We start from the raw sequence: 54,805 nt of genomic DNA on the forward strand, positions 1-54,805 counted from the left end.
CTGGCTGGGGGAAAAAAAAAACACCAACCGGAACCCATCACCACCTCCCCCCCCCTTTGTTGGGGGTGGGGGGGAGGGGGTTCCCGACACACACACACCCAACGGCCCAACCCGACAGCGAGGAGCAGTACGGATGAGCAGCAGGAACGACAGCGCGGACGTGATCGTCGTGGGGGCCGGACTCGCCGGGCTGGTCGCCACCGCGGAGCTCGTCGCGGCCGGCCGGTCGGTGATCCTGCTCGACCAGGAACCCGAGCAGAGCCTCGGCGGGCAGGCGTTCTGGTCGTTCGGCGGGCTGTTCCTGGTGGACTCGCCCGAGCAGCGGCGGATGGGGATCCGCGACTCGCACGCCCTCGCCTGGCAGGACTGGCTGGGCACCGCGGGCTTCGATCGGGCCGAGGACGCCTGGCCGCGGCGCTGGGCGGAGGCCTATGTCGACTTCGCCGCCGGGGAGAAGCGCGCGTGGCTGCGTACGCTCGGCATCAAGATCTTTCCGATTGTCGGCTGGGCCGAGCGGGGCGGTTACGACGCGACGGGGCCCGGGAACTCGGTGCCGCGCTTCCACCTCACCTGGGGCACCGGGCCCGGCGTGCTGGAGCCGTTCATCGCGACCGTCCGGCAGGCGGCCGAGCGCGGCCTGGTGCGGCTCGCCTTCCGCCATCGGGTGGACACCCTGACCACCAGCGGCGGTGTCGTGACGGGCGCGGCCGGCCGCATCCTGGCGCCCAGCGACGTGGCCCGCGGCGAGGCCAGTTCGCGCGACGAGATCGGCGACTTCACCTACTCCGCGCAGGCCGTCGTGGTCACCTCCGGCGGCATCGGCGGCGACCACGACCTGGTGCGCCGCAACTGGCCGGAACGGCTCGGCACGCCACCGGAACACATGATCGCCGGGGTGCCGGCGCACGTGGACGGCCGGATGATCGCCATCACCGAGGAGGCCGGCGGCGCGGTGATCAACCCGGACCGGATGTGGCACTACGTCGAGGGTGTCCAGAACTGGGATCCGATCTGGCACAACCACGGCATCCGGATCCTGCCCGGACCGTCCTCGCTGTGGCTGGACGCGGTCGGGCGCCGGCTGCCGGTGCCGCTCTATCCGGGGTTCGACACCCTCGGCACGCTCGCCCACCTGCGCACCACCGGGCACGACCACAGTTGGTTCGTGCTCACCCAGAAGATCATCGAGAAGGAGTTCGCGCTCTCCGGGTCCGAGCAGAACCCCGATCTGACCGGCCGCGACGTGCGCAAGGTGCTGGGCCGGATCCGCGGTGGCGCGCCGGCGCCGGTGGACGCGTTCATGCGCCGGGGCGCCGACTTCGTGGTCGCCGACGACCTCGACGAGCTGGTCAAGGGAATGAACGCGCTCACCCCCGCGCCGCTGCTCGACCCGGCCGACCTGCGGCGCACGATCGAGGCGCGCGACCGCGAGCTGGCCAACAACTTCACCAAGGACATGCAGATCGCCGCGATCCGCAACTTCCGCCACTACCGCGGCGATCGGTTGATGCGCACGGCCACACCGCACCGGTTGCTCGACCCCAAGGCCGGACCTTTGATCGCCGTACGCCTGCACGTGCTCACCCGTAAGACGCTCGGCGGCCTGCACACCGACCTCGACGGCCGGGTGCTGGACGCCGCCGGGCAGCCGGTGCCGGGGCTCTATGCGGCCGGCGAGGTCAGCGGGTTCGGTGGCGGCGGCATGCACGGGTACCGCGCGCTGGAAGGCACCTTCCTCGGCGGTTGCCTCTTCTCCGGCCGGCAGGCCGGCCGCTCCCTGAAAGGAACGTTGTGACCAGCGAATCGGTACGCATCCTGGTGCCCTCCGGCATGCTCGGCTCGGGCTTCCCGGCCGAGATCGTCGAGCGTGGCCTGGCCCTCGGCGCCGACGTGATCGCGGTGGACGGCGGCTCGACCGACTCCGGCCCGCACTACCTGGGCACCGGCACCGCCAAGACGACCGCCGCCGCGGTGACCCGCGACCTGCGCTTCCTGCTGCGCGCCGCGGCCCGGGCGGGCATCCCGCTGATCGTCGGCTCGTGCGGCACCAGCGGCACCGACTCCGGCGTCGACTGGGTGGCGGGGCTCGCCGACAAGGTGATGGCCGCGGAGGGGATCAGTCTGCGGGTGGCCCGGATCTACAGCGAGCAGCAGGCGGCCGATCTCAAGGAGCATCTCGACCAGGGCCGGATCCACCCGCTGCCGCCGGCCGGCGACCTCGACTCGGCGACGCTGGAGAGCTGCCGGCACATCGTCGGCATGATGGGCCACGAGCCGATCGAGGCGGCCCTGGCCGCCGGGGCCCAGGTGGTGCTGGCCGGGCGCGCCACCGACACCGCGGTCGCCGCGGCCTTCCCGCTGATGCGGGGCATGCCGGCCGGCCCGACCTGGCACGCCGCGAAGATCGTCGAGTGCGGCGCGCAGTGCACCACGAACCCGCGGTCCGGCGGCGTCTTCGCCACCATCGACGCGACCGGCTTCACCATCGAACCGCTCGACCCGGCGGCCGCCTGCACGCCCACGTCGGTGGCGGCGCACATGCTCTACGAGACGGTGAACCCGTTCGAGATGCGCGAGCCGGCCGGCACGCTGATGGTCGGCGACGCCACCTACCGGGCGCTGGACGACCGGCGGGTGCGGGTGGAGGGCTCCCGGTTCGAGCTCGCCGGGCAGCACACCATCAAGCTGGAGGGCGCCCGGGTCACGGGCTACGAGACGATGTCGTTCACCGCCATCCGCGATCCGCACATCCTCGCTCAGATCGACACCTGGGCCGCGTTGCTGCGCCGGGTGCTGACCGAGCGGGTCGCCCAGACACTCGAGCTGAGCGCGGACGACTACGCGTTCGACATCCGGCTCTACGGATTCGACGCCGTCCTGGAGGCCGCCGAGCCGGACACCCGCCCACCCCGCGAGGTCGGCGTGATGCTGCTGGTCAACGCGCCGGACCAGCAGACCGCCACGGCGATCGCGAAGATCGCCAACCCGCTGATGCTGCACCTGCCCACCCCGGACATGGCGCATCTGCCCAGCCTGGCCTTCCCGTTCTCGCCGGCCGAGACCGAGCGCGGCGCGGCGTACGAGTTCGTGCTCAACCACGTGGTCGACGTGGACTCCCCCACCAGCCTGTTCCGCACCCGGATGGAGACCGCGGATGTCCGATAGCCCCCGTGTGGTGGCCGACCTCGCGCTCGAGGTCCGATCCAAGAACGCCGGCCCGTTCTGGGTGACGATGGAGCTGTTCATGCGGGACGCGGACGGTTACGCCCTGGTGGCCGACCCCGGCTTCCTGGACGCCGGCGTGATCGCCGGCCTCTATGACGTGCCGCCCGACACCATCCAGATCTTCCGGCTGCCCGAGCTGAACGTCGTCAAGATCTCGTTCCCGCGCCCGGTGGTGCAGGGCAGCCTGCGCGACCGGGACATCCACGCCGGGCAGCACCACGTTCCGCTGGCGATGCTGCCCGTCGACGGCCGCGCCGGGTGATCCTGCACTCTTCTTGCCCACTCGGCGCGACGATGCATCGGTGCGCCGGGTTAGGTGAGCAGAGTGACGGAGAACAATGTCGGGCTGCGGTCCGAGCGCGGGCCGATCCTGGCCGGCGTGATGCTCGCGACCTTCCTGGTGGCGATCGACTCGACCATCATCGCCACCGCGGTGCCGTCGATCGTCAAGGAGATCGGCGGGTTCACCGAGTTCCCCTGGCTGTTCTCGGTCTATCTGCTGGCGCAGGCCGTGTCGGTGCCGATCTACGGCAAGCTCAACGACCTGTTCGGCCGCAAGCCGGTGATGCTCTGGGGCATCGGGGTGTTCCTGCTCGGCTCGATCCTGTGCGGCTTCGCCTGGAGCATCTGGCCGCTGGTGGTCTTCCGGGTGGTGCAGGGCCTCGGCGCCGGCGCGATCATGCCGACCGCGATCACCATCGTCGGCGACGTCTACTCGGTCCGCGAGCGCGCCAAGGTGCAGGGCTACCTGGCCAGCGTGTGGGGCATCGCGTCGGTGGTCGGCCCGGCCCTGGGCGGGGTGTTCGCCGAGTGGGTGTCCTGGCGCTGGATCTTCTTCGTCAACATCCCGCTCTGCCTGCTGGCCGGCGCGATGATCTTCCGCGGCTTCCACGAGAAGATCGAGCGTAAGCGGCCGGCCATCGACTTCCGCGGGGCCGCGCTGCTCACCGCCGGTCTGATCCTGCTGATCCTCGGCATCCTCGAGGGCGGCCAGGCCTGGGCGTGGGACTCGCCGACCAGCTTCGCGGTGCTCGGCGCCGGCCTGGCGCTGCTGCTGGTCTTCGGCTTCGCCGAGCGCACCGCGGAGTCGCCGGTACTGCCGCTCTGGATGTTCCGGCGGCGGCTGCTCGTCACCAGCGGGCAGATCGGGGTCGGCGTCGGGGCGATCCTGATCGGGCTGACGGCATACATCCCGACGTACGTGCAGGAGGTGCTCGGCAGCGGGCCGCTGGTGGCCGGCTTCGCGGTCGCCGCGCTCACCCTGGGCTGGCCGATCTCGGCGAGCCTGGCGGGCCGGGTCTATCTGCGCGTCGGCTTCCGGGGGTGCGCGCTGATCGGCATGTCGCTGGTGATCACCGGCGTCGCCCTTCTCCTGCTGCTCGACCAGACCTCGTCGGTCTACGAGGTGGGCGTCTACTGCTTTGTGATCGGTCTCGGCATGGGCCTCACCGCGGCGCCCACACTGATCGCCGCGCAGTCCAGCGTGGGCTGGACGGATCGGGGCGTGGTGACCGCGAACAACATCTTCCTGCGGTCGCTGGGCAGTGCGGTGGGCGCCGCGGTGTTCGGCGCGATCGCCAATGCGGTGGTCGGCGCCGGCGCGGTCGAGCCGGCCCGGCTGACCGATGCGGTGCACCGCATCTTCATCGGCATGCTGCTGGTGGCGATCGTGATGATGGTGCTGGCCGCGCTGATCCCCCGCTCGGCGGACGCGATGACCGCCGAGCCGGGGACCGGCGCCGAGCGTCCGGCTAGCGATGCGCCGCCTGCTGTGTGGCGCTGATCCGCGCCCACGACTTCGGCGCGGTCGGCGCGCTCAGCGCTGAGACGCCGCGGTCGGGGCGGCCGGGCGTGTAGAGCCAGGCCCGCAGGAAGTCGTCCAGGTCGCGGCCGGAGATCTCCTCGGCGAGCGCGCCGTCCGCCGTGCGGTTCCACGAGGTGAAGCCGGACGCGACGACCTCGGACGGCACGTCGTCGTATCGCCAGGATCGTGGTCCACCCGAGGAAACGCATCAATACATTTAGAACGATCACTAGACGGATATTGCGATGTACTTCTCTTCCAGGAACTCCAGGATGCCCTCGGAACCGCCCTCGCGGCCCAGGCCGCTCTGCTTGACGCCGCCGAACGGAAGGCCCCGTCCGCCGGCGCCCGGCTCCCCCGCCGCAGCGTCGCGCCCTCGGCCACGGCCCGCTCCACGAGCCCCGCCACCTTGTCGCGCTCGCCCACCGAGACCAGGGCGCCCAGATCGTTCGAGCGGTCCAGCCCGGGGCCGACCGACAGGGCGCCGAGCGCGGCGTCCATCCGGTCGACGAACTCGTCGTGCAGCGAGCCGTGCACATAGAAGCGGTTGGCCGCGGTGCAGGCCGCGCCGCCGTTGCGCATCTTGGCGAGCAACGCGCCGGCCACCGTGGCGTCCAGGTCGGCGCCGGGCAGCACGATCAGCGGCGCGTTGCCGCCGAGCTCCATCGAGGTGCTCACCACCGAGTCGGCGCAGGCGTGCAGCAGTTGCCGGCCGACCTCGGTGGAGCCGGTGAAGGAGAGCTTGCGGACCTCCGGGCGGTCGATCATCCGCTGCACCGCGGGGCCGGTCGGCATCGGCGTCACCAGGTTCACGACGCCGCGCGGGATCCCGGCGCGGGACAGGACCTCCACCACGTACGCGGCGGTGAGCGGGGTCTCGCGGGCCGGCTTGAGGATCGTCGTGCAGCCCGCGGCCAGCGCGGGAGCGAGCTTGCGGGTGGCCATCGCCGCCGGGAAGTTCCACGGCGTGATGAGCAGCGCGACCCCGATCGGCTGCCGGTCGACGATGATGCGCTTGTCGCCGCCGGGTGCGAGCCGGTAGTCCCCCGGCACGCGCACCGCCTCCTCGGCGAACCAGCGGAAGAACTCGGTCGCGTAGTTCGCCTCGGCGATGGCGTCCGCCCAGGACTTCCCGTTCTCGCGCACCATCAGCTGGGCGAAGTGCTCGACCTCGGCGGTGAGGATCTCGAAGGCCGCGCGCAGCAGCTCACCACGCTCGCGCGGCGCGGTGGCCGCCCAGCCGGATTGCGCGGCGGCCGCGGCGTCGACGGCGTCCAGGCAGTCCCGCTCGGAGGCCACCGCGAAGCGGGCGACGATCGACAGGTCGGCGGGGTCGATCACGTCGAAGCGCCGGCCGTCCGATCCGGGCCGCCACCGCCCGTCGATGAACAGGTCGTCAGGCAAGGAATCCGCCGTCCACCGGCAGCACGACCCCGCTGATGTGCCCGGCCCGGTCGCTCAGCAGGAACGACGCCGCGGCCCCGACCTCCGCCCCGGTGCCCGCCTTGCGCAGCGGGGTGGCCGCGATGCGCGCCTCCACCCCGCCGGGGATCGCCAGCCGGGTCCGGTCGAGCATCGGCGACTCGGTCGGTCCGGGCGCGATCGCGTTGACCCGGATGCCGAGCGGCCCGAAGTCGTGCGCGGCGGTGCGGGTGAGCCCGATGACCGCGTGCTTGGTGGCCTGGTAGGCGCCCATGCCGGAGCTGCCGCGCAGCCCGCCGATGCTGCTCATGTTGACGATCGAGCCGCCCGCCGCCATGACCCGCACCTGCTCGCGCAGGCACAGCCAGGTGCCCTTCACGTTCACCGCCATGATCTGCTCGAAATCCGCCTCGGAGACCTCGTCCAGCCGGCCGCCCTGGGTGGTCGCCGCGTTGTTGAAGGCGCCGTCGATCCGGCCGAAGCGCTGCACCGTGGCGTCGACGAATCCCGCGACATCCTCCGCTTTCGAGACATCACCCCTCCGGTACGCGACCTCGCACCCGCCCGCCGCCAGCGCGTCGGCGACCGCGGCGAGCGGCCCCTCGTTGCGGGCGACGAGCATCAGGGCGGCGCCGTCCGCGGCGAAGGTGCGCGCGGCGTCCGCGCCGATCCCGGCGCTCGCGCCCACGACCAGCACGACCTTCCCGGTCAGTGGCTTCATCTGCTTGAGCCTAGTGTCATACCGTCATACAATTCAACCGATGACTGACGCCGAACCGCATCCCCTCGTCACGGCCCAGCCGGACGACTTCGACCGGCTGCTGCGCGGCGCGATCGACGTCCACGTGCACGGGCATCCCGACCTGTCCGCGGGCGTCTCGATCCGCGGCGCCGACCTCGAGGTGGCCCGGCTGGCCCATGCGTACGGCATGGCCGGCTGGGTGCTCAAGTCGCATCTGTGGGCGACCATGGACCGCGCGCGGGCGGTGCGGGAGGCGATGGCCTGCACCGGGTTCACGGTGCACGGCAGCATCACGCTCAATCCCCCGGCCGGCGGCCTCGAGCCCAGCGTCGTCGAGCTGGCCGCAGCGCACGGCGCGCGTGTGGTGTTCCTGCCGACCTGGGGCGCGGCCGCCGACGTGGCCCGCGGCGGATACATCTCCACGCTGCTGGGGCGGGCGTCCCCGGCCTTCGGCGAATACAGCGAGCGCACCGCCGTCGCCCTCTGCGAACCCGGCGGGCGGCTCGGCGGCCGGGCCCGGGCGGTGATCGACGCCTGCCGGGCGCTCGGCCTGGCGCTGGCCACCGGGCACGCGTCGGCCGCCGAGAGCCGGGCGGTCGCGGCCTACTGCGCCGAGGTCGGGCAACGGCTGCTGATCACGCATCCGCTGCACTACACGACGGATCCGGCGGAGTTGCGTGAGTTCGCCGCGACGGGCGCGTATCTGGAGTTCTGCAACGCGCCGCTGGTGCACCCGGAGGGGCATCTGACCGTCCGGGACGTGCACGACGCGCTGTCCGCGGTCGGCCCGGAGCACGCCGTCCTCAGCACCGATGTGTTCTCCCGGTGGGTGCCGCCCGAACCCGAGTGCCTGCGCATGTTCCTCGAACAGCTCGCCTTTCTCGGCTGGACCTCCGAGCAGATCGCGACCATGGTCGCCACCAACCCACGAGCCCTCCTAGGGGAGACGGCATGAGAATCGACGACGTCGAGCCCGCGGTCATGACCGCCGACCAGCGCGCCCTCTACGAGGTCTTCACCACCGGGCGGCGGGTCGCGCCGGACACCCCGTTCAAGCTGGTCCAGGCGGACGGCCGGCTGCAGGGGCCACCCGCGGTCTGGATCATCAGCCCGGTCTTCGGCCGCGCGCTGCAACAGATCGGCGGCGCGGTCCGGTACGACTCGCGACTCCCCTACCGGGCCCGCGAGATCGCCATCCTGCTGGTCGGCCACCACCACCGCAGCCCCTTCGAAATCTATGCGCACGAGCGCGCCGGGACGGCGGCCGGATTGTCCGGGACCGACCTGGCGGCGCTGGCCGAGGATCGGCGGCCGTCCGGACTGTCCGATGTCGAGGCAGCGGTTTTCGCTGCCACCAAACGGATTCTCGACCGCGGCACCCTCGACGACGAGGAGTTCCGGGCCGCGGCCGAGGTGCTCACCGCGCCGGGCCTGCTCGAGCTGGTCACCATCGTGGGCTACTACACCATGGTGGCTTGGCAGCTCGCCGTCTTCGACATCCAGCCACCGGCCGCCTGATGGGCTGGTCCATCTGGATCCTCGAATACGGCTATGTGGACCGGTTCCCGGCCAGCAACCTCTTCGCCGGGCAGCCGAACGAGGGCCACCGGCGGATGCCGTACTGCTTCGGGCTGCTGCGCTCGGCGGACCGCTGCGTGCTGGTCGACACCGGCTTCGCCGACCCGGTCGTCTACCAGCGGCTCACCGCCAAATACGGCGACACGCGCTGGCTGGCGCCGGTCGAGGTGCTCGGCCGGGTCGGCGTGCGGCCCGAGCGGGTGGACACGATCCTGTTGACGCACAACCACTTCGACCACGCGGGGTGTGTCGACGCGTTCCCCGCCGCGCACGTCTGGATCCAGCGGCGCGAGATCGAGAGCTACCTCGCCGCGGCCGCCCGGCCGGCCCGCTTCGAGTTCCTCACCCGGTCGTGCCAGGCCGACCTGCCGGAGCGGCTGGCGAACCGCCCGGCCACCCTGGTCGACGGCGTGGCCGAGGTGGCGCCGGGCATCGAGCTGCGGCCGGCGCACGATACGCATACCGCCGGATCCCAGGTCGTCGCGGTCACCAACGAGGCGGACGGCACGTGGGTGTTCGCCGGTGACAACGTCTACAGCTACGAGAACCTCGACGGCCTGCGCGGCGACGGCGTGCTCGCGCCGATCGCGATGACCACCGGCAGCGCCGCCACCTGGCTGGACTTCGCCGACGGGATGCTCGCCGGGGTGGGCGGCGACACCCGGCGGATCCTGCCGTTCCACGAGGCGGCGGTATGGGACCGGTTTCCCACCAAGGCGTTCGGCGACGGGCTGCACGTCGCGGAGGTGTCCCTGGCCGGCGGTCACCCTAACCTGGTGTCCTGAGCCCGAACCGGGCGAGGAACCGGGTGGCGAGGGCATAGGCCAGGTGCCCGCCCGGCCACTGCGTCACGTTGTGCCCGGCCGGGTCGTGGTAATAGTTGTGGCAGCCGGCGTTCATCGCCGAGGCGTTGGTCGACAGCCGCCGGTCCACCCACGCGAGGAAACGCCGGGCGGCGGCCGGAGAGGTGTCGATGGTGCGCCGGCGGGTGCGATCGAGCCGCCGCACGGACCGCACGACGACCTCGGCCTGCCGCTCGAGCTGCGCGATCACGGACACGCCGCCGTTGGTGTTCGGGCCGTACAGGATGAAGAAGTTGGGGAAGCCGGGCACCGTGATGCCGAGGAAGGCGCTGGCGCGCTCGCGCCAGACGTCGTGCAGGCCGCGCCCGTCGCGGCCCTTGACGTCGAGGCCGGCCAGGAACTTCGTGGGCTGGAAGCCGGTGCTGAGGATGAGCACGTCGACGTCGCGGGTGGCGCCGGTCTCGTCCACCACGCCGGTCGGAGTCACCCGGCGCACCGCGTGCGGCACGAGCTCGACGTTGTCGCGGTTCAGCGAGGGATAGAAGGTCGACGACAGGATCGGGCGCTTGCAGCCCCACGGATAGTCCGGCGTCACCGCGGCCCGGGTGCCCGGATCGGCGATGGCGCCGGCGATGAACCGCTCGCACGCCTCGCGCATCCGGCGCTGGCGGCGCGACCCGACGTCGTAGCCCTTGAAGCGGCGGTTGCCGTTGTGGAAGATCCGGGCCCGGTTCAGCCGCTGGGCGAGTGGCACGTGGCGATAGATCCAGCGCTCGCGCGGGGTGAACTCGCGCTCGTATTTCGGCTCGACCCAGCCGGGCTCGCGCTGGAAGACGTGCACCGCGGCGGCGTCCGGGGCGATCGCCGGGACGATCTGCACGGCCGTCGAGCCGGTGCCGACCACGGCGACCGACTTGCCGGTGAGGTCGTGGTCCTCCCATCGCGAGGTGTGGAAGCACGGGCCGGCGAAGCTGTCCAGGCCCGGCCAGTCCGGGTAGCGGGGCACGCTGAGCAGGCCCAGCGCGGAGATCACCACGTCGAACTCGGCGGTGTCGCCGTGCTCGGTGGACAGCACGTAGCAGTCCGCCGACTCCTCCCACACCAGGTCGGTGACCCGGGTGTTCAGGCGCAGGAAGGGGGTGAGCCCGAAGCGCTGCACCACGTGCTCGGCATAGGCCAGCAGTTCCGGCTGGGTGGCGTGGGTGCGCGGCCAGTCGTACTCGAGGAACGAGAACGAGTACGCGTGCGAGTGCACGTCCACCTCGCATCCCGGATAACGGTTGTCGAACCAGGTGCCGCCCACCCCGGCGGACTGCTCGAAGATCACGATCGACGCCGACGTGCTCTTCCGGAGCTTGACCGCGGCCGCGATGCCGCCCATCCCGGCGCCGATGATCGCGACTCGGAGCGGCCGGGGACTCATCGGCCGGCCGGCGCCGGGTAGTCGTCCGCGTTGAACACCCAGCCCTCCATGGCCGAGAAGTCGAAGCGCGGCGGGCAGAACACGTCGATCAGGTGGTTCTCGCCGGGTCCGATCGCCTCGCTGGTGTGCAGCGACGGCGGCGGGATCACGGTCACCGACGGCGCGAGCACGCGCTGGTGCTCGTCCTCGCGCCAGTGCGCCTTGTTCGTGGTCCACGGCCAGCGGATGTGGTGCACGTATTCGCCCGCCAGCACGATCGAGCACTGCTCGAAGTCGTCGTGCTTGTGCGGGGAGAGCTTCGCCGGGTCGCGCGGCCCCTGCTTGGGGTCGATGAAGTTGACCATGAAAGTGGTGCAGCGGTAGAGCCGGAACGGCGGGTTCGCCAGTGGCGGCACGGTCAGGTCGTAGCTGCGCACGCGATAGCCGCCGACCGGCTCGGGCCAGGGCTGGAACGGTGGGACGTTCTCGTGCGGCTCGGCGTAGGACTCCGCGTTGGCGGCCAGCGCGGCGATGTCTTCGGAGCGGGTGGTCAGCAGGCGCAGCACGCGGCCCTGGCCGGTGACGGTCACCGTGCTGTCGCCGGGCGGCACGACGAGCATCGTGCGGCCGGTCGCGGTGACCTCCTCGTCCGCGGTGCGGACCCGGGCCTCGAGGGCGTCGTCGGCGAGCAGCACCACGTACTCGTCCGGCTGGGCGGTGCGCTCGAAGGTGGCGGCGCCGGTCAGCTCGGTGTATCCGACGACGAAGTTCTGGCCGCGGGCGTACCAGGTGGAAAGGTCCTCGGTCTTGTCCACCGGCGCCACGTCACGGAACTGGACGTGCTCGGAGCCGGAGAAGCGCTCCGGCGCGGCGGCCGTCGCGGTGCTGGACGGGAGGGTGGATCGCAGATCGGTGGAGTCGAACGCCATGGAGGGCTCCTTTGGAAAGCGACTAGGAGAATCGGCTGCCGAGGCCGGCGACGGTGTCCGTCGCGGCGGTCCTCAGCAGGCTGGTGTCGTTGCTGACCATCACGTAGCGATAGCCGCGGTCGGCGGCCTCCTGCGCCTGCGCCGCGGTCTGCACGGCGGTGCCGACCGGCACGTCACGCGCCCGGGCGGCGGACAGCAGGCGGTCGACCAGTTTCTGGATCTCCGGGTCGGACTGCGGCAGGCCGGACGACAACTGCAGGTCGCCCATGCCGAGGAAGACGCCGTTGAGGCCGGCCACGTCGAGGATGTCGTCGGCCGCCTCGATCGCGGCGCGCTCCTCGAGCTGCACGGCGCGCATCACCTCCTCGTCGCCGAACCGGAGGTATTCCGCGCGCGGCGTGCCACCCCATCGCCCGGCCCGCGAGGTGATGCCGATGCCGCGGTCGCCGCCGGGCGAGAAGAGCATCCGGCGCACCGCCGCGGTGGCCTCCGCGACCGAGGTCACCCGCGGCACCAGGATGCCGTCCACGCCGATGTCGAGCAGGCGCTGCAGATGACTGCCGCTGCGGTCCGGCACGCGCACCAGCACCGACATGCCGGCGCCCTGGGCTACCACGGTCGCCTGATAGGCGAACTCGAGCGTCAGCGGCGCGTGTTCCATATCGACCACGACGAAGTCGAACCCCGCGTCGGCCAGGATCTCGACCGGCTCCAGGGCCGGGATCTTGACCCAGGTGCCGGCCAGGCACCGTGACTCCGAGGCCAGTTTGCGAGCGAAGCCCAACCGCGCCATGACGCTCCTCACGAGGGATTTTGGGTTTCGAAAATGTAGCATCGTCATACGATCTGAGACAACCGTGGGCCGGGTCGCGGCACGCTGGGTACGATGTCGCCAGATGAGCGAGCGAGGGAGGGCTGCGGTGACGCGAGCCAATGCGTTGCGCGTGGAGCGGACCCCGGCCCTGATCCGTTCGCAGGTGCTGGAAAACCTGCGCCAGGCCATCCTGGACCGCCGGCTCGCTCCGGGACAACGACTGATCGAGCGCGAGCTGGTGGAGCTCACCGGCGTCTCCCGCACCAGCGTCCGAGAGGCGCTGCGCGAGCTGGCCGCCGAGGGTTTGGTCACCGCGATCCCCAACCGCGGCACGGTGGTGACCAGCGTCAGCGCCGAGGAGGCAAGGCAGCTTTATCAGGTGCGTTCGGCACTCGAAGCGCTGGCCGGCCGACTCTTCGTGGAAAACGCGAACGCCGCCCAGCGCAAGGCCCTGGCCCGGGCGCTCGATCGGGTCGAGAAGCAATATGCGAAGGGCTCGGCCATTCTGCCCGCGAAGGACGCGTTTTACGACGTGCTGTTCGAGGGCGGCGGCAACGAGGCGCTGCGGTCGGTGGCGGTGAGCCTGCACGCCCGGGTGAGCGTGCTGCGATCGCTGTCCCTCTCGGTGCCGGGCCGGCTCGCGATCAGCGTCGAGGAGCTGCGGGCGATCGTGGCCGCGGTCGAGGCGAACGACGCCGACGCCGCCGCGGCGGCCTGCGCCCGGCACGTCGAGGAGGCCGGTCGCGCCGGCCTGCAGGCGCTCGCCGAGCAGCCGGAAGCCTGACACCTTCCGCAGATTGTATGATCGTCGTACGCTACGCCCATGAGTGTTGACGAGAGCCGGCTCGAGCGCGGCAACCGGGTCCGGCGCGAAGTGCTCGGCGACGCCCACGTGGACCGGTCGATGAAGAAGGCCACCGACTTCACCCGTGTCGTGCAGGAATACGTGACCGCGAGCTGCTGGGGCGACGTCTGGTCGCGGCCCGGCCTGGACCGGCGCACCCGCAGCATGCTCAACCTGGCGATGCTGACCGCGCTGAACCGCCCGCACGAGTTCTCGGTGCATGTCCGCGGCGCGCTCAACAACGGCCTGACCGAGGCGGAGATCCAAGAGGTGCTGCTGCAGACCGCCGCCTATTGCGGGGCGCCGGCCGCCCTGGAGGCGTTCCGGCTCGCCCAGACGGTCCTCGACGAGATGCGCGAGCAGGAGAACTAGGCCTTCTTGTAGAGCGCGCTGTCGTAGGCCTCGAAGTCCCACGCGCCCGCGCCGCCGGACGGCCGGACCGTGCTGACGATGCTCGCGCCGCCGTCCACCGACACCACCTCGCCGGTCATGTAGGCGGCGTCGTCGCTGAGCAGGAAGGCCACCACACCCGCCACGTCGTCCCCGGTGCCGGCCCGGCGCAGCGGGGTGCTGCTCGCCCGGCGGGACATGTCGTCCTTGCCGCCGGCCACGTCGGGCGTCGCGGCGAACAGCTCGGTGGGCACGATGCCGGGCGCGACCGCGTTCACCCGCACGCCGAGCGGGCCGCCGTACATCGCGGCGCCGCGCAGGATGCCGAGCACCGCGTGCTTGGAGGTCTGATAGGCCAGCAGGTCGGCGCTCCCCCGCAGGCTGCCGATCGAGCCGGTGATCACCACGTTCCCGCCGCCGCCCTGCTCGGCATATTGCCGGAAGGCGGCCCGGACGCCGAGGAAGACGCCGCGCACGTTCACCGCCATCACCCGGTCGAACTCGGCCACGGTGAGCTCGGGCAGCGTGGCGAACGAGCCCGGGATGCCCGCGTTGAGGTGATGCAGGTCGACCCGGCCGAACCGCTCGACGGCGGCGCGCAGATAGGCGTCCACCCCGTCCTCGGTGGACACGTCGGCGCGCACCCAGAACCCGTCGGCGGCCTCGGCGGGCGGTTCCAGATCGACCGCGACGACGTGGGCGCCCTCCTCGGCCAGCCGCCGGGCGGTGGCCGCGCCGATGCCGCCGGCCGCACCGGTCACGACGGCGACCTTTCCCGCGAGACCGCGCATGCCCACCTCCGGGTCAATAAGATCGACAGCTAGCCAGCGATTGTAGGTCAATCATACAATACTGTCACCTTCGAGATTTAACTTGGGGGACGTACGGCGGAAATCTCGCGGAGGTCTTGACATGACGCCGGATGGATCACCTACATTCCTCGGTACCGAATAGCTGGACGGCTACCCCGGAATGCGGGACGGGTGGCTGAGGGGGCGAAGGAGGGACCCATGACCACCAACAACGGGCTGGAGATCGCCAGCGGCGACCTGCAGGTGGTGGCGCGGGTGGTCCAGCTGCTCCGGCTGCTCACCGCCCAGGACACCATCGACCTGGTGTCCGCCGCCGAGGAACTGGGCGTGGGTAAGTCCACCGCCCATCGGTACCTGGCCTCGATGGAGAACCACGGCCTGCTGCTGCGCCGCGACCGCAACCGGTACGAGTTCGGCGTGCTGCTCGCCGAGCTCGGCACGATGGCCCTGTCCCGCCTGGGGGTGATCGACCTGGCCGGCCCGGTGATGGACGACATCAGCGTGCGGGTCCGGCACACGGTCGTGCTCAGCGTGTGGAACGGCGTCTGTCCGGTGGTGGCTCAGGTGCGCGAGGACAAGAGCCGCACGGCGCACGTCTCGATCGCGGTCGGCAGCAAGCTCGGGCCGAACGCCGCGCAGACGGTGGTCTTCGGCGCCTTCCGCGACGAGTCCTTCTACCGGTTCCGCGAGGACGCGGCGGTCCAGGCCACCGAGCCGGAACTGGCCGAGGTCCGGCGCACCGGCATCGCGTTCCGCAGCAGCCCCCGCGACGGCGTCAGCGCCGTGGCGACACCGATCCGAGACCCCTCCGGCCGGGTCGTCGCGACCCTGGCCGTGGTCGACATCGCGCAGTTCGTGCCCGAGGAAACCGACAGCCCGGTGGCGCTCGCGCTGCTCGCGGGCGCCGAGACGATCAGCCGCCGGATGGTCAGCCCACTCGACGGCGGACCCGACTGACATCACAACTCATGAGCGGGACGGGCACCGTCCCCTGTTCAGCGTGCGCGAGAAAAGGCGATAACGATGAGGACATTCCGATTCTTCACTCTGATAACGGCCGGTGCCCTGCTGATCTCCGCGTGCGGCGTGGGCGGCGACTCCGGTGACCCGGCCGCGCAGAAGCTGACCTGGGCCAGCACCGGCGGCCAGTTCCAGGAGGACGAGAAGAAGGCGCTGCAGGAGCCGTTCACCACCAAGACCGGCACCGCGTTCACCAACGTCAGCCCGGCCGAGCAGTCCCAGGTGCGCACGATGGTGTCGTCCGGCAAGACCATCTGGGATCTGGCCAACATGAGCTGGATCTATGCCGGCGCCTATTGCGGTGAGCTGTTCGAGAAGCTGGACGACCCGGCGCTGGACCGCAGCAAGTTCCCGGAGGGCACCACCGGCGACTGCTTCGTGCCGACCTACCGGTACGCGAACATCTTCAGCTACAACGCCGACATGTACCCGGGCGAGAAGCCCACCACCATCAAGGACTTCTTCGACGTCAAGAAGTTCCCGGGCAAGCGAATCGTCTACGACTACCCGAAGGCCGGCCTGTTCGAGGCCGCGCTGGTCGCCGACGGCGTGCCGGCCGATCAGGTCTACCCGCTCGACCTGGACCGGGCGTTCAAGAAGATCGACACGATCAAGAGCTCGATCGTGTTCGCGCCCAGCTACGGCGCGATCCAGCAGTCGCTGGTCGACAAGCAGGCCAGCATGGTGCTCACGGTGACCGCGCGGACGATCGTGTCGGCGCAGAGCGGCGCCAACCTGGTGCCGGTGTGGGACTTCAACACCACCGACATCGGCGTGCTGGTGATTCCGAAGGGCACCCCGAACAAGGCGCTGGCCCAGCAGATGCTCGCCTTCGTCACCGAGCCGGCCCAGTCCATCGCGTACGCGAAGCTGACTGGCACCGCGCCCGCCCGGCCGGACGTGGATCTCGACACGGTCGGCTACACCGAGCAGCAGAAGGCCTTCAACGCCTTCCTGCCGGACCGCGGCAAGACCATCGAGCAGGACAAGCAGTGGTGGATCGAGAACACCGACGCGCTGGTGAAGCGCTGGACGAGCTGGAAGGTCGGCTGACCCCGATGACTGCGACAGCCACGCCCGAGGCGCCCCCCGCCGGGCGCTCCGGGCCGGCCATCCTGGCCCGGGCGCACCGTTCCGGCTGGTTGCTGCTCCTGCCGGCGCTGGTCGCGCTGGTGATCCTGTTCGTGGTGCCGCTGCTCAACGTGGTGGTGGACAGCTTCACCGAGCCGGAGACCGGGCTGGGCAACTACGCCTCGCTGTTCACCGACGGCTACACGATCCGGGTGCTGACCAGGACGCTGCTGGTGGCGCTGGTGGTCTCCGTGATCGGCGTGCTGCTGGCCTATCCGTACGCGTACGCGATGACGCTGGTCGGCCCGACCATGCGCGCGGTGCTGGTGACCATCGTGCTGGTGCCGTTCTGGACGAGCATGCTGGCGCGCAACTTCGCCTGGCTGGTGCTGATGCAGGACGGCGGCGTGGTGCAGCAGATCCTGCGGCCGTTCGGGCTGGGCGATGTCACGCTGCTGGGCACCACGCTCGCGGTCGGCATCTCGATGACCCAGGTGCTGCTGCCCTTCCTGGTGCTGCCGATGTACAGCGCGATGGAGCAGATCGACGGGCGCCTGGTGTCGGCCGGCCAGAGCCTCGGCGCGCCCCGTGCCCGCGCGTTCCGGCGGGTCTATCTGCCGCTGTCCACGCCGGGTGTGGTGGCCGGTATGTCGCTGGTCTTCGTGCTGGCACTGGGTTTCTACGTCACGCCCGCCCTGCTCGGCTCCACCCGCAGCGCGATGATCGCCCAGGTCATCAACGTGCGCGCCAAGGAGCTGCTGGACTTCGGCGGGGCCGGCGCGATGGGCATGTTCCTGCTCGTGGTCACCCTGGTCGTGTTCGGGCTCAGCCGCCGCCTGGCCGGGCAGAACGTGGCCACCGTGGCGGCCGGCGGCACCCCGGCGCGCAACCGGACCGGCAGCGAGCGGTCGTCCGAGGTGCGGCCGTGGCTCAAGGTGCACACCACGATCGTCTCGATCCTGCTGGTGGCGCCCACGCTGGTGGTCATCCCGATGAGCTTCTCGTCGTCGCCGACCTTCCGGTTCCCGCCGGACGGCTGGTCGCTGCGCTGGTACCAGAATCTGTTCACCTCGCCGGAGTGGACCGCGGCGATCCTCAACACGCTGCAGGCGGGGTTCTTCACCGCGCTGTTCGCCACCGTGCTCGGCACCACCGCGGCCTTCGGCCTGGCCCGGCTGAACATCCGTTGGCGCGGCACGGTGAACGGCTTCCTGCTGTCGCCGATGATCGTGCCGCACATCCTGGTCGCGCTCGTGGTCTTCGCCGCGTTCCTGCGGTTGAGCCTGAACGGCACGCTGATCGGGATCATCCTGGCGCACACCGCGATGGCCCTGCCGTTCGTGGTGATCGCGGTGACCGCCCGGCTGCAGGGCATGGACGGCCGGCTGCCCGGCGTCGCGGCCAGCCTGGGCGCGAGCCCGGTCTCGGCGTTCCGCCGGGTGACCCTGCCGCTGGTGCTGCCGGGCATCCTGTCCGGCGCCGTGCTGGCCTTCGTGACCTCGCTGGACGAGGTGGTCATCGCCTTGTTCCTGCAGGCGCCCGGCGCGATCACGCTGCCGGTGCAGATGTTCAACAGCGTCACCGTGCAGATCGATCCGACGATCTCCGCGGCGTCCAGCCTGATGGTCGTCCTGGTCAGTGTTCCCATCCTGCTCGCGCAGGTGGCCGGCGCGCGACGCCGAACGAAAGGTGCCCGATGAGTTCCCCGATCAAAACCAGCGGCGCCCGCGTCGAGCTCGCCGACCTGAGCAAGCGGTACGGCAACGACGAGCCCCCCGCGGTGGACCACATCGACCTGGACATCCAGCCGGGCGAGTTCATCACCCTGCTGGGACCGAGCGGCTCGGGCAAGACCACCACGCTCAACATGATCGTGGGCTTCACCGAGCCGACCTCGGGCCGGATCGAGCTGAACGGCCGCGACATCTCCCGGATGCCGCCGCACAAGCGCAACTTCGGCATGGTCTTCCAGAACTACGCTCTCTTCCCGCATCTCACGGTGGCGCAGAACGTGGCGTTCCCGCTGCGCGAGCGCAAGGTGCCGGCCGCCGAGACGGCCCGGCTGGTCGGCGCGGCGCTCGACCTGGTCGACCTGGGCGGCCTGGACAAGCGGCGGCCCGACGAGCTGTCCGGCGGGCAGCAGCAGCGGGTCGCGCTGGCCCGCGCGGTGGTCTTCTCCCCCAGCGTGCTGCTGCTGGACGAGCCGCTCAGCGCGCTGGACCGCAAGCTGCGCCAGTCGTTGCAGCGCGAGATCAAGCGGCTGCACGACGAGCTGGGCCTCACCTTCGTGTTCGTCACGCACGACCAGGACGAGGCGATGACGCTGTCCGATCGGATCGCCATCTTCGACCACGGCCGGATCGTCGCGGTCGGCACCCCGGCCGAGCTCTATCACCGGCCGACGACCCGGTTCGTCGCGCGCTTCCTGGGCGAGTCCAACGTCTTCGCCGGCCGCTATCGGGCCCCGGACGTCTATGAGTGGCACGACCGCAAGTGGGCGGTCATCGGGGTGAAGAGCAACACCGAGGAGCAGGCCCTGATCGTACGGCCGGAGCGGATGACCGTCGCCCCGGATGTGGACGCGGTGCCGCCCGGACGCAACGCCGCGCCCGCGGTGGTCACCGACGTCTCCTTCTACGGCACCTACTACCGGCTCGAGCTGGCCTTCGGCGACGACTCGATCGGCTGCGCGGTGCTGCCGGTCGGCGCGCCCGCGGCGGTCGAGCCCGGCGCCCGGGTGATCGCCCACTGGCGTCCCGAGGATCAGGTCCTCGTCTCCGAACAACCCCCGATCGGCAAGGAGCAACCATGACCGCAGTCGACTACCCGTTCGACCCGGACGCCGACGAGGACCGCAAGGTGCCCGACCCCGAGGCCGACGGTCTGCTGGCCGGGGCCGTGGACCTGCACCAGCACCCCGGGCCGAGCCCCTTCCCCCGGCGGATGAGCATCCTCGACGCGGCCCGTGACGCGTCCGCCGCCGGGTTCCGGGCGATCGTCGCCAAGTCCCATCACCACAGCATGGTCACCGACATCCTGGCGCTGCAGACCGCCGGCCTGGCCGAGCTGTCCACCGAGGTGTACGGCGGGATCGCGTTGAACCGGACGGTCGGCGGCCTCAATCCCTATGCGGTCGAGCTCGCGCTGCGGATGGGCGGCCGGATGGTCTGGTTCCCCACGCTCTCCTCGGCCGCCCACGTCAGCCATCACGAGCACCACGACACCGGCTTCCCCACGCCGGAGGTGGACCTGCGCCCCAACGAGATCATCTCGATCCTGGGCGACGACGGCGAGGTGCTGCCGGAGGTGCGCGACATCCTGTCCGTGATCGCGGCCGAGGACGCCGTGCTCACCTGCGGCCACCTCGGCGTGCCCGAGGCGCAGAAGCTGATCGACGCCGCGCTCGAGGCGGGCGTCGGCCGGATCCTGGTGAACCACCCGATCTTCGTGGTCGGCGCCGACGTGGCGCAGGCGGTCGCCTGGGCGAAGCAGGGTGTCCACATCGAACACTGCCTGATCATGTACTTCGGCCGCCCGGAACGCCGCCGGGACCTGGACGAGCTGCTCACCTTCATCAAGGAGGTCGGCGTCGAGAAGACCATCCTGTCCTCGGACTCCGGGCAGAAGACCAATCCGCTGCCGGTGACCCTCTATCGCCGGGGCGTCCGCGGCCTGCTGGACGCCGGCCTGTCCGAGGCGGACATCCGCCGGTTGGTCGGGACGAACGCGAGCCGGCTGCTCCTGGCATGACGGCCGACCGGTATCAGGTGACGATCGTCAAGTACGGGACGCGGCAGACCGTGCGCAGCGACGTCTACCTCAACCACCACCTCTACGACGAGCCGGACGGCCCGATCGGGATGGACTACTTCTTCTGGATCGTCCGCAACGCCGACCGCACGATCGTGGTGGACACCGGCTTCTCGGCGGCCGGCGGCGCGCGCCGCAAGCGCACCACGCTGATCGAGCCGGCCGCCGCGTTCGACGCGCTGGGCGTGGACCGGGCCGCCGGGCCGCCGGTGGTGGTCACCCACGCGCACTACGACCACATCGGCAACCTCGGCCTCTTCCCCGCCTCGCCGCTGACCATCGCCGCCGCCGAGTTCGACTTCTGGACCGGCCCGTTCGCGAACCGCACCCTGCTGCACCACTCGGTGGAGGACGACGAGATCGCTCTTCTGCGTCTTTATGAGAAGCAGGGCCGGGTGAAGACTTTCGCCGACCAGGCCGACCTCGCCCCGGGGATAAAGGTGATCCGGATCGGCGGACACACTCCGGGCCAGAGCGTCGTCACGGTGCACACCACGGCGGGCGTCGTCCTGCTGGCCTCCGACTCAGTGCACTACTACGAGGAGCTCGAGCGCGGCATGCCGTTCACCCAGGTGGCCAACCTCATCGACATGTACGCGGGGTTCGAGCGGATCCGCACGATGCTCGACACCGGCGAGGCGGACCACCTGGTCGCCGGCCACGACCCGGACACGCTCGCCCGGTTCACCCCGGTCGGCGGGACGCTCGCCGGTCTCGCGGCCACGATCGGAGAGGACGTGCGATGAGGATCGGCTTCGCGGGGCTCGGCAACATGGGCGGCCGGATGTCCGCCTGCATCGTGCGGGCCGGCCACGACGTGCTCGGCTTCGACGTCAAGGCGGAGAACGTGACCGCGGCCGGGGCGAAGGCGGCGGGGTCGGTCGGCGAGGTGACCGACGGCAGCGACATCCTGCTGCTGTCGCTGCCGGACAGCCCGGTGGTCGAGGCGGTGATGCTCGGCGACGACGGCGTGCTCGCCCACGCGCGGCCCGGCCAGATCGTGGTCGACCTGTCCACCGCGGCGCCGGACTCGACCACCCGCATCCACCGCCTGCTCGCCGAGCGCGAGGTGGCATATCTGGACGCGGGCATCTCCGGCGGCGCGGCCGCCGCCGAGAAGGGCGCCCTGACCCTGATGGTCGGCGGCGAGAGCGAAGCGCTCGACCGGGCCCGCCCGGTCCTGGACCTGTTCGCCACCAACGTCTTCCACTGTGGACCCAGTGGCGCCGGGCACACGGTCAAGCTGCTGAACAACTTCCTCAACGCGATTGCGCTCTCCGCCACCGCCGAGGTGATGGTGGCCGGCAAGAAGGCCGGCCTCGACCTGGAGGTGCTGCTGGCCGTGCTGAACGCGAGCTCCGGCGTCAACTTCGCCACCCTGAACCGGTTTCCGAAGATCATTCAGGGCGACTACCTCAAGGGCGGGCTGACCAACACGCTGATGCTCAAGGACGTGCACCTCTATGTCGAGCTGGTCGCGCGGCTGGGCGTGGTGAGCCCCAACTCGGCCGGTCCGCTGGCCAGCTTCGGACTGGCCCGGGCGCTCGGCTATGCCGACGAGATCAGCAACACCGTCGTGGACGCGCTGGGAGACCTGTCCGGTGGCGTCCGGCTGCACACGCCAGAGGAGATCGTATGAAGATCGTGCACGGCCGCGCCGAGCGGGTCCCGTCGGAACAACGGCGGACGGTCACCGGCGAAGCCTGGTTCGACCAGGTGTTGCCGGCCACCGACGGGACCACGATCGCCACGGTCTTCTTCGCGCCGGGTGCGCGCACCTTCTGGCACAGCCACGAACACGGCCAGGTGCTGCAGGTGCTGGCCGGGCGCGGGCTGATCTGCGCCGAGGGCGGCGAGCCGCAGGTGATCCAGGCCGGCGACACGGTGTGGGCGCCGGCCGGCGAGCGGCACTGGCACGGCGCCACCGCGGACTCGTTCCTGACCCACACCGCGATCTCGCTCGGCGAGACCCGCTGGGCGGAGGAGGTCGGCTCGGATGACTGAGGGAATCGGATTCGTCGGACTCGGCAACATGGGCGGGCCGATGTCCGCGCGGCTGGTGAAAGCCGGATACCCGGTCCGGGGCTACGACGTGTCCGAGCCGGCCCGGCTGGCGTTCGGCGAGGCCGGTGGGATCGTCGTCGCCGACCTGGCCGGCGCGGTCATGGGCGCCGACGTGATCGTGCTGATGCTGCCCGACTCCGACCGGGTCGAGGCGACCGTGCGGGACGAGCGGTTCGTGGCCGGCCGCGGCACGATCGTGGTCGACATGAGCTCGTCGGAGCCGCTGCGCACCCGGGAGCTGGCCGCGGAACTCGCCGAGCGCGGGGTGACGCTGGTCGACGCGCCGGTCTCCGGGGGCGTTTCGCGGGCGCGTACCGGAGCATTGACCATCATGGCCGGCGGCGAGCCGGACGACCTCGACCGGGTCGGGCCGATCCTCGCCCACCTGGGCACGGTCACCCGGGCCGGCGCGGTCGGCAGCGGCCACGCCGTCAAGGCGCTGAACAACCTGATGTCCGCCACCCACCTGCTGGTCACCTGCGAGGCGATGCTGGCCGGCGAGCGGTTCGGCCTGGACGCCGAGACGATGCTGGCCGTCTTCAACGGATCCAGCGGCCGCAGTGGCTCCACCGAGAACAAGTGGCCCAACTTCATCCTGCCGGGCACCTTCGACTCCGGCTTCGGGCTGCGGCTGATGCTCAAGGACATGCGCATCGCCACCGGCCTCGCCGATCGGGTGGGCACGCCGGATCCGCTCGGGCAGGCGGCCGCGGAGCTGTGGGCGCGGGCCGCGGACGAGCTCGACGCCACCGCCGACCACACCGAGATCGTGAACTGGCTGCGAAAGGACGACGCCCGATGAGCCTGACCGCACGGCAGATCGAGATCAAGGACGAGTTCATCCGGGTACGCGGCGCGTGGAGCGAAACGTGGGAGGGGGTGCTGCGACTCGACCCCGAGTTCCTGATGGCGTACCTGAACTTCTCGGCCGTCCCGTGGCGGCACGGCGTGCTGGAGCCGAAGGTCAAGGAGTTCATCTACATCGCCATCGACGCGAACGCCACGCACATGTACCTGCCCGGCGTGCGCCAGCACATCAAGGTCGCGCTCGCGCTCGGCGCCACCCCGCAGGAGATCATGGAGGTGCTCGAGCTCACCGCGACGCTGGGCATCCACGCGATGAACATCGGTGTGCCGCTCCTCGTCCAGGTGCTCCAGGAGAAGGGGCTGCGGACCGGCCCGGCGCCGCTGACCGAACGGCAGGAACAGATCAAGGCCGAGTTCACCGAGACCCGCGGCTACTGGCACGCGTTCTGGGACGAGATGCTGGAGCTCGATCCGGAGATGTTCGCGGCGTACACCGAGTTCTCGTCGGTGCCGTGGCGCAGCGGCACGCTGGAGCCCAAGGTGAAGGAGCTCGTCTACATCGCGTTCGACACGGCGGCGACCCACCTCTACGTGCCGGGGCTCAAGCTGCACATGGAGAACGCGATCGGCCACGGCGCGACCGCGGAGGAGATCCTGGAGGTCATGGAGATCGCGTCGGTGCTCGGCATTCACGGGGTGACCGCGGCCGCGCCGATCCTGCTCGAGGAGATGTCCGATCAGCGGGCCAGGTAACCGCCGTCCACGCTGAGGATCGTGCCGGTGATGCCGGCCGACTCCGGGGCGGCCAGGAAGACGATCGCGCGGGCCACCTCGTCGGGGCTGGACATCCGGCCGATCGGGTGGTTGGCCAGGGTGACCGCGAGGCTGGCGGCCAGGTCCGGGTCGGCCGCCCGGGCCTCGTCCATGAAGCCGGTGTCGACCGCGCCCGGTGCGACCGCGTTGAACCGCACGCCGCGCGCCGCCCACTCGATCGCCAGCTGGCGGGTGAGCTGCACGATGGCGCCCTTGGTCATCGCGTAGACGCTCTGGTTCGGCACCCCGATCAGACCGGAGATCGACGCCGTGCTGACCACGCAGCCGCGGGTCTCGGCCAGGTGCGGCAGGGCGGCGCGGGTGAACCGGAAGACCGGCCGGACGTTGATCGCGAAGAGCGCGTCGAAGTCGTCGTCGGTGGTGTCCAGGACGGGCCGGCGCAGGAACCGGCCGGCGTTGTTCACCAGCAGGTCGAGCCGGCCGAACTCGGCGACGGCCCGGCCGATCACCTCGCCCGGCGCGGAGTCGGCGGTGACGTCGGCGGCCATCGGCACCACCCGGCCGTCCGCGGCGAGATCGGCCACCTCGGACGAGACGTCCACGGCGACCACCCGGTAACCCGCGGCCCGCAGGCGCAGGACGACGCTGCGCCCGATCCCCCGGGCCGCCCCGGTCACGACGGCGACTGGCTCCATCTCGGCTCCGATCCTCGTTTCGTACGACGGTCATACAATATTGCGAGCCCTTGATGTTGAGCAACTACGTGGTTGAATGTTTCCGCTGCGTGACGTGCTTGGTAGCTGGGCGTTTCGGGAGGAACAATGCGGATCCGTCGTGGCTTAGCGGTGTTGCTGTCCACGGTGCTGGCCGGCGGGGTGATCGCCTCGCCCGCTCAGGCCGGCGGCGATCACGGACTCGACGGCCGGCACTCGCTGCGCGCACCGGTGACCGACGAGAACTTCTACTTCGTCATGGCCGACCGGTTCGCCAACGGGGACACCGCCAACGATCGGGGCGGCCTCGGCGACGACCCGCTGGTGTCCGGTTTCGACCCGACCAGGAAGGGCTTCTACAACGGCGGCGACCTCAAGGGGCTGCTGGATCGCATCGACTACGTGCAGGGGCTCGGCACCACGTCGATCTGGCTGACGCCGAGCTTCAAGAACAAGGCGGTGCAGCTCGAGGACGGGCCGTCGGCCGGGTACCACGGCTACTGGATCACCGACTTCACCCAGATCGACCCGCACCTGGGCAGCAACGCGGACCTGCGGGCGCTGATCGACGCCGCGCACGCCCGCGGCATGAAGGTCTACTTCGACATCATCACGAACCACACCGCGGACGTGATCGGGTACGAGGAGGGCGCTCGGAAGGCGTACACCTCCAAGGACGTCTCGCCCTACAAGACCGCCGCCGGGCAGCCCTTCGACGACCGTGACTTCGCGGGCAAGCAGAACTTCCCGGCCCTCGACCCGAGCGTCTCGTTCCCCTACACGCCGGTCCTGGACCCGGCCGAGCAGAACCTGAAGGTCCCGGCCTGGCTCAACGACGTCACGCTCTATCACAACCGCGGCGACACCACGTTCGTCGGCGAGAACTCGCTCTACGGTGACTTCTTCGGCCTCGACGACCTGTTTACCGAGCACCCGCGGGTGGTGCGCGGGATGACCGACGTCTACAAGACGTGGATCAGCGACTTCGGCGTCGACGGCTTCCGGATCGACACCATGAAGCACGTCAACGACGAGTTCTGGCAGCAATTCGGGCCCGACATCCTGCGTTATGCCAAGGCGCACGGCAAGCGCGAGTTCTTCATGTTCGGCGAGGTCTTCGACACCACCAAGCCGTTCACCTCGCACTTCACCACCACCGACCGGATGCAGGCGGTGCTCGACTTCCCGTTCCAGGAGGCGGCGCGCAACTACGCCTCGCGCGGGCAACCGGCCGCGGCGCTGGAGAAGTTCTTCGCCGACGACGACTGGTACACCGACGCCGACTCGAACGTCTACGAGTTGCCGACCTTCCTCGGCAACCACGACATGGGCCGGATCGGCGGCTTCATCAAGGCCGACAACCCGGGCTCGGACGAGGCCGAGCAGGTGGCCCGCGACAAGCTCGCGCACGAGCTGATGTACCTGTCCCGCGGCAACCCGGTGATCTACTACGGCGACGAGCAGGGCTTCACCGGCCCGGGCGGGGACCAGGACGCGCGGCAGACGCTGTTCGCCAGCCGGGTGCCCGAATATCTGGACGACGACCTGCTCGGCACCGACGCCACCCACGCGCAGGACAACTTCGTCACCACGCACCCGCTCTACCAGTCCATCGGCGACCTCGCCGCGCTCACCAAGCAGCACCCGGCCCTGCGCGACGGCGCGCACCAGCACCGGTACGCCGACGCGGCGGCCGGCGTCTACGCGTTCTCCCGGACCGACCGCCACCAGCAACGCGAATACGTGGTGGCGCTGAACAACGGCGAGCAGGCCGGCACCGCCACCATCCCGACCTACGTCGCCGACACCGCCTTCGCGCGGGTCTACGGCAGCGGGCCGGACCGGCTGCGCAGCAACGCCGCCCGTGGGCTGACAGTGACCGTGCCGCCGCTGTCCACCGTGGTGTACAAGTCGACCCGCCGGCTCCCGGCCTCGAGGTCCGCCCCGGCGATCTCGCTGACCGCACCGGCGCCCGCGGCCGAGACCAGCAGCCGCATGCAGGTGACCGCGAACGTCGGCGGCTCGTCGTTCAACGAGGTCACCTTCTATGCGAACACCGGCCAGGGCGGCTGGACCCCGATCGGCACCGACGACACGGCGCCCTACCGGGTGTTCCACGACGTGTCCGGGCTGTCCGCCGGCGCGTCCGTGCGGTACCGCGCGGTGGTGCTGGACAACGCCGGGCACACCCGGACGAGCGGGATCAGGAACACCCGCGTGCCGCCGCCGGCGCTGACCATCGAGGCGCCGGTGGAGAACAGCAACGTGCGTGGCGTCGTCGAGGTGCGTGCGGTCGCCGACCCGGAACGGGCCACCCACGTGGTCCAGTTCGAGCGCAGCGTCGACGGCGGGGCGTGGAGCTCGATCGGGCGGGACTCGTCGTCGCCCGCGTACACGGCGTTTGATGATCTTGCGCCGTTGAACTTGAGCGCCGGGGCCGAGGTGCGCTACCGGGCGATCCTCACCGAGCCGGACGGCACCCGGGTGACCAGCGCCGTGCGCACGGTCCGGTACGCCGGACCGCCCCTCGCCGCGGCCACCCTGCGCTATCACCGGCCGGCCGGCGACTTCGACGGCTGGGGCCTGCACCTGTGGGGCGACGGGATCGACCCGGCGGTGCTCGCGCAGGTCGCGTGGGACCGGCCGTGGCCGCCGGCGCGCATCGTGGACGGCTGGGCGGAGTACGACATCCCGCTGGTGGACGACACCAAGCCGGTGAACTTCATCATGCACCTGCCCAACGGCGACACCGTGCCGACGAGCCGCGAGCCGGGCGGCGACCGGTCGTTCACGCCGATCGACAATCCGCAGGTGTGGATCGTGCAGGGTGATCCGGTGGTGCACACCAGCCCACCAGGCACCTGATTTTCCAGATCACCAGCCGCCCGGGGATTCCCCCGGGCGGCTTCTTTTGTGCCCGGCACTGGCAATTTCGCCGATACGGCGTCCTGGCCCGCGCACTTGAAGTCACCTCAGGTCAGCATCCACGCTGATAAATATCCGCGGACTCCCCATGGTCGGCACCGCCGGGCGGTGCCGTCGCACCCCGTCGCGCCCACATTCCGTTCCACCCTCCCAACATCGAGGAGTCGATGGCCCATGTCCAAAAAGTCGTGGCTGCGCCGCACCCTGTCGATCGCGGCACTGTCGCTTGCCCTGGTCAGCGGCAGTGTCGGGGCCGGCACCCCGGCGCTGGCCGCCGAGCGCGGTCAGGATCCCACCGCGCTGAACATCGGCGGCACGGGCAGCTACCGCACCTCGTCCACCAGCGTGTCGCGGTTGTCCGCGGTCGGCTTCGGTGGCGGCACCATCTACTACCCGACCAGCACGGCGGACGGGCCGTACCCCGCGGTGGCGATCTCGCCCGGCTTCACCGCGACCTGGTCCAGCCTGTCCTGGCTCGGCCCGCGCCTGGCGTCGTGGGGCATCGTGGTCTTCGGCATCGAGACCAACACCCTGCTGGACCAGCCGGCCCAGCGTGGTGACCAGCTGCTGGCGGCGCTGGACTACCTGACCGGCCGCAGCACCGTCCGCTCGCGGGTGGACTCGTCGAGACTCGGCGTGGCCGGCCACTCGATGGGCGGCGGAGGCACGCTCGAAGCGCTCAGCGATCGCCGCTCGCTCAAGGCCGGCGTGCCGCTCGCGCCGTGGAACCTGGACACCATCTGGACCGAGGTGAACGCCCCGGTGCTGATCGTCGGCGGTCAGCTGGACACCATCGCGCCGGTCGCCACGCACTCGATCCCGTTCTACAACACGCTCGGCGGCGACAAGGCCTACGTCGAGCTCACCGGCGCCAGCCACTTCTTCCCGCAGACCCCCAACTCGAACGTGTCCCGCGCCATCGTCTCCTGGCTGAAGCTCAACCTCGACGACGATCAACGCTTCGCCCCGTTCGTCTGCTTCACCCGTGGCCTGTCCATCTCCGACTTCCGCAGTCGCGGCGTCTGCTGAGCCCCGCCCGGCGGGTGACGGATCCCGTCACCCGCCGGCTTTCTCGGAAGGACTCGTTCCCATGCGCAGACGCGTGTCCCTGCTTGCCGTCCCCATTCTTCTCGGGCTGCCGGCGCCGCGCCCGCGACCACCGCCGTGCTGCCCGAGACCGGGCCGATCGGCCTGTCCGGCAAGGCGGTGCTGTTCCCCTCGAACGCGGCCGCCACCGGCATGTCGGTCGACGTCTTCGAGGTGAGCACGGCCACCGGCGCCCGGCTGACCACCACCCCGGCCGCGTCCTTCCCGATCGGCTCCACCGGCGCGTTCGGCCCGTTCACCGGCCGGGCCGATGTGAGCGACTCGTGACCACTCGGTGGGAGGAACCGGCCGGGTGACCCTTGCGACGAAACGGTATCGTCTCGTCCTGTGAAGCGACGTTTCGGCATCCTCGTCATCGCGCTGCTGGTGGCGCTCGGAAGCGCCTGGGTGGGCGCGTTCGCGGGCAGCCGGATCGGCCTCGAGTTCGCACCCGACCTGCCGGCCGGCGCGGAGGCCGAGCGGTTGTCCGCGACCGCGTTCCCGGGCCTGCGGGTCTTCGGCGGCGGCAACGCTCCGGCGATCGAGCCGTTCGGCGACGGCGAGGGCGTCCGGTACGGGTCGGTGGCCTACTGGGTGAAGCACACCGAGGAGACCCGCGACGTGGCGGCGTACACCGCCGGTGCGCGGGAGCGGCTGGCGGCGGCCGGGTGGCAGGTGCGCGACTTCGGGGTGGACACACCGGAGGCGCTGGTGGACGGAGGCGACGAGTCGTCGGCCGGCTTCTGGGCCACCCGGGACGGGCTGGTGCTGAGCTTCGCCGACTACTACTGGACCGGGCGTCCTTCGTACGACTCGACCGGCGCCGCCGCCTTCGACCTCTGGCGCATCCCCCCGCGCTGGCTGCCCGACGTCACCCGGGGCGGGGCGATCGCCGGGGCGCTGCTCGGCTTCCTGCTCACGCTCTGGGTGGCCCGCCGCACCCGCCGGGATCCGCTGCTCGCCACCGGTGCACTCGTGGCCCTCTTCCTGCTGATCCCCAGCACCTGGCGCCCCGGCGAGGAACAGCCGATGGACAGCCCGTGGTTCGGCGGTTTCTACCACCTCGGCCGGGCGCCGGCGACGCTCGCCGCGATGATCGCCGCGGCGATCCTGGTGTACGCCGTGGCGCAGTACCGCTGGGTCCGCTCGGCGGCGGCCTTCGTCGTCCGCCCGGTGCGCGCCCGGCCGAAGGTCTTCGCGGCGGTCGTGGTGATCGGCCTCGTCGCCGCCATCCTGCGGGTCGTCGGGATCGCCTATCCGCCGTGCCACCCCACCGGCGTGCCCGCCGAGCCCGCCGCGCGGCAGGTGCGGGACAGCACCCACGTCAAGATCTTCGTGGCGAGCACCGCCACCGACCACGAGCGCGCCCTGGTCGACGCGGCGATCTTCCGGAGCCGGGCGGGCAGCCTCGGCGAGCTGGTCTGGCAGGCGGACTCGGCCGGCTTCCGGGACACCTACTGCGGCGGCGCCCGGATCCCGCGGTCCGCCGTCGCGTCGCTGCCCTACTACTTCGACCTGGACCTGGCGAACCCGGCCACCTATCCGGCCCTGTTGGAAGAGGTGAACGGCCTGGCCGGCGTCGTGGCCGTGCGGCGCGTCTAGACTCTTCGCATCGATGGTTGTCTTTCTCTATCACGATGCGAGGGTGCCATGAAACGATTCATCGTCGTCTGCCTCGTCGCCGCCCTGATCGTCGGCAACTCCGGTCCCGCCTCGGCCGCCGCGCCCGGCGTGCGGCACCTGAGCACCACCGCGCTCACCCTGAACGGCCGGACCGCCCTGACCTACACCGGCTACATGAACGGCGAGTCGTTCCAGCAGGACGGCATCGTCACCTTCCGTGGCATTCAGTACGCGGCGTTCTGGGACGAGGACGGATACGTCAACCTCGCCCGGCGGCGGCTGCCCGCCGGGTCCTGGCAGCACCTGCGGCTGACCGACTACGTCACCACGTCGACCGACTCGCACAACACCATCAGCATCGGCATCGCCGCCCAGGACGGCACCATCCACCTGGCCTTCGACACCCACTCCAGCGAGTTCCGCTACCGCCGTTCGGTCCCCGGCCTGGCCACGGCGCCGACCTGGACGCCGGCGAGTTTCGGGCCGGTGACCACGAGCCTGGCCGGCACCACCATGAGCCAGGTGACCTATCCGCAGTTCATCGCCGCACCCGGCGGGCGGCTGCAGCTCGCCATCCGCACCGGGCTGAGCGGCGCCGGCGACGAGGTCCTCTATGAGTACGCCGACCGGGCCTGGACCTACGTCGGCGAGTTCCTCAACGGCACCGCCAACGACGACAACCCCTACCTGTTCGGCATCGAGTACGACGCGGCCGGACTGCTGCACACCACCTGGACCGTGCGCGAGACCCCGAACGCCAGCACCAACCACGACCTGTTCTACGCATACAGCGCGGACCGCGGGCGGACCTGGCGCGACAACGCCGGCGCGGTCGTGCCCGGTCCGCTGGTCGCCGACTCCCCCGGCCTGCGGGTGTGGGCGATCGGCCAGAACCGCGGGCTGATCAACCAGGAGTCCCAGGTCGTCGACCGGGCCGGCACCCTGCACGTGCTCGCCTCCCAGTTGCCGCCCGGCGCCGCCGACAACCCGGACTTCGGCGCCGCCCGGGAAGCCTCCGTGCTGGTGCACTACCGGCGCGACCGGGCGACCGGGGTGTGGCACCAGACGTTCACCCCGTTCCGCGAGGGCTCGTCGCGCGGTGACATCGCGGTGGACGCCGCGGACAACCTCTACGTGGTCAGCGGCGACTCGACGCTGCGCACGCTGAGCATCCAGACCGCGTCCCGGGCCTCCGGCTGGACCGACTGGACGCGGCGGCACAGCTCGGGCCCGATCTACTTCTCCGATCCGCTGGTCGACCACGAGCGGCTGCGGGCGCACGGGGTGCTCAGCATCTTCGCGCCGCGGTTCGGCGGCAGCCGGATCGACGTGCAGGACTGGCTGGCCACGCCCGGGAGGGCTACCGTCAGGTAACTATGGCCTCGGCACGAGGGGGTAGGCAGTGTCCACGACGCAGCGCAAGCCGGCCGATGTCTCGGAGCGGCAGGCCCGGCAGGTGGCCGAGGCCGCCCGCGAGTCCGAGTGGCGCAAGCCCAGCTTCGGCAAGGAGCTCTTCCTCGGCCGGTTCCGGCTGGGCCTGATCGATCCGTGGCCGGCCCCGGAGCCACGCCCCGACGCGGACGAGTTCATCGCCCGCCTGGGCGACTATGCGCGCGCCGAGGTGGACGGCGCGCGCATCGAGCGCGAGGCCCGCATCCCCGACGAGGTGTTCCAGGGGCTCGCCCGGCTCGGCGCCTTCGGCATGAAGATCGACAAGCAGTACGGCGGCCTCGGGCTGTCCAACCTGCACTACTGCAAGGCGCTGACGCTGATCGGCTCGGCGAACCCGTCGATCGGGGCGCTGCTCTCCGCACACCAGTCGATCGGCGTGCCGCAGCCGCTGAAGATCTTCGGCACCGATGCGCAGAAGAAGGCCTTCCTGCCCCGGCTGGCGGCCGGCGAGGTGTCCGCGTTCCTGCTGACCGAGCCGGACGTGGGCTCCGACCCGGCGCGGCTGGGCACCATCGCCGAGCCGGTCGAGGGCGGCTACCGGCTGAACGGCGTCAAGCTGTGGGCCACCAACGGCACGGTCGCCACGCTGCTGGTCGTGATGGCCCGGGTGCCGGGCAAGGGCATCACCGCGTTCGTGGTGGAGGGGGACGCGCCGGGCATCACCGTGGAGCGGCGCAACGAGTTCCTCGGCCTGCGCGGGCTGGAGAACAGCGTGACCCGCTTCCACGACGTCTTCGTGCCCGACGACGGCGTGATCGGCGGCGTCGGCAAGGGCCTCAAGATCGCGCTGACCACCCTCAACACCGGCCGGCTGTCGCTGCCGGCGATGTGTGTCGGCGCGGCCAAGTGGTCGCTCGGCGTCGCGCGGGAGTGGTCGGCCGACCGGGTGCAGTGGGGCCGCGCGGTCGGGCAGCACGAGGCGGTGGCCAAGAAGATCGCGTTCATCGCCGCCACCACCTATGCGATGGAGTCCATGCTGGACCTGTCCTGCGTGATCGCCGACGACGACCGCAACGACATCCGCATCGAGGCCGCGCTGGTCAAGCTCTTCGCCAGCGAGATGGCCTGGCAGGTCGCCGACGAGCTGGTCCAGATCCGCGGCGGCCGCGGCTTCGAGACGGCCGACTCGCTGACCGCCCGCGGCGAGCGTCCCGCCGAGGCCGAGCAGGTGCTGCGCGACCTGCGGATCAATCGCATCTTCGAGGGCTCGACCGAGATCATGCATCTGCTCATCGCTCGCGAGGCGGTGGACGCGCACCTGTCGGTGGCCGGCGACATCATCGACCCCGAGGCCGGGCTCGGCCGCAAGGCCCGGGCCGGCGCCAGGGCCGGCGCCTTCTATGCGAAGTGGCTGCCCACGCTGGCCGTCGGCCGGGGCCAGACGCCGACCGCGTTCGCCGAGTTCGGCCCGCTGGCCGGCCACCTGCGATACGTCGAGCGCGCCTCCCGCAAGCTCGCCCGCACGACCTTCTACGCGATGTCCCGCTGGCAGGGAAAGCTCGAGCGCAAGCAGGCCTTCCTGGGCCGCATCGTGGACATCGGCGCGGAGCTGTTCGCGATGTCCGCGGTGTGCGTGCGCGCCCGGGCCGAGCGGGCCACCCGGCCGGAGGGCCTGGAGCTGGCCGACGCGTTCTGCCGGCAGTCCCGGCTGCGGGCCGACGCCCTGTTCGCCGCGCTCTGGGACAACTCCGACGCCGTCGACGCGAAGGTCGCCAAGCGCGTCCTGGGCGGTCGCTACGCCTTCCTGGAGGACGGCATCATCACCCGCCCGAGCGACCTGGCCTGGGTCGCCGCCTGGCAGCCGGGCGCGGCCACGGTCGACGACGTCCGCCGCCGCATCCCGCCACCCAGCTGACCGGCCCGGCCTCGATCCGCGCCGGTCTGCGCCTACGATCAGGGCGGCGGCTCACCGAGGGAAAGGACCAGCGCGATGCGGGTTTTACTGGTCGCGCCCCCGGGCGCGGGCAAGGGCACCCAGGGCGCGCTGATCGCCACGCACTTCGGCCATCCGCACATCGCCACCGGGGATCTGCTGCGCGATCACGTGGCCCGGCGCACCGAGCTCGGTCGTGCCGTCCAGGATCACCTGGCCAAGGGTGAGCTGGTCCCGGACGAGATCGTGCTCGAGATGGTGCGTGCCGCCTTCGTCGAGGCGAAGGCCAACGGCGGCGGATACGTGCTGGACGGCATGCCCCGCAACATGGCCCAGGCCCGCGCGCTCTACGAGATCGGCCTCGGCCTGGAGATGACCGCGAACGTGGCACTGCACCTCAAGGCGGACGACGAGGAGCTGACCCGGCGGCTGCTCGCGCGGGCGGCGCTGGAGGGCCGTGCGGACGACACCGACGAGGTCATCCGGCGGCGGCTCGCCATCTACCACGAGGTGACCCACCCCATCGTCGAGTGGTACGCGGCCCGCGGCATCCTCGTCTCGGTGGATGCGGTCCGGCCGGTGGAGCGCGTCGCCCGGCAGATCCTCACCGCCCTGGAGGCGATGCGCTCGCTCGTCGACCTGGTGCCGGAGGACGCCCGCCAGTCGATCGACCTCACCGGCCTGGGCACCGCGTTCGGCAGAGCTGACCGGCCGCTCACAAGTGATTCATAGATAACCCTCGTACAGTCGGGGGATGATGACGGTGCTCGGGCCGGAGGATCCGCCGGCGGAGCCGATCGCGGCCGCCGGGAAACCGGGCCGCCGCTGGGGATCCACGAGCCTGCGCCGAAACGTTCTGGTGGGCCTCGTCCTGATCTGGGCCGTTTCGATCACCGCCGTGGTGCTGCTCCGCGGCGGCAGCCCGGAGACCCCCGCCGCCCTGCCGTCCGCCTCGCCGTCCCCCTCGGAGGGGCGGCTCAGCGTGGCCGAGACCTATCAGCTCCTGCGGCCGTCGGTGGTGCTGATCCGGTCGACCCGCGACAGCGCGCCGGCCGAGGCGTCCGGCACCGGCGTCATCGTGAACGCGAACGGCACCATCCTGACCGCGGCGCACGTGGTCGAGGGCGCCGCGTCGATCCGGGTCACCTATGCCGACGGCGCCGACTCGACGGCCGAGGTCGCGAGCGCCGACCCGGCCCGGGACATCGCCACCCTGGCCCCGGCGAAGCTGCCGGAGACGGTGGTGCCGGCCGTGCTCGGCGGCGGCCTCGAGATCGGCGACGACGTGGTGGCGATCGGCAACCCGCTCGGCCTGACCGAGAGCACCACCAGCGGCGTGGTCTCCGGGCTCGACCGGGCCGCCCGCGGCGAGCGCACCGATCTCTCCGGGCTGATCCAGTTCGACGCCGCGGTCAACCCGGGCAGCTCCGGCGGACCGCTGGTCAACGACCGGGGTCAGGTGGCCGGCGTGGTCGTGGCGCTGGCGAACCCGACGGAGGCCGGCACGTTCATCGGCATCGGCTTCGCCGTCCCGATCGGGGCGGCGCTGGGCGCCGGCGAGGGCGACGGACAGGCACCACCGCTATGAGGAGCGATACATGACCATGCCGCCACCGGCCTCGGCCGGCCCGACGGAGAAGGTTCTCTACGAGGTCAAGAAGACCATCGTGGGGCAGGACATGCTGCTCGAGCGGATGCTCGTGGCGCTGCTCGCCCGCGGGCACATCCTGGTCGAGGGCGTGCCCGGCCTGGCCAAGACGCTCGCCGTGAAGTCCCTCGCCGAGGCGATCGGCGGCCAGTTCCACCGGGTCCAGTTCACCCCCGACCTGGTGCCCGCGGACATCGTCGGCACCCGCGTCTACCACCAGCCGACCGGCGAGTTCCAGGTGTCGCTCGGCCCGGTGTTCACCAACCTGCTGCTCGCCGACGAGATCAACCGGGCGCCGGCCAAGGTGCAGAGCGCGCTGCTGGAGGTCATGCAGGAACGGCAGGTCACCATCGGCCGCGAGACGCACCGGGTGCCGGACCCCTTCCTGGTGATGGCCACCCAGAACCCGATCGAGTCGGAGGGCACCTATCCGCTGCCCGAGGCACAGATCGACCGGTTCATGATGAAGGTGGTGATCGGCTACCCGACCACGACCGAGGAGTTCGTCGTGGTCGAGCGCGCGCTCACCCGGCCGGCGAAGATCCAGGGCATCATCGACCCGGCCCGCCTGGTGGAACTCCAGGCGGAGGCCGATCGGGTGTACGTGGACCCATCGCTGATCGACTACGCGGTGCAACTCGCCAACGCCAGCCGCGATCCCGCCCGCGTCGGCCTGACCGACCTGGCCCGCTACGTGACCTATGGCGCCAGCCCCCGGGCCTCGATCAGCCTGGTCATCGCCGGCCGCGCGCTCGCCTATCTGCGCGGCCGCGAGTACGTCGTCCCGGAAGACCTCACCGACCTGGCCCTGGACGTGCTGCGGCACCGCCTGGTGCTGTCCTACGAGGCGCTCTCCGACGAGGTGACCCCGGACCTGATCCTGTCGAAGATCGTCGCCAACGTGTCGGTCCCGGAACCGGCCGGACGCGGGCGCTGAGCTGATGTCCACCGCCCCGGACCGGCTGCTGCGGCGCCTCGAGTGGCGCCTCGGCCGCCGCCTCGACGGGCGGTTGCAGGGCGCCTATCGCACGGTCTGGCACGGCACCGGCCTCGACTTCACCGACCTGCGGGCATATACGGCCGAGGACGACGTCCGGCACATCGACTGGAACGTCACGGCCCGGCTCGACGAGCCGTTCGTCCGGCAGTACACCGAGGATCGCGAGATGACCGCGTGGCTGGTCGTCGACCGGTCGGCGTCGATGCGGTTCGGCCGGACGGCCGGGTCGGGAGAGCAGGGCGCGGGCAAGGAATCGGTGGCCACCGAGCTCGCGGTGGCGCTGGGCCGGCTGATCACCCAGGGCGGCAACCGGATCGGCGCGATCCTCTACGACAACGGGTCACACCAGGTGGTGCCGCCGCGCGCCGGGCGGGATCAGGTGCTGCGGATCGCGCGGGAGCTGATGCGGGAGCCGGATCGTGGAGCGAAAGCCACCACCGACCTGGCGGCGATGCTCCGCCTCGCGGCGAGCACCACCACGCAGCGGCGCAGCCTGGTCTTCGTGATGTCCGACTTCATCGGCGAGCAGGACTGGGACCGTCCGCTGGCCCGGCTCACCCACCGGCACGAGGTGGTGGTGATCCGGGTGGTCGACCCGGCCGAGCTGGATCTGCCCGACCTGGGCCTGATCCTGGTGGAGGACGCCGAGACCGGCGAGCAGCTGCTCGTCGACACCAGCGATCCGCTGCTGCGCGGCCGGCTCGCCGCCCAGGTCGACGCCCGCGAGTCCGCGCTGGCCGAGGGCATGCGCCGGGCCGGGGTGGACGCGCACCGGATCACCACCGATCAGGACCTGCTCGGCGCGCTGGTCGACCTTGTGCGCCGCTCCGGGCGGAGGCGGCGATGACCTTCCTCGAGCCGCTCCTGCTCATCGTCGCGGCGCTGGTCACGGCGGCCGCGATCGCCGGTTACGCAGTGCTGCAGCGGGGCCGGAGCGCGGCCATGGCCGCGGCGGGATTCGCCGCACCGGCCGGATCCGCGGTGCGCCGGCATCTGCCGTACGCGATGCTGCTCGTCGCTCTGCCGGTTTTGCTCGTCGGGCTGGCGAGGCCGGAGGCCGAGCTGTCCGTGCCGAGGGTGAGTGGCACCGTGGTGCTCGCCTTCGACGTCTCCAACAGCATGGGCGCCAAGGACGTGGCGCCGACCCGGCTCGCCGCCGCGCAGGCCGCCGCCACCGGCTTCGTCGAGGAGCAACCGGATTCGGTCGACGTGGCCGTGCTGCCCTTCGGGGACCAGGCGCTGCTGACCCAGGCGCCGACCGACGACCACAACGCCGCGCTGGCCGCCATCGCCCGCCTCTCCCCCGGCGGCGGCACCTCGCTCGGCCAGGCGATCCTGGTCGCGCTCGGCACCATCACCGGCAAACCGGTCACGCTGCCCGAGGACGGCGCGCCGGCGCCCGCGCTCGGCTACTGGCCGTCGGCGACGATCGTGGTCTTCTCGGACGGCCAGAACACCGGTGGCCCGGACGTCGAGGCCGCCGCCGAGCTGGCCGCGGCCGCCGGGGTGCGCATCCAGGCGGTCGGCGTGGGCACCGCCGAGGGGTCCACCGTGGAGGTCGACGGCTACCAGCTCGGCACCGCGCTCGACGAGGCGTTGCTGACCACGGTCGCGCAGGTCACCGGCGGCGCCTACCAGCAGTCCGGGGACGCGCGGGCGCTCGCCGACACCACCAGGGCGATCGACCTGCGCCTGACCACCAAGAAGGAGCCGGTCGAGCTGACCGCGCCGTTCGCCGCCGCCGGTCTGCTGCTCCTGCTGGCCGGCGCGCTGCTGGGCCTGCGCCAGCACGGAAGGATCATCTGATGTCGTTCAGCTGGCCGTGGGCCCTGATCGCGCTGCTGGTGGTGCCGCTGCTGCTGGCGGCACGCTGGTGGCTGAACCGGCGGCGCAGGCGGGCCGCGGTGACCGTCTCCAGCATCGCCCTGATCCGCGCCGCGCTGCCCGGCCGCACCTCGTGGCGGCGGCGCATCCCGGTCTTCCTCTTCCTGGCCGGTCTGCTGGCGCTGGCCGGCGGCGTGGCCCGGCCGCAGGCGTCGCTCGCGGTGCCCTCGAACACCACCTCGATCCTGCTGGCGATCGACGTGTCCGGCTCGATGTGCACCACCGACATCGCGCCCAACCGGCTCACCGTCGCCACCGAGGCGGCCCGCGAGTTCATCAGGGATCAGGAGGACGGCACCCGGATCGGCCTGGTGGCCTTCTCCGGCATCGCCGGCCTGCTGGTCGCGCCGACCACCGACAAGAACGCGCTGCTCGACGCCATCAGCACGCTCAAGACCTCCCGGGGCACCGCGATCGGACAGGCGATCCTGACCTCGATCGACGCGATCGCCGAGGACAACCCGGACGTGGCCGCGACCGGCGTCGACCTCGGCGACCCGGTGCCGAACGCGGCCGGCGACTTCCACCCGGACAGCATCGTGGTGCTGACCGACGGCTCGAACACCACCGGCGTGCTGCCCGCGACCGCCGCCGAGCAGGCCGCCGCCCGCCGCCTGCGGATCTACACGATCGGGTTCGGCACCACCGAGCCGGCCCAGATGATGTGCACCGCCGACCAGGTCAGCAGCGACTCGTTCTTCGGGCCGGGCGCCCGCGGAGGCAACGGATTCGGCGGGCTGGGCGGCCGCAACCGGGACATCGACGAGGACGCGCTGACCGAGGTCGCCGACATCACCGGCGGGAAGTACTTCCGCGCCGAGGACGCCGGCCAGCTCAGCGACGTGCTCGCCGACCTGCCGCGGACGATCGGCCTGCAGAAGCAGGACGTGGAGATCACCGTGTGGTTCGTGCTGGCCGGGGTGCTGCTGGTGTTCACCGGCGCGGGCCTGGCCCTGTGGTGGAACCGCGCCCGGCCCGGCGTCCCGCGAGCCGGCATCCCGCGCTGACCGCGTCGGCGGCCAGGCTCGTGGCAGGCCCGTGAACAATCGTCCAAGACCGGCGCTCGTGACCCGGGGATCGTCTCCGGCATGAGTGAGATGCACGTCGTCCACGACGGCCCGCGCGACGCGCCGCCGCTGCTGCTCATCCACGGATCCGGCGCCACCGGCGAGTCCTGGGGCCCGATGATCCCGGCGCTGACCGGCCGCCGGCACGTCATCCGGGTCGACCTGCCCGGCCACGGCCAGTCCCCGCCCACGCGGTCGTTCGACGTGCCGGCGCAGGCGGACCGGGTGGCGGCGGCGCTCGACCGCCTCGGCGTCGAGCACGTCGCGGTGGCCGGGCACTCGAGCGGCGGATGGGTGGCCACCGCGCTCGCCGAACGGCGTCCCGGCCTGGTCCGCTCGCTCACGCTGATCAGCAGCGGCCCGAGCCTCGAGGCGTTCCTGCCGCAGCCGCTGGCGCTGCGGGTGTTGCTGGCCCCGCCGCTCGGCCCGCTGCTCTGGCCGATCCGCTCGGACGCGATGATGCGGCGCGGCATCGACTCGATGTGCGCCCGCCCGGTCGACATCCCGGACGACGTGATCGCCGCGATGCGCGGCGTCTCCTATCGCACGATGCGGACGGTGTTGCGCAGCAATGCCGCGTATCTCGCGGAACGCAGCGCGCCCGTCCGACTGGCCGCCCTCGGCCTGCCGTCGCTGGTGGTCTTCGGCGCGGCCGACCCACGCTGGAATCCGTCGTCGGCGCACGATTACGACCGGGTGCCGGGAGCGCGGATCGAGTTGCTGCCGGGCGTCGGCCACCTGCCCATGCTGGAGGCGCCCGATGCCACCGCCGAGCTGTTGCTGGGTTTCACGGCATAGCCTGGTCCGGTGTCGGCACGGACCGCACCCGACTGGGCGTCGGTGGACATCGCCGCCGCGCGCCCGTCCCGCCGCCTGCCCGGGGTCGGCATGGCCGGGTTCAGCCATCGCGGCACGACCGGTGTGGACATCGGCATGGTCCCGCACCCCTCGGTCACCCTGCTCGTCGACCTGAGCGCCGGTGCGGGCCTGACACGCGGCAGTTTCGCCGCCGGGCTGCTCCCCGGCGACGTCCGGGTGACCGGCCGGGGGCCCGGTGAGTGCCTGCAGATCCGGCTGCGGCCGGTCACGGCGGCCGCGGTGCTCGGCGGGTCGGCCGAGCTCAGCGGCACGGTGGTGGCCCTGGAAGACGTCTGGGGGCCGTCCTGGGAGCGGGCCGAGGAGCGGCTGCGCGCCGCGGCGTCCTGGGACGAGCGGTTCGCCATCGCGGGCGACATCCTCGGCCGGCGGCTCGACGCCCACCGGCCGGTCGATCCCGAAGTCGCGCACGCGTGGCGGCGGATGCTCAGCGGCCGGGGCCGGGTGCGGGTCGAGGGCCTGGCGGACGAGGTCGGCTGGAGTCGCGGGCGCCTGTGGTCCCGCTTCCGGTCCCAGCTCGGCATCACCCCGAAGAGGGCCGCCCAACTCGTCCGCTTCGACCGAGCCGCGCACCTGCTCGCCGCGGGCCGGACGCCGGCCCGCGTGGCCACCGAGACCGGCTACGCCGACCAGTCCCACCTGCACCGCGAGGCAAGGGCCCTGACCGGCCTGACCCCGGCCGCCGTGGCAGCAGCCCCCTGGCTGGCGATCGACGACATCGCCTGGCCGACGGCTACGGGAGCGGTCCCCCGACACCGAGGATGACGTCGAGGCCCCGGTCGAACAGCTCTTCGTCGTTCCACCGATCCCCATCGAGGTGGCCGGAGGCGTTGAGCACCGGGTAGGCCGCCGGGTCGGCCGTGATGTGTTGCCGGGCGTGCGTCTGCGCCCGCGGGTCCCGGGTCTGGCGGTAGGTCGCCTCGGTCAGCGCGGCGCCGATCACGAAGTTGGCCAGCAGGCGGGTCACCACCGCCAGCTCCCGATCGGCGAAGCCGCCGCGCAACAGAGTGGCCTGCAGGAACTCGGTGCGGGCCAGGACGTTCGGTCCCAGCATCGGCCGGCCGATCAGGGCCGGCGCCCAAGGGTGCCGCAGCATGACCGCCCGCCAGCCGTGCGTCAGGTCTCGCGCGTCGGCCCGCCAGTCGGGTCCGGGCTCCGGCAACGGCACGTCGCCGAAGATCCGATCGAGGGCGAGGTCGAGCAGGTCCCCCTTGGTCTCGACGTGCCAGTACAACGCGGTCGCGGTGACCTCGAGCGACTGAGCCAGGCACCGCATCGTCAGGCCGCTGATGTCGTGCTCGTCGAGAAGGACGACGGTGGCGTCGGCGATGCGCTCCCGGCTCAGCGGCGCCGAGCGTGCCGGCGTCTTCGTCTCGCGTAACCAGATCGAACTCACGAAGCAAGCTTAACATTGATAGGTCAACTTAACTACGTTAAATTGAGGTGTGCCTCTGCTGCGAATTCAGCTCGAAAGTGACCGTGCGACCGCCCGGAGGGTGATGGACCTGCATCGCGCGGACAAGGTCCATCACGAGTCCCGCGACGCCGCCCGCCGGGAGGTCTGGCGACGCGGGCGCACGCCGGCCGCCGAGCCGGTCTTCATCGGAGTCACCAACGGCGAGCCCGTCCGTCTCATCTACGACGTGCAGGTCTATCCAGCCGCGGACCCCTGATGACACCGTTGTCAGAATCCCGGAAGTTTCGGAGAACAAGCAGACACCTCCGCAGCATAGCTGACATGCGGGCCTGTAAATATTGACCGTTGACGAGATCTCCGTGAGCTTCTAGCGTTCCTGGATTATCGGAACTTTCGGTTCCACCGCCATGGAGTTTCGGAAGAAGGCAGTCAATGTTGTCAATCTGGATCAGGTCGGGTGCGGTCACCGCCGGCGCCCTGCTCACGCTGGGGCTCGCCGCCGCGCCCGCCTCGGCCGCTCGTGACGATTCGCTGCGCGCGGCCGCCCGGGGCACCGGCGTGCGCATCGGCACCGCGGTCGACACCACCGCGCTCGCCGGGGACGCGCCCTACCGCGAGATCGTCGGGCGCGAGTTCAACACGGTGACCCCGGAGAACGTGATGAAGTGGGAATCGGTCGAGCCGACCCAGGGCGTCTACGACTGGGCCGCCGCGGACCGGCTGGTCGACTACGCCCGCGAGCACGGTCAGAAGGTGCGCGGGCACACCCTCGTCTGGCACAGCCAGAATCCGTCCTGGCTGACCGAGGACGCGTTCACCCCGGGCCAGCTGCGCCGGCTGCTGCGGCAGCACATCCTCGACGAGGTGGGCCACTTCCGGGGCCGGATCTGGGCCTGGGACGTGGCCAACGAGGTCTTCAACGACAACGGCACGCCGCGCGACACCATCTGGCTGCGGGCGCTCGGCCCGGGCTACATCGCGGACGCGTTCCGCTGGGCACACCAGGCCGATCCGTCCGCGAAGCTGTTCCTCAACGACTACAACGTGGAGTGGCTGAGCCCGAAGAGCGACGCCTACTACGACCTGATCCAGCAACTGCGCCGGCAGGACGTGCCGGTGCACGGCTTCGGCATGCAGGGCCACCTCGCCCTGCAGTACGGCCTGCCCACCACCGTGCTGGAAAATGTGCGCCGCTTCGACGACCTCGGCGTGCAGACCGCCTTCACCGAGGTGGACATCCGCATGGAGCTGCCCGCCGACCCGATCAAGACGGCGGCCCAGGCGGAGGGCTTCGGCATGCTCCTGCGAGCCTGCCTGCTGGTGCGCAACTGTGTCTCGTTCACGGTGTGGGGCTTCACCGACAAGTACTCGTGGGTGCCCGGGGTGTTCGACGGTGAGGGCTCGGCGACCCCGTACACCGAGGACTTCCAGCCGAAGCCGGCATATTTCACGCTGCGTGACACGCTGTCCCTGGCCGGCGACTGAGAAATCGCGCGGGCGGGCGCCCGGGCTTGGGGGATGCACCGAGCGCCCGCCCTGAGTTCCCATCAGATCAGGGCGGGCCGAAAGCGGAGCGAAGAGGCCGCGCCACCGTGAGCAGGCATCCGTCCAGGTAGCCGGCCGCGAACCCGGCCTCGCAGAACGCCAGATAGAAGTTCCAGGTGCGCACGAACGTCTCGTCGAAGCCGAGCGCCCGCACCTCGGCCGCGTGCGCCAGGAACGCGGCCCGCCACCGCCGCAGCGTCTGCGCGTAGTGCCACGATCCGAAGTCGAACCGCTCCTCGACGGTGCCGCCGGCCGCCATGAAGGCGGACTCGATCGCCGCCGCCGACGGCACCAGCCCGCCGGGGAAGATGTACTTCTGGATCCAGGTGTAGTCGTCGCTGTCGCTCATCCCGGGCCGGGCGGTGGTGATCATCTGGATCCCGGCGCGGCCGCCGGGCCGCAGGTGGCCGAGCACCGCGCCGGTGAAGACCGGCCAGAACTCGCGGCCCACCGCTTCGATCATCTCGACGCTGACCACCGCGTCGAAGCCGCCCGGCACCGGCTCGATCGCGCGGTAGTCGCACCGGCGCACCTCGACCAGGTCGGCGACGCCGGCCGCGGCGATCCGGCGCCGGGCCAGCGAGAGCTGTTGCTCGGAGAGCGTCACGCCGACCACCCGGGCGCCCCGGAGCGCGGCCCGGACGGCGAGCTCGCCCCAGCCGATGCCGATCTCCAGCACCCGGCTGCCCGGGCCGACCGCCGTGGCGTCCAGGATCCGGTCGATCTTGCGGTGCTGGGCCTCGGTGAGGTCGTCGTCCGGGGTGTCGAAGAGCGCCGACGAATACGTCATCGACCGGTCCAGGAACAGCGCGAACAGCTCGTTGGACAGGTCGTAGTGCCGCTCGATGTTGTGTCGCGCGCCGTCCGGTGTGTTCGCCTCGGCGCGCGGCGGCCGCCGCGTGCGCAGCCGCCAGAGCCGCCGGTGCACCGGTTCGACCAGCGCGGTCAGCTCGGTGGCGAGCACGGTGAGCGCGCCGGCCAGGTCGTCGGCGTGCCAGTCACCGGCCTGGAAGGACTCCCCCAGCCCGATCGCGCCGGCCGCACCCAGCCGGGCCCGGAGGTCACGCGGCCGCCGCAGGACGATGGTCGGGCCGGGACCGCCGGTCACCCGCCCATCCGGGTACGCGACCCGCACCGGCACCCGCCGGACGAGCAGGCGCATCAGCACCCCGGCAGCGACCGCGCGCGCCCGCCCGGGCGGCACCGCGGCGACATCCGGCCAGCGCTCGGCGTCCACCATCGACTGGCACCTCTCCCCCCGGGCGGATCCGGCGCGCAGGCTATCGTTTCCGGCGTGGCGGATCATGTGCCGGGCGCCCCCGGGATCAATGCGAGCGTGGCGCACCCCGCGCGGCGCTACAACTACTGGCTCGGCGGCAAGGACAACTTCGCCGCCGATCGAGCCTCCGGCGACGAGCTGCAGCGGCTGTTCCCGAAAGTCCGCCTCGGCGCGCTGGCCAACCGCGCGCTGCTGCAGCGGGCCACCCGCTTCCTCGCCGCGGAGGCGGGCATCCGGCAGTTCCTGGACATCGGCACCGGACTGCCCACGGCGGACAACACCCACGAGGTCGCACAGTCCGTCGCGCCGGACAGCCGGGTCGTCTATGTGGACAACGATCCGCTGGTCATGGTGCACGCGCGCGCCCTGCTGACGAGCAGCCCGCAGGGGCGCACGGCCTACATCGAGGACGACCTGAACGATCCGGAGTCGATCCTGCGCGACCCGGTGCTGCGGGACACGCTGGACATGACGCAGCCGGTCGGGTTGATGCTGATCGCGGTGCTGCACTTCATCCACGGGCAGGGCGCGGCCAAGCCGATCGTCGCCCGGCTGCTCGCCGCCCTGCCGCCGGGCAGCTACCTGGTCGCGACGCACGCCACCTCGGACTTCGGGACGCCCGAGCAGCAGGCGCTCTATCAGCGGCTGATCGAGGAGGGCAAGTCGGACGTGTGGACCCGCGGCAAGGACGAGTTCGCCGACCTCTTCGAGGGCCTGGAACTGGTCGAGCCGGGCGTGGTGCCGGCCAGCGAGTGGCGCCCGGAGCCCGGCGACACGGTTCCGGAGCGCTCGGACATCAACGTCTGGGCCGCGGTCGGCCGGGTCGGTTAGATCTCGTCGAGGTCGATCCGGATCGTCACCGGGTCCGACGCCATCAGCCGGCCGAGCGCGGCGTCCCACCGGTGCGGCAGCGTCCGCGATCGGGCCGCCGGATCGTCGTCGGTGAGGATCAGCGCGCGCCCGCCGCGCCACCGGCGGCCGATCTTCACCCGCACCCGCGGGTCGGCCTGGATGTTGCGCACATAGTCGGACTGCGTGCCGTGCGCGGCGACCAGCCAGAACGTGTCGTCGCCGGCGAGACCGTTGCCGACCGGGGTGTGCCGCGGGCGCCCGGACCGGCGGCCGGTGGTCTCCAGCAGGGCGAACGCGCGGGGCGCCAGACCTCGTCGCAGCGCCCAGCGGGTGAGCCGGTTGTTGGGCCGCTCCAGCGCGGTGATCAGGCGGTACTTACGCGAACGCATGGTCCGTTATAGCGCGTACGGCGTACCGAAGACCTGGTGGGGATCCGCGGTCTGCCGGATCCGGCGCAGCCGGGCCAGGTGCGGACCGTGATAGCGGGCCGGACGCGCGGGGCCGGGCTCGAGGTAGTTGACGTAGCGGCCGGAGGACCAGCCGGCCAGCGCGCGATGCCCGCGGTCGACCCAGGCATAGGCGTCCTGGACCGTCTTGGCGTCGCTCGCGCCCGGCATGATCAGCCATTGCATGATGGTGTGCGCGCCGCGCCACGGGAACCCGGTCGCGTCGGCGCGGATCCGGTCCGGGGCGCCGGTCAGCTGCTTGAGCTTGGCCACGCCGGGGCGTCCGCTGCGGGCCCGCTCGGCGACGACGGCCAGCATCGCGGCGACCGCGGGCGCCGGCAGCGGCCCGGCGAAGATGTCACTGCCGACGATCTCGGTGCGCTGGTCGCCGTCGTTGGTGCGCTCGTGCACGGTCTCCAGGTAGGACCGCCGGCTCAGCTTGACGGAGATCGGCTCCCGCCGGATCGCGCGCTCGACCGCGGCGGCCGCGGCGTCGGCGGTCCCGCCGATCACAAAACCGTTGATGCGTACGCCGAGCTGCCCGCCCGCCGCGGCGACGAACTGGCAGCTCGACCAGGCGCCGCCCGCGTTCGTGATGGCGCTCTGCCAGCCGGCCGCCACCGCCGCCGCGTCCGCCCAGCGGTAGGTGAGGGTGAACTGGCCGGTCGCCGCGGCCGGAAAGGTCTTCATGCGCCACTCGGTGACCACACCGAACTGGCCGCCTCCGCCGCCACGCAGCGCCCAGAACAGGTCGGGCTCGCGCGTGGCGTCCACGATCCGCTGCCGGCCGTCCGCGGTGACCAGCCGGGCCGCGACGACCGCGTCGCAGGTCAGGCCGTGCGCGGCGGTCGCCATGCCGATGCCGCCGCCGGAGGTGATGCCGCTGATCCCCACCGTGCCGCAGGATCCGGACGGGATCGAGATGCCGTGCGCGCCGAGCTTGTCGTACACGTCGCCGAGCCGCGCGCCGCCGCCGATGGTCGCGGTCCGGGTGGCCGCGTCGTACCCGATCGCCTGCAGCCGGCGCACGTCCAGCACCAGCGCGGACGTGCTGGTGCTGGCGCCGACGTAGGAATGCCCGCCGCCGCGCAGGACCACCGCGACGCCGGACCGCCGGGCGAAGCCGATCGTCTCGGCGACGTCGGCGGCGTGCGCGCAGCGGGCGACCGCGGGTGGCCGGACGCCGTCGAAGCGCGGGTCGTAGAGCTTGCGCGCCGCGTCGTAGCCGGCGGTGCCGGGGCGTTCGACGGCGCCGTCGAGGGAGGCGTCGAGAGCCGCCCAGTCCGGGCCCTTGACCGGCGCGCCGGTCACCCCCGCGATCCCCGCGACGCCGGTCGCCTTGAGCAGATTCCGTCGCGACAGCAGCATGCCCGAAATGCTCGCATATCGGACAGCATCGCTCGTCTTGCGGTCATGGTCCGAGCGGCGTCGACCTACGGCGATCTTCGTATCCGGAGCCTGCGCCTGCACGACGACGGCGGCGGGCCCGGCCGACAGGCTGGGCGCAACGTTCGACGGAGGAGTTGGGGGCAGAGGCATGCTCGGTCGTCTTGGTCGTTTCTGCTATCGCCGGCGCAGGTCGGTGGTCGCGCTGTGGTTGCCGGCGCTCGGTTGGGGCGGTGGTGCTGGCCGTCGAGTCCGACGGTCCGGTCACCAGCCGGGCGACGATGCCGGGCATCGAGTCGCAGCAGGCGTTCGACCTCATCGCGGAGCGCTTTCCCGGCGCCGCCGCGGACGGGGCCGGCACCGCGGCGCATCACCCTGGTCCGGCCGGCGAGGGTGGTCACGGCCTGAACGGCATGCGTGAGCGCGCCCACGCGGTCGGCGGTTCGGTCCGGGCCGGCCCGTCCGGCGATGATCGGTACGAGGTCTCTGAACGACTCCACCGACGACATGCGGGTGGTCGCCGAGGCGGCGAACGGCGAGGAAGCGGTCGCCCACGCCGCGCTGCACCGGCCCGACCTGGTCCTGATGGACATCCGCATGCCGGGCGTCGCTGACCGATCGAGAGCGCGAGATGACCGCGCTGGCCGCCCACGGCCTGTCCAACCAGGAGATCGCGCAGCGTCTGGTGGTGAGCCCGTTGACGGTCCGGACACACATCCACCGGGCGATGACGAAGGTCGGCGCGCGCGACCGGGCGCAGCTGGTCGTGGTCGCCTATCAGCAGGGACTCGTCCGCGCACCCCGTGGGTGAAGCCGGCCGCCCACCCGATGGTTGGCATGAGCTCGCCGGCCATGGAGAGTGGCTTTCATGACGTGCATCGTCGGGATTACGGATGGGCGAACCGTCACCATCGGCGGGGACTCGGCGGGAAGCGACGGGTGGCACGTCGCGGTGCGGTCGGATTCCAAGGTGTTTCAGGTGGGGCCATATCTGATGGGCTTCACGACCAGCTATCGGATGGGTCAACTCCTGCGCTACTCCCTGACCGTCGGCGAGCCCGACACCTGGGACGTCGACCGATTCATGGTGACCACGTTCATCGAGGCCGTTCGCGGGTGCCTCTCCACGGGCGGCTATGCGAGGATCGAGAACGGCCAGGAACAGGGTGGGCAGTTCCTCGTCGGCATTCACGGTCGCCTCTATGTCGTCGGCGACGACTACCAGATCGGGCACACGATCTCGGGTTATGCCGCGGTCGGGTCGGGCTATCTGGTCGCCCTGGGATCGCTGCACTCCACGGCCCGATCGCCGGTCAGCAGCCGGCCCCGCGCGGTGATGGCGCTCGAGGCGGCGGCCGAGCTGACCGAGGGCGTGCGGCCGCCCTTCACCGTGGTGCAGTCGGAGTGAAAGAAGATCAGAGCGGCTTGGCCTTCTGAGGGTAGAAGGTCTCGTGGCGGGACAGCATGGCGACCAACTCGACGATCTTCCGCTCGCGGGTCTCCGCCCGTTTGACGCCGTTGACGCGGTAGATCAGGGCGAACCGGTTGGCCTGGGTGAGCACGTCGAACATGGCTTGGGCGGCCGGCACGGCGGCGATGGCGGCGAGCAGGTCGGCCGGCGGCACGGCTTCCGACGGCGGGGCGTAGGCCGCCGCCCACCGCCCGTCCGCTTTCGCGGCGTCCACCGCGGCGCGGCCCGCTGGCTGCACCAGCCCCTGTTCTTCCAGCCGGGCCACGTTGGCGACGTTGCGTTGTGACCACGAGCTGCGGGACCGGCGAGGGGTGAACCGGATCCACGAGCTCTCCTGATCCCGTTTCCGGGCCTGCCCGTCGATCCAGCCGAAGCACAGGGCCTCGTCGACCGCCTGCTGCCAGGTCAGCGTGGTGACGGTGCCGCCCTTTCTGGTCAGGGCCAGCCAGACGCCGGGCGACGTGGCGTGGTTGGCCGACAACCACGCGCGCAGCGCCTCGGCGTCCGCGACTACCAACTCATCCAGCTCGGCGCTCCCCATGACGGCAGGTTAGCCGCTGAGGGTTCCCCGGGGCATCGGATGACACCCCGGGGAACGGTGATCACGGGATGATCGGCTGGAACGTCCGCGGGGCGAACGCGCTCGGTGCCGGTGCCGTCGTGACGACCGGCGCGGTGGCGCCCGGCGTCGGCAGCTTGCCGGCCAGCGGCAGCGCCAGCGAACTGCCCTTCAGATCCAGGCGGATCGTCGCGCCGCCGGACTGCGGTGACGAGTACTCGTTGTCACTGGCCTGCAGGATCAAGCCGAGCACGTGCCCGGCGGCGATCCGCTGGTCGGTGGCCTGCAGCGGCACCGTGACGAAGTACCACCGGCCCGGCTCCAGCGGCCGCACGAAACGAAGCGACTGCCGGTGCGCGGCGTCCTGCCAGCCCCGGGTGATGATCGCGTGGTCGTCGGTCGCCACGTCCTCCACGGTGTCCAGGTAACAGGCGTCGTCGGCCGCGGTCGACTCGCCCCAGCACGACTCCGTGCCCAGCGTCGTGATGCCCTGGCCGCTGTCCTGGTAGTCCACCCGGGCGGCGGTGCCGTAGTCGACCAGACGGGCGGTGAGCTCGGTCGTCGGCTGGTCGACCTGCACCTTCAGGGTCACCGAGGGCGTGCCGGAGATGCGGATCCCCTCGGTGAGCGGCGCGGACAGGAAGGCGACCCGGCCGGGGACGGCGGTGTTCGGGTTCGACACCGCCTGGGCCTCGCCGAGATTCGGGTTGTCCGTCCACGTGCGCACCGCACCCGCGGGCCGGCCGCCCAGCGTGCCCGTCGCGCCGTCGCCGTTGCCCAGCTTGACCGTCGTCGGCTTGGCCGCGACGGCCGGCCAGGACTTCTCGTCGACCCAGGTGCCCGGCGCGGTTTCGATGGTGACCTGCGGTTCCCGCTCGATCCCGTTGCGGATCCCCTGCAGATAACGGTCGAACCAGCGGTGCAGCGTGTCGACCCACTCGGCCCGCCGGATGTCGAAGGGATCGACATGGCCCTGCTGCGGGAGCCAGATCTTCTTGGGTACGTCGAGCAGCTTCCACCACTCGGCGAACTGGCTGGTCGTCACGTTGGTGTCGTTGACGCCGTGCGAGATGAAGACGCTGGCGCGCACCTTGCTCGCGTCCGGCCGGAAGTCCCGCTCGGCCCAGAAGGCGTTGTAGTTGCCGGTCGCGTCGTCGCTGCCCTCGTCGAGGTCGGCGAGCACCGCCTCGCAGGCCTCCGCCGGCCGCCCGTTGACCACCTGGTGCAGGAACTCCGGGTAGTCGGTGGAACGCAGCACGCCGTTGTAGCGCTGGTAGTCGTACCAGCTGGAGATCGCCGAGATCGGGACGATCGTCTCCAGGCCCTCGACGCCGGTCGCGGCCACACCGTTGGCCACCGAGCCGTCCCAGGACTTGCCGATCATGCCGGTCTTGCCGTTGGTCCAGCGGGTGGCGACCGCCGGGGTGCCGTCCGCATAGGTCGCCGTGGCCCGCCCGTTGAGCCAGTCGACCACCGCCTTGCCGCTGCCGACCTCCTCACGGCCGCCGACGTCCATGCAGCCGGTGGACCGGTTGGTGCCGGCCAGGTCGGCCGCGACGAAGGCGTATCCGCGCGGAACAAAATAGTTGTCGTAGAAGAGTGGCTGCTTGGTGATCACGCCGTCGGCGTCGTACTCCTTGAGCTCGCCCTCGTTGCCCCGCCCGCAGCAGGAGTAATAGGGCGAGCCCTCCAGGATGACCGGTACCTTGCGGCGCGCGTCGGCGGCCTCGCGCGGCCGGACGATGTCGACCGCGACCCGGTCCGGCACGCCGTCCTCGTCGTTGTCCAGCGTCGTCTCGACCCAGACGCTCTCCCGGATCGCGTTCTCGTACGAGTAGACCGGAACGGTCTCCCCGCCTCGGATGTGTGGAATCTCGGCGGCTGACGCCGGCGTGGCGGAGACGGCAAGCGTGGCACCGACCCCCGCCACGACGACTATCGCAAGCCTTCGCATTCGTTGCCCTGACATCGACGCATCGTAATGCACCGATGTGGAGGAACCGGTGAACCAATCGCCGGTGCGGCCGCTACCTACCTTCAGGGGTGGGAGAGGGGGTGAGCGGGTGCCGGGCAGCGATGACGACCTGCTGCGATCGGTCGCGGCCGGCGACGCGTCCGCGCTGACCCTGCTCTACGAGCGGCACTCCGGCGCCCTCTTCGGCTACCTGCTGCGGCTGGCCGGCGATCGGATGCTGGCCGAGGAGATCCTGCAGGACACGATGCTCGCGGTCTGGCGGTCGGCGGGCGCCTTCGAGGGCCGGGCCAGGGTGACCACCTGGCTGTTCGGGGTGGCCCGCCGCCAGGCGCACAACCGGCTGCGCGTCCGGCCCGCTCCCGAGCCCGCCGCGGCCGAGCTGCCGGACCGGCCCGACCAGGGCCCCGGCCCCGAGGAACTCGCGATCGCGGCGGCCGGCGGCACCCCGGTGGCCGCGGCCATCGATCGGTTGCCCGCGCACCACCGCGACGTGATCGCGCTGGTGTTCGTGGCCGGTCTGCCGCTCGCCGACGTCGCCGAGGTGCTCGCGATCCCGGTCGGCACGGTGAAGAGCCGGCTCCATCACGCCCGGGCCGCCGTCGCCGCGGCGCTCACTGCCCAGGAGGTGCCCGAATGAAGGAGTTGCTGCCGGCATATGCGGCCGGCTCGCTGAGCGGCGAGGACCGCCACCGAGTGCGCGCGCACCTGGAGATCTGCCCGCACTGCCGCGCGGACCTGGCGGCCTGGCAGGCGATCGCCGACGCCGCGCCGCCGCCCGAGGCCGCCCCGGATCCGGGCCCGCTGGTGCGGGCGGTGCTGACCCGCAGCGCGCTGGACGGGCCGGCTCGCGGACCGGCGAGGCGACTGCGGCACCTGGCCGCGCTGGTGGTGGCCGAGGCGAGGCTGATCCGGCCGGCCGTGCCGATCGCGTCCACGCTGGTGATGGCGCTGGGCGTGGCGCTCGTGCTGGTCCAGGACACCGCCGCGGGCAACGCCGGTCTCGTGCTCGCCCTGATCGCGCCGATCGTCGCGGCCGCGGGCGTCGCGGGCACCTATCGCTCCCGGCAGGATCCGGCCGCCGAGCTCGTCGCCGCCACCCCGGTCTCCGGCCGGCTGCTGGTTCTGGTCCGGACCACGCTGGTGTTCGGCTACGACCTGGTGCTGGCCCTGGTCGCCTCGGCTCTGGCGGACTCGGCGAGCCTGAACGCCCTTGTCTCCGCCTGGCTCGGGCCGATGGTGCTGCTGTCCTCGCTCAGCCTGCTGATCGCCGTGCGGTTCGGGCCCGACGTCGCGCTGGGCGCGGCGGTCGGGCTGTGGGCGGCCCGGGTGGTGGCGGGCAGCGTGCTGGCCGGTGACGTGCTGCGCCGGGACTGGCCGGCCCGGTTCATTGTGGACGCGTGGTCGACGAACGCGCCGGTGCTGGCGGTCAGTGCCGCGCTCGCCGTGGTCGCGGTGGTGCTGGCCGGGCGCGGTGAACCATCCGGCGGGCCGCGCGCTACTCATCCGTTGTGAGACCACTGATCCTCTGGCGACATGAAGCGCGCCGGGCCGGCTGGACGGCCTTCCTGGGCCCGCCGATCGCCGTCGTCGTGGGCGTCGCCGCCGCGCTGGCGAACCCGGTGCCCGGCGACATCACGACGGCCCGCGTCCTGCTCGGCGCCCTGGAGATGGCGATCCCGCTTGCCGCCGCGGTCGCCTGCGCCTCCCTGGTCGGCCGGGACCCGGCGGTCGAGTTGCAGCTCACCGCGCTCACGCCCTACCCGGTGACCCTGCTGCGGCGGCTGGCCGTGACGCTGGGCTGGGCAGCGGTGGTCGCGGTGCTGATGGCCGTCGCGCTGATCGCGACCGGCTGGTGGGCCCGCTGGCCGGACAACCACGGCGCGTGGGCCGGCCAGCTGACCTGGGTGGCGCCGACGGTCGGCCTGAGCGGCCTGGGTTTCGCCGCGGGCGCCGTGTTCCGCAGTCCGGGGGCGGCCGGCGCGATCGTCACGACGCTGTGGGCGCTGCAGCAGTTCTTCGCCGGACTGGCGCAGCAGCACCTGCCGGGCCGCCTGCTCTACCTGTTCGCGACCACCCGGGGCGCGGAGCCGGACGACTGGGCCGCGAACCGCCTGACCCTGCTCGGCACGGGAGTCGCGCTCATCGCGCTGGCCCTGGTCGTGCTGACCCGCTCAGAACGCCTGATCGGCGAGGAGGACGAATGATCGGCCAGACGCTGCACGCCTTCGGGGCGAGCACGCGGTACGAGTTCCGCATGCAGGTGCGCAAGCGCTCGGTGTGGATCGTGCCCGCGCTCACCGTGGTGCTGTTCCTGCTGATCGGCGGCAGCCTGCTGCGTGACCTGTTCGACCCGAACGAGGCGCCGGCCGAGGCGAAGACCGCGGTGGTCGGCCTGGCGGTGCAGATCCACGCGCTGCTGTCGATCGGCTTCGGCTGTCTGCTCGCCGACCGGCTGATCCGCGACGACCGGCTGCGGGTGGCGCCGATCCTGGACGCCACACCGGCCCGTCCCGGCGCCCGCCTGCTCGGCAAATACCTGGGCGCGGGCGCCGCCACGGCGATCCCGATCCTGGTGGTCTACTTCGGGTTCGCCATCGCCTATGCGGTGCACGCCGGCGCCCCCGAGTCACTCGGCTGGGCGCTGGCCACCAGCGGCGTGGTGATCGTGCCCGGGCTGTTGTTCGTGGCCGCGTTCGCGCTGGCGGCGCCCCTGGTGATGCCGGCGCCGCTGTTCCGGGTGATCTTCGTCGGCTACTGGCTGTGGGGCAACGTGGTCTCGCCGGACCTGATGCCGACGCTCGCGCGCACGCTGATCCACCCGCTCGGCGGCTACCCGCTGGCCGGCCTGCTCGGCTTCCACGGCATCGACGGCGAGGAGACCTGGGCCGGCCCGGTGCCCGGCGCGACGCTGAACTTCCTGCGGCCGGACCCGACGCCGGCGACCGCCTGGCTGTCCATCGGCGTGCTGCTGGTGCTGGCGGCCGCCGCACTCGCGGGCGGTCAACTGCTTCGTGCCCGACGAGCCCGTTGAGACGAGAGGATTTCTGATGAGGATCGACATTGCCGGGCTGACGAAGACGTACCGCGGTGGGGTGGCCGCCCTGGACGGCCTGGACCTGGTCGTGCCCACCGGGATGTTCGGCCTGCTCGGCGCCAACGGCGCCGGAAAGACCACGCTGATGCGCATCCTGGCCGGCATCGCGCGGCCGACCTCCGGCTCGGTCTCGGTGGGCGGGCACGACATCGGCACCGGCGCCGGGCGCACCGCCGTGCAGCGTGAGCTCGGCTACCTGCCGCAGGACCTCGGCGTCTATCCGGACCTGACGGCCCGCCAGTTCCTGGACTACGTGGCGCTGCTCAAGGGTCTGGACGACCGGTCGGCGCGGCGCCGGCGCGTCGGCGAGCTGCTCGAAGTGG

General features: G+C 71.6%; 55 protein-coding genes and 1 pseudogene (1 of these 56 cut by a window edge). 43 read left to right on the forward strand and 13 right to left on the reverse strand.

The genetic code is table 11. From position 1 onward, the window contains the following. The first annotated feature begins 133 nt into the window (after positions 1–133). The 4 genes from ACZ6TI_RS20030 to ACZ6TI_RS20045 all read left to right on the forward strand — a co-directional run bounded on the left by ACZ6TI_RS20030 (position 134) and on the right by ACZ6TI_RS20045 (position 5,008). Positions 134–1,795 (forward strand): FAD-binding dehydrogenase, encoded by a 1,662-nt coding sequence (locus ACZ6TI_RS20030; protein WP_465346586.1) that lies wholly within the window; start codon positions 134–136, stop codon positions 1,793–1,795. Then, the gene (locus ACZ6TI_RS20035) at positions 1,792–3,165 is read left to right on the forward strand and encodes an acyclic terpene utilization AtuA family protein (RefSeq protein WP_465346587.1); all 1,374 of its coding nucleotides are present in this window, start codon (positions 1,792–1,794) and stop codon (positions 3,163–3,165) included. The genes ACZ6TI_RS20030 and ACZ6TI_RS20035 overlap by 4 nt, the downstream gene beginning before the upstream one ends. Further along, positions 3,155–3,487 (forward strand): DUF4387 domain-containing protein, encoded by a 333-nt coding sequence (locus tag ACZ6TI_RS20040; protein WP_465346588.1) that lies wholly within the window; start codon positions 3,155–3,157, stop codon positions 3,485–3,487. The genes ACZ6TI_RS20035 and ACZ6TI_RS20040 overlap by 11 nt, the downstream gene beginning before the upstream one ends. Positions 3,488–3,550: 63 nt before the next feature. Continuing rightward, the gene (locus ACZ6TI_RS20045) at positions 3,551–5,008 is read left to right on the forward strand and encodes an MDR family MFS transporter (RefSeq protein ID WP_465346589.1); all 1,458 of its coding nucleotides are present in this window, start codon (positions 3,551–3,553) and stop codon (positions 5,006–5,008) included. 33 nt (positions 5,009–5,041) lie between these two features. Here the strand turns inward: ACZ6TI_RS20045 and ACZ6TI_RS20050 are convergent, their stop codons facing one another. After that, positions 5,042–6,433: an aldehyde dehydrogenase family protein gene (locus ACZ6TI_RS20050; RefSeq protein ID WP_465346590.1), complete on the reverse strand. Its 1,392-nt coding sequence runs from the start codon at positions 6,431–6,433 to the stop codon at positions 5,042–5,044. Further along, positions 6,426–7,172, reverse strand: coding sequence for an SDR family NAD(P)-dependent oxidoreductase (locus tag ACZ6TI_RS20055; RefSeq protein WP_465346591.1), 747 nt, complete (start codon positions 7,170–7,172; stop codon positions 6,426–6,428). The genes ACZ6TI_RS20050 and ACZ6TI_RS20055 overlap by 8 nt, the downstream gene beginning before the upstream one ends. 40 nt (positions 7,173–7,212) lie before the next feature. Here ACZ6TI_RS20055 and ACZ6TI_RS20060 point away from each other — a divergent pair, with 40 nt between their 5' ends. From ACZ6TI_RS20060 to ACZ6TI_RS20070, 3 genes are read left to right on the forward strand one after another with little or no spacing between them, the layout of a single operon-like run. Continuing rightward, the gene (locus tag ACZ6TI_RS20060; RefSeq protein WP_465346592.1) at positions 7,213–8,148 is read left to right on the forward strand and encodes a DUF6282 family protein; all 936 of its coding nucleotides are present in this window, start codon (positions 7,213–7,215) and stop codon (positions 8,146–8,148) included. Further along, positions 8,145–8,711 (forward strand): carboxymuconolactone decarboxylase family protein, encoded by a 567-nt coding sequence (locus ACZ6TI_RS20065; protein ID WP_465346593.1) that lies wholly within the window; start codon positions 8,145–8,147, stop codon positions 8,709–8,711. Before ACZ6TI_RS20060 ends, ACZ6TI_RS20065 begins: the two co-directional genes overlap by 4 nt. Next, positions 8,711–9,556, forward strand: coding sequence for an N-acyl homoserine lactonase family protein (locus tag ACZ6TI_RS20070; protein ID WP_465346594.1), 846 nt, complete (start codon positions 8,711–8,713; stop codon positions 9,554–9,556). The genes ACZ6TI_RS20065 and ACZ6TI_RS20070 overlap by 1 nt, the downstream gene beginning before the upstream one ends. Here ACZ6TI_RS20070 and ACZ6TI_RS20075 read toward each other — a convergent pair. Genes ACZ6TI_RS20075 through ACZ6TI_RS20085 form a run of 3 tightly spaced genes read right to left on the reverse strand, consistent with a single transcriptional unit; the run spans position 9,540 to position 12,698 of the window. Continuing rightward, positions 9,540–10,997, reverse strand: a complete 1,458-nt coding sequence (locus ACZ6TI_RS20075; protein WP_465346595.1) for a flavin-containing monooxygenase — start codon at positions 10,995–10,997, stop codon at positions 9,540–9,542. The genes ACZ6TI_RS20070 and ACZ6TI_RS20075 overlap by 17 nt on opposite strands. Then, a complete protein-coding gene (locus tag ACZ6TI_RS20080; RefSeq protein WP_465346596.1) occupies positions 10,994–11,905 on the reverse strand; it encodes a cupin domain-containing protein in 912 nt (303 codons plus the stop codon). The genes ACZ6TI_RS20075 and ACZ6TI_RS20080 overlap by 4 nt, the downstream gene beginning before the upstream one ends. A gap of 22 nt (positions 11,906–11,927) precedes the next feature. After that, positions 11,928–12,698: an HpcH/HpaI aldolase family protein gene (locus ACZ6TI_RS20085; protein WP_465346597.1), complete on the reverse strand. Its 771-nt coding sequence runs from the start codon at positions 12,696–12,698 to the stop codon at positions 11,928–11,930. Positions 12,699–12,825: 127 nt separating this feature from the next. Here ACZ6TI_RS20085 and ACZ6TI_RS20090 point away from each other — a divergent pair, with 127 nt between their 5' ends. After that, the gene (locus tag ACZ6TI_RS20090; protein ID WP_465346598.1) at positions 12,826–13,503 is read left to right on the forward strand and encodes a GntR family transcriptional regulator; all 678 of its coding nucleotides are present in this window, start codon (positions 12,826–12,828) and stop codon (positions 13,501–13,503) included. Positions 13,504–13,542: 39 nt separating this feature from the next. Continuing rightward, positions 13,543–13,935: a carboxymuconolactone decarboxylase family protein gene (locus ACZ6TI_RS20095; RefSeq protein ID WP_465346599.1), complete on the forward strand. Its 393-nt coding sequence runs from the start codon at positions 13,543–13,545 to the stop codon at positions 13,933–13,935. Here ACZ6TI_RS20095 and ACZ6TI_RS20100 read toward each other — a convergent pair. Beyond that, positions 13,932–14,744, reverse strand: coding sequence for an SDR family NAD(P)-dependent oxidoreductase (locus tag ACZ6TI_RS20100; protein WP_465346600.1), 813 nt, complete (start codon positions 14,742–14,744; stop codon positions 13,932–13,934). The genes ACZ6TI_RS20095 and ACZ6TI_RS20100 overlap by 4 nt on opposite strands. Before the next feature lie 219 nt (positions 14,745–14,963). Here ACZ6TI_RS20100 and ACZ6TI_RS20105 point away from each other — a divergent pair, with 219 nt between their 5' ends. From ACZ6TI_RS20105 to ACZ6TI_RS20150, 10 genes are all read left to right on the forward strand, one after another. Then, on the forward strand, positions 14,964–15,722 hold the full coding sequence (locus tag ACZ6TI_RS20105) for an IclR family transcriptional regulator (RefSeq protein ID WP_465346601.1): 759 nt from the start codon (positions 14,964–14,966) through the stop codon (positions 15,720–15,722). Between the two features lie 66 nt (positions 15,723–15,788). After that, complete coding sequence (locus ACZ6TI_RS20110; RefSeq protein ID WP_465346602.1) at positions 15,789–16,838, forward strand: extracellular solute-binding protein; 1,050 nt, start codon at positions 15,789–15,791, stop codon at positions 16,836–16,838. 5 nt (positions 16,839–16,843) lie between these two features. After that, positions 16,844–18,556 carry an ABC transporter permease subunit gene (locus ACZ6TI_RS20115; RefSeq protein ID WP_465346603.1) on the forward strand — a complete coding sequence of 571 codons (1,713 nt, stop codon included), beginning with the start codon at positions 16,844–16,846 and terminating at the stop codon, positions 18,554–18,556. After that, positions 18,553–19,668 (forward strand): ABC transporter ATP-binding protein, encoded by a 1,116-nt coding sequence (locus ACZ6TI_RS20120; protein WP_465346604.1) that lies wholly within the window; start codon positions 18,553–18,555, stop codon positions 19,666–19,668. Before ACZ6TI_RS20115 ends, ACZ6TI_RS20120 begins: the two co-directional genes overlap by 4 nt. Then, positions 19,665–20,606, forward strand: a complete 942-nt coding sequence (locus ACZ6TI_RS20125) for a DUF6282 family protein (RefSeq protein ID WP_465346605.1) — start codon at positions 19,665–19,667, stop codon at positions 20,604–20,606. Before ACZ6TI_RS20120 ends, ACZ6TI_RS20125 begins: the two co-directional genes overlap by 4 nt. Next, positions 20,603–21,412, forward strand: a complete 810-nt coding sequence (locus ACZ6TI_RS20130) for an N-acyl homoserine lactonase family protein (protein ID WP_465346606.1) — start codon at positions 20,603–20,605, stop codon at positions 21,410–21,412. Before ACZ6TI_RS20125 ends, ACZ6TI_RS20130 begins: the two co-directional genes overlap by 4 nt. Next, a complete protein-coding gene (locus ACZ6TI_RS20135) occupies positions 21,409–22,305 on the forward strand; it encodes an NAD(P)-dependent oxidoreductase (RefSeq protein WP_465346607.1) in 897 nt (298 codons plus the stop codon). Before ACZ6TI_RS20130 ends, ACZ6TI_RS20135 begins: the two co-directional genes overlap by 4 nt. Continuing rightward, complete coding sequence (locus ACZ6TI_RS20140) at positions 22,302–22,670, forward strand: cupin domain-containing protein (RefSeq protein WP_465346608.1); 369 nt, start codon at positions 22,302–22,304, stop codon at positions 22,668–22,670. The genes ACZ6TI_RS20135 and ACZ6TI_RS20140 overlap by 4 nt, the downstream gene beginning before the upstream one ends. Next, the gene (locus ACZ6TI_RS20145) at positions 22,663–23,532 is read left to right on the forward strand and encodes an NAD(P)-dependent oxidoreductase (protein ID WP_465346609.1); all 870 of its coding nucleotides are present in this window, start codon (positions 22,663–22,665) and stop codon (positions 23,530–23,532) included. Before ACZ6TI_RS20140 ends, ACZ6TI_RS20145 begins: the two co-directional genes overlap by 8 nt. Beyond that, positions 23,529–24,290 carry a carboxymuconolactone decarboxylase family protein gene (locus ACZ6TI_RS20150; protein WP_465346610.1) on the forward strand — a complete coding sequence of 254 codons (762 nt, stop codon included), beginning with the start codon at positions 23,529–23,531 and terminating at the stop codon, positions 24,288–24,290. Before ACZ6TI_RS20145 ends, ACZ6TI_RS20150 begins: the two co-directional genes overlap by 4 nt. Here ACZ6TI_RS20150 and ACZ6TI_RS20155 read toward each other — a convergent pair. Continuing rightward, on the reverse strand, positions 24,275–25,006 hold the full coding sequence (locus ACZ6TI_RS20155; RefSeq protein ID WP_465346611.1) for an SDR family NAD(P)-dependent oxidoreductase: 732 nt from the start codon (positions 25,004–25,006) through the stop codon (positions 24,275–24,277). The genes ACZ6TI_RS20150 and ACZ6TI_RS20155 overlap by 16 nt on opposite strands. Before the next feature lie 126 nt (positions 25,007–25,132). Here ACZ6TI_RS20155 and ACZ6TI_RS20160 point away from each other — a divergent pair, with 126 nt between their 5' ends. The 14 genes from ACZ6TI_RS20160 (at position 25,133) to ACZ6TI_RS20225 (ending at position 41,223) form a co-directional block, all read left to right on the forward strand. Beyond that, positions 25,133–27,889, forward strand: a complete 2,757-nt coding sequence (locus ACZ6TI_RS20160; RefSeq protein ID WP_465346612.1) for an alpha-amylase family glycosyl hydrolase — start codon at positions 25,133–25,135, stop codon at positions 27,887–27,889. Positions 27,890–28,123: 234 nt separating this feature from the next. Then, a complete protein-coding gene (locus ACZ6TI_RS20165) occupies positions 28,124–28,978 on the forward strand; it encodes an alpha/beta hydrolase family protein (protein WP_465346613.1) in 855 nt (284 codons plus the stop codon). Positions 28,979–29,113: 135 nt separating this feature from the next. Then, positions 29,114–29,323: a hypothetical protein gene (locus tag ACZ6TI_RS20170; protein WP_465346614.1), complete on the forward strand. Its 210-nt coding sequence runs from the start codon at positions 29,114–29,116 to the stop codon at positions 29,321–29,323. Between the two features lie 60 nt (positions 29,324–29,383). Then, a complete protein-coding gene (locus ACZ6TI_RS20175) occupies positions 29,384–30,637 on the forward strand; it encodes a hypothetical protein (RefSeq protein WP_465346615.1) in 1,254 nt (417 codons plus the stop codon). A gap of 48 nt (positions 30,638–30,685) precedes the next feature. Continuing rightward, on the forward strand, positions 30,686–32,032 hold the full coding sequence (locus ACZ6TI_RS20180) for a BNR repeat-containing protein (RefSeq protein WP_465346616.1): 1,347 nt from the start codon (positions 30,686–30,688) through the stop codon (positions 32,030–32,032). Positions 32,033–32,060: 28 nt separating this feature from the next. Continuing rightward, positions 32,061–33,965, forward strand: a complete 1,905-nt coding sequence (locus ACZ6TI_RS20185) for an acyl-CoA dehydrogenase family protein (protein WP_465346617.1) — start codon at positions 32,061–32,063, stop codon at positions 33,963–33,965. Positions 33,966–34,040: 75 nt separating this feature from the next. Next, entirely contained in the window at positions 34,041–34,715 is a 675-nt protein-coding gene (locus ACZ6TI_RS20190; protein WP_465346618.1) for an adenylate kinase, read from the forward strand. Between the two features lie 22 nt (positions 34,716–34,737). After that, the gene (locus tag ACZ6TI_RS20195) at positions 34,738–35,571 is read left to right on the forward strand and encodes a S1C family serine protease (protein ID WP_465346619.1); all 834 of its coding nucleotides are present in this window, start codon (positions 34,738–34,740) and stop codon (positions 35,569–35,571) included. Between the two features lie 10 nt (positions 35,572–35,581). Then, positions 35,582–36,568, forward strand: coding sequence for an AAA family ATPase (locus tag ACZ6TI_RS20200; protein WP_465346620.1), 987 nt, complete (start codon positions 35,582–35,584; stop codon positions 36,566–36,568). Positions 36,569–36,572: 4 nt separating this feature from the next. Then, complete coding sequence (locus ACZ6TI_RS20205) at positions 36,573–37,478, forward strand: DUF58 domain-containing protein (protein WP_465346621.1); 906 nt, start codon at positions 36,573–36,575, stop codon at positions 37,476–37,478. Continuing rightward, positions 37,475–38,437: a vWA domain-containing protein gene (locus ACZ6TI_RS20210; RefSeq protein ID WP_465346622.1), complete on the forward strand. Its 963-nt coding sequence runs from the start codon at positions 37,475–37,477 to the stop codon at positions 38,435–38,437. The genes ACZ6TI_RS20205 and ACZ6TI_RS20210 overlap by 4 nt, the downstream gene beginning before the upstream one ends. Beyond that, positions 38,437–39,522 (forward strand): VWA domain-containing protein, encoded by a 1,086-nt coding sequence (locus ACZ6TI_RS20215; protein ID WP_465346623.1) that lies wholly within the window; start codon positions 38,437–38,439, stop codon positions 39,520–39,522. Before ACZ6TI_RS20210 ends, ACZ6TI_RS20215 begins: the two co-directional genes overlap by 1 nt. A gap of 81 nt (positions 39,523–39,603) precedes the next feature. After that, positions 39,604–40,380 carry an alpha/beta fold hydrolase gene (locus tag ACZ6TI_RS20220; protein ID WP_465346624.1) on the forward strand — a complete coding sequence of 259 codons (777 nt, stop codon included), beginning with the start codon at positions 39,604–39,606 and terminating at the stop codon, positions 40,378–40,380. A gap of 9 nt (positions 40,381–40,389) precedes the next feature. Next, the gene (locus ACZ6TI_RS20225) at positions 40,390–41,223 is read left to right on the forward strand and encodes a helix-turn-helix domain-containing protein (protein ID WP_465346625.1); all 834 of its coding nucleotides are present in this window, start codon (positions 40,390–40,392) and stop codon (positions 41,221–41,223) included. On the opposite strand, the gene ACZ6TI_RS20230 is transcribed toward ACZ6TI_RS20225, so the two are convergent. Then, a complete protein-coding gene (locus tag ACZ6TI_RS20230; RefSeq protein WP_465346626.1) occupies positions 41,192–41,854 on the reverse strand; it encodes a TetR/AcrR family transcriptional regulator C-terminal domain-containing protein in 663 nt (220 codons plus the stop codon). The two genes, ACZ6TI_RS20225 and ACZ6TI_RS20230, sit on opposite strands and share 32 nt — an antisense overlap. 103 nt (positions 41,855–41,957) lie before the next feature. Between ACZ6TI_RS20230 and ACZ6TI_RS20235 the strand changes: the two genes are divergently transcribed. Both ACZ6TI_RS20235 and ACZ6TI_RS20240 read left to right on the forward strand, forming a co-directional pair. Next, a complete protein-coding gene (locus ACZ6TI_RS20235; RefSeq protein WP_465346627.1) occupies positions 41,958–42,131 on the forward strand; it encodes a hypothetical protein in 174 nt (57 codons plus the stop codon). 176 nt (positions 42,132–42,307) lie between these two features. Beyond that, positions 42,308–43,360, forward strand: a complete 1,053-nt coding sequence (locus ACZ6TI_RS20240) for an endo-1,4-beta-xylanase (protein WP_465346628.1) — start codon at positions 42,308–42,310, stop codon at positions 43,358–43,360. A 67-nt stretch (positions 43,361–43,427) separates the two neighbouring features. Here the strand turns inward: ACZ6TI_RS20240 and ACZ6TI_RS20245 are convergent, their stop codons facing one another. Beyond that, positions 43,428–44,660, reverse strand: coding sequence for a class I SAM-dependent methyltransferase (locus tag ACZ6TI_RS20245; RefSeq protein WP_465346629.1), 1,233 nt, complete (start codon positions 44,658–44,660; stop codon positions 43,428–43,430). Positions 44,661–44,714: 54 nt separating this feature from the next. On the opposite strand from ACZ6TI_RS20245, the gene ACZ6TI_RS20250 reads away from it, so the two are divergent. Next, positions 44,715–45,530, forward strand: a complete 816-nt coding sequence (locus tag ACZ6TI_RS20250; RefSeq protein WP_465346630.1) for an SAM-dependent methyltransferase — start codon at positions 44,715–44,717, stop codon at positions 45,528–45,530. Here the strand turns inward: ACZ6TI_RS20250 and ACZ6TI_RS20255 are convergent. Both ACZ6TI_RS20255 and ACZ6TI_RS20260 read right to left on the reverse strand, forming a co-directional pair. Then, a complete protein-coding gene (locus tag ACZ6TI_RS20255; protein WP_465346631.1) occupies positions 45,527–45,940 on the reverse strand; it encodes a nitroreductase/quinone reductase family protein in 414 nt (137 codons plus the stop codon). The genes ACZ6TI_RS20250 and ACZ6TI_RS20255 overlap by 4 nt on opposite strands. 6 nt (positions 45,941–45,946) lie before the next feature. Continuing rightward, a complete protein-coding gene (locus ACZ6TI_RS20260; protein WP_465346632.1) occupies positions 45,947–47,365 on the reverse strand; it encodes an FAD-binding oxidoreductase in 1,419 nt (472 codons plus the stop codon). Positions 47,366–47,990: 625 nt separating this feature from the next. Between ACZ6TI_RS20260 and ACZ6TI_RS20265 the strand changes: the two are divergent. Both ACZ6TI_RS20265 and ACZ6TI_RS20270 read left to right on the forward strand, forming a co-directional pair. After that, positions 47,991–48,194 (forward strand): annotated as a pseudogene (locus ACZ6TI_RS20265) (response regulator transcription factor); the annotation flags it as partial. Between the two features lie 168 nt (positions 48,195–48,362). Then, the gene (locus ACZ6TI_RS20270) at positions 48,363–48,791 is read left to right on the forward strand and encodes a hypothetical protein (RefSeq protein WP_465346633.1); all 429 of its coding nucleotides are present in this window, start codon (positions 48,363–48,365) and stop codon (positions 48,789–48,791) included. Between the two features lie 7 nt (positions 48,792–48,798). Here the strand turns inward: ACZ6TI_RS20270 and ACZ6TI_RS20275 are convergent, their stop codons facing one another. Together ACZ6TI_RS20275 and ACZ6TI_RS20280 are read right to left on the reverse strand one after the other, a co-directional pair. Continuing rightward, complete coding sequence (locus tag ACZ6TI_RS20275; RefSeq protein ID WP_465346634.1) at positions 48,799–49,395, reverse strand: YdeI/OmpD-associated family protein; 597 nt, start codon at positions 49,393–49,395, stop codon at positions 48,799–48,801. Positions 49,396–49,456: 61 nt separating this feature from the next. Next, positions 49,457–51,382 (reverse strand): Xaa-Pro dipeptidyl-peptidase, encoded by a 1,926-nt coding sequence (locus ACZ6TI_RS20280; RefSeq protein WP_465346635.1) that lies wholly within the window; start codon positions 51,380–51,382, stop codon positions 49,457–49,459. Between the two features lie 94 nt (positions 51,383–51,476). On the opposite strand from ACZ6TI_RS20280, the gene ACZ6TI_RS20285 reads away from it, so the two are divergent. The 5 genes in view from ACZ6TI_RS20285 to ACZ6TI_RS20305 are tightly spaced (at most 16 nt apart) and all read left to right on the forward strand, a layout consistent with a single transcriptional unit that may run on beyond the window. Next, on the forward strand, positions 51,477–52,025 hold the full coding sequence (locus tag ACZ6TI_RS20285; RefSeq protein WP_465346636.1) for an RNA polymerase sigma factor: 549 nt from the start codon (positions 51,477–51,479) through the stop codon (positions 52,023–52,025). After that, positions 52,022–52,900: a zf-HC2 domain-containing protein gene (locus tag ACZ6TI_RS20290; RefSeq protein ID WP_465346637.1), complete on the forward strand. Its 879-nt coding sequence runs from the start codon at positions 52,022–52,024 to the stop codon at positions 52,898–52,900. Before ACZ6TI_RS20285 ends, ACZ6TI_RS20290 begins: the two co-directional genes overlap by 4 nt. Beyond that, complete coding sequence (locus tag ACZ6TI_RS20295; protein WP_465346638.1) at positions 52,897–53,592, forward strand: hypothetical protein; 696 nt, start codon at positions 52,897–52,899, stop codon at positions 53,590–53,592. The genes ACZ6TI_RS20290 and ACZ6TI_RS20295 overlap by 4 nt, the downstream gene beginning before the upstream one ends. Further along, positions 53,589–54,419 carry a hypothetical protein gene (locus ACZ6TI_RS20300; RefSeq protein ID WP_465346639.1) on the forward strand — a complete coding sequence of 277 codons (831 nt, stop codon included), beginning with the start codon at positions 53,589–53,591 and terminating at the stop codon, positions 54,417–54,419. The genes ACZ6TI_RS20295 and ACZ6TI_RS20300 overlap by 4 nt, the downstream gene beginning before the upstream one ends. A 16-nt stretch (positions 54,420–54,435) precedes the next feature. After that, positions 54,436–54,805, forward strand: partial view of an ABC transporter ATP-binding protein gene (locus tag ACZ6TI_RS20305; protein WP_465346640.1) — the 5' end (the start) only. The gene runs 491 nt beyond the window's last position; the window shows 370 of its 861 coding nt (coding positions 1–370); it begins with the start codon at positions 54,436–54,438; its stop codon lies off the right edge, out of view.

Source organism: Actinoplanes sp. NPDC051388 (assembly GCF_055586225.1).

Excerpts from the sequence above, each read along its gene's own strand:
- ACZ6TI_RS20110 (WP_465346602.1), top strand. The coding sequence starts at position 15,789 with ATGAGGACATTCCGATTCTTCACTCTGATAACGGCCGGTGCCCTGCTG.
- ACZ6TI_RS20240 (WP_465346628.1), top strand. The coding sequence starts at position 42,308 with ATGTTGTCAATCTGGATCAGGTCGGGTGCGGTCACCGCCGGCGCCCTG.
- ACZ6TI_RS20300 (WP_465346639.1), top strand. The coding sequence starts at position 53,589 with ATGATCGGCCAGACGCTGCACGCCTTCGGGGCGAGCACGCGGTACGAG.
- ACZ6TI_RS20160 (WP_465346612.1), top strand. The coding sequence starts at position 25,133 with ATGCGGATCCGTCGTGGCTTAGCGGTGTTGCTGTCCACGGTGCTGGCC.
- ACZ6TI_RS20095 (WP_465346599.1), top strand. The coding sequence starts at position 13,543 with ATGAGTGTTGACGAGAGCCGGCTCGAGCGCGGCAACCGGGTCCGGCGC.
- ACZ6TI_RS20245 (WP_465346629.1), bottom strand. The coding sequence starts at position 44,660 with ATGGTGGACGCCGAGCGCTGGCCGGATGTCGCCGCGGTGCCGCCCGGG.
- ACZ6TI_RS20190 (WP_465346618.1), top strand. The coding sequence starts at position 34,041 with ATGCGGGTTTTACTGGTCGCGCCCCCGGGCGCGGGCAAGGGCACCCAG.
- ACZ6TI_RS20215 (WP_465346623.1), top strand. The coding sequence starts at position 38,437 with ATGTCGTTCAGCTGGCCGTGGGCCCTGATCGCGCTGCTGGTGGTGCCG.
- ACZ6TI_RS20155 (WP_465346611.1), bottom strand. The coding sequence starts at position 25,006 with ATGGAGCCAGTCGCCGTCGTGACCGGGGCGGCCCGGGGGATCGGGCGC.
- ACZ6TI_RS20125 (WP_465346605.1), top strand. The coding sequence starts at position 19,665 with ATGACCGCAGTCGACTACCCGTTCGACCCGGACGCCGACGAGGACCGC.
- ACZ6TI_RS20200 (WP_465346620.1), top strand. The coding sequence starts at position 35,582 with ATGACCATGCCGCCACCGGCCTCGGCCGGCCCGACGGAGAAGGTTCTC.
- ACZ6TI_RS20070 (WP_465346594.1), top strand. The coding sequence starts at position 8,711 with ATGGGCTGGTCCATCTGGATCCTCGAATACGGCTATGTGGACCGGTTC.
- ACZ6TI_RS20065 (WP_465346593.1), top strand. The coding sequence starts at position 8,145 with ATGAGAATCGACGACGTCGAGCCCGCGGTCATGACCGCCGACCAGCGC.
- ACZ6TI_RS20290 (WP_465346637.1), top strand. The coding sequence starts at position 52,022 with ATGAAGGAGTTGCTGCCGGCATATGCGGCCGGCTCGCTGAGCGGCGAG.
- ACZ6TI_RS20060 (WP_465346592.1), top strand. The coding sequence starts at position 7,213 with ATGACTGACGCCGAACCGCATCCCCTCGTCACGGCCCAGCCGGACGAC.
- ACZ6TI_RS20275 (WP_465346634.1), bottom strand. The coding sequence starts at position 49,395 with ATGGGGAGCGCCGAGCTGGATGAGTTGGTAGTCGCGGACGCCGAGGCG.
- ACZ6TI_RS20085 (WP_465346597.1), bottom strand. The coding sequence starts at position 12,698 with ATGGCGCGGTTGGGCTTCGCTCGCAAACTGGCCTCGGAGTCACGGTGC.
- ACZ6TI_RS20180 (WP_465346616.1), top strand. The coding sequence starts at position 30,686 with ATGAAACGATTCATCGTCGTCTGCCTCGTCGCCGCCCTGATCGTCGGC.
- ACZ6TI_RS20115 (WP_465346603.1), top strand. The coding sequence starts at position 16,844 with ATGACTGCGACAGCCACGCCCGAGGCGCCCCCCGCCGGGCGCTCCGGG.
- ACZ6TI_RS20105 (WP_465346601.1), top strand. The coding sequence starts at position 14,964 with ATGACCACCAACAACGGGCTGGAGATCGCCAGCGGCGACCTGCAGGTG.
- ACZ6TI_RS20075 (WP_465346595.1), bottom strand. The coding sequence starts at position 10,997 with ATGAGTCCCCGGCCGCTCCGAGTCGCGATCATCGGCGCCGGGATGGGC.
- ACZ6TI_RS20145 (WP_465346609.1), top strand. The coding sequence starts at position 22,663 with ATGACTGAGGGAATCGGATTCGTCGGACTCGGCAACATGGGCGGGCCG.
- ACZ6TI_RS20280 (WP_465346635.1), bottom strand. The coding sequence starts at position 51,382 with ATGTCAGGGCAACGAATGCGAAGGCTTGCGATAGTCGTCGTGGCGGGG.
- ACZ6TI_RS20120 (WP_465346604.1), top strand. The coding sequence starts at position 18,553 with ATGAGTTCCCCGATCAAAACCAGCGGCGCCCGCGTCGAGCTCGCCGAC.
- ACZ6TI_RS20100 (WP_465346600.1), bottom strand. The coding sequence starts at position 14,744 with ATGCGCGGTCTCGCGGGAAAGGTCGCCGTCGTGACCGGTGCGGCCGGC.
- ACZ6TI_RS20260 (WP_465346632.1), bottom strand. The coding sequence starts at position 47,365 with ATGCTGCTGTCGCGACGGAATCTGCTCAAGGCGACCGGCGTCGCGGGG.
- ACZ6TI_RS20140 (WP_465346608.1), top strand. The coding sequence starts at position 22,302 with ATGAAGATCGTGCACGGCCGCGCCGAGCGGGTCCCGTCGGAACAACGG.
- ACZ6TI_RS20165 (WP_465346613.1), top strand. The coding sequence starts at position 28,124 with ATGTCCAAAAAGTCGTGGCTGCGCCGCACCCTGTCGATCGCGGCACTG.
- ACZ6TI_RS20220 (WP_465346624.1), top strand. The coding sequence starts at position 39,604 with ATGAGTGAGATGCACGTCGTCCACGACGGCCCGCGCGACGCGCCGCCG.
- ACZ6TI_RS20080 (WP_465346596.1), bottom strand. The coding sequence starts at position 11,905 with ATGGCGTTCGACTCCACCGATCTGCGATCCACCCTCCCGTCCAGCACC.
- ACZ6TI_RS20040 (WP_465346588.1), top strand. The coding sequence starts at position 3,155 with ATGTCCGATAGCCCCCGTGTGGTGGCCGACCTCGCGCTCGAGGTCCGA.
- ACZ6TI_RS20135 (WP_465346607.1), top strand. The coding sequence starts at position 21,409 with ATGAGGATCGGCTTCGCGGGGCTCGGCAACATGGGCGGCCGGATGTCC.
- ACZ6TI_RS20130 (WP_465346606.1), top strand. The coding sequence starts at position 20,603 with ATGACGGCCGACCGGTATCAGGTGACGATCGTCAAGTACGGGACGCGG.
- ACZ6TI_RS20195 (WP_465346619.1), top strand. The coding sequence starts at position 34,738 with ATGATGACGGTGCTCGGGCCGGAGGATCCGCCGGCGGAGCCGATCGCG.
- ACZ6TI_RS20235 (WP_465346627.1), top strand. The coding sequence starts at position 41,958 with ATGGACCTGCATCGCGCGGACAAGGTCCATCACGAGTCCCGCGACGCC.
- ACZ6TI_RS20055 (WP_465346591.1), bottom strand. The coding sequence starts at position 7,172 with ATGAAGCCACTGACCGGGAAGGTCGTGCTGGTCGTGGGCGCGAGCGCC.
- ACZ6TI_RS20030 (WP_465346586.1), top strand. The coding sequence starts at position 134 with ATGAGCAGCAGGAACGACAGCGCGGACGTGATCGTCGTGGGGGCCGGA.
- ACZ6TI_RS20255 (WP_465346631.1), bottom strand. The coding sequence starts at position 45,940 with ATGCGTTCGCGTAAGTACCGCCTGATCACCGCGCTGGAGCGGCCCAAC.
- ACZ6TI_RS20150 (WP_465346610.1), top strand. The coding sequence starts at position 23,529 with ATGAGCCTGACCGCACGGCAGATCGAGATCAAGGACGAGTTCATCCGG.
- ACZ6TI_RS20210 (WP_465346622.1), top strand. The coding sequence starts at position 37,475 with ATGACCTTCCTCGAGCCGCTCCTGCTCATCGTCGCGGCGCTGGTCACG.
- ACZ6TI_RS20205 (WP_465346621.1), top strand. The coding sequence starts at position 36,573 with ATGTCCACCGCCCCGGACCGGCTGCTGCGGCGCCTCGAGTGGCGCCTC.